This is a genomic window from Pseudotabrizicola alkalilacus (assembly GCF_003443995.1).
Lineage (GTDB): Bacteria > Pseudomonadota > Alphaproteobacteria > Rhodobacterales > Rhodobacteraceae > Pseudotabrizicola > Pseudotabrizicola alkalilacus.
Genome location: NZ_QWEY01000011.1, coordinates 113,327 through 170,997, shown reverse-complemented (window position 1 = coordinate 170,997; position 57,671 = coordinate 113,327). Strand labels below are relative to the sequence as shown.

The following is a 57,671-nucleotide window of genomic DNA, read 5'->3' as shown; positions in this document are numbered from 1 at the left end:
ATTGGTGGAACCAGATCAAAGCCGTGGCGCGACCGTGACGAAAGCATCGGAAGCAGTCGCCCGGGCGGCCCCGGACGCAACAGCGCTCAGGGCCAGAAGATCACCGGTTCTTTTCGGTTGATTGCAGAAACGACAGCAGCCGTTGTTCATCTGCGCGCAATCCCCGTAACCCGGTCGGCAGCACTGTGGCAAGCGTCCGTTGACGCTCTGCCGGCTCCAGCGCCGCAAGCTCCAGCACCGCCGGATGAACATAGGAACTGCGGCAGATCGCCGGGGTATTGTGCAGAACGTCCGAGGCCGCCTGTGCCATGGCCTTTACCGTCAGGCGGGTCTCTGGTGGCAGGGTTTCGGCATAGGTATAGGCGGCCAGCGTGCCGCCCCATGTCCGAAAGGCCTTGGCTGTGACTCCCTCGCCCATCACTGTGGCAAGCCAGTCATTCACTTCGCCCGAGGTGACCGGGCGCGGCGCACCATCGGCATCGACATAGGTGAAAAGCTGGCGTCCCGGCAGATCCCCCACCGTCTGCAAGACCCTGTGCAACTTTTGGTCGCGCAACACCTGCCGCAGTCTTTTGCCGCCCTTCGCCGTAAAGTCCAGATGCACCCTGTCTTTGCCGATCCGCACATGCCGCCGCAACAGCGTGGTTGCGCCGAACGACGCGTTCTGCACTGCATACTCAGGATTGCCGATCCGCAGAAAGCTGCGATCCAGCAGCAGAACCAGCGCCGCCACCGTGAAATCACGCCCGCCGGGGGCGTGGCGCAGGTCGCGGGTCAGACGCGCACGCAAGGCTGGCAAAGCCATGGCAAAGGTGATCAGTCCGGCATATTTGGTGCTTGCCTGCGCCGACTGCCAGTCCGGGTGATAGCGGTACTGCTTGCGCCCCCGTGCGTCGCGCCCCGTCGCCTGCAGATGGCCATCTTCAGTCAGGCAGATCCAGACATCGCTATAGGCTGGCGGCACCCCCAGCTTTTCAACCCGCCGCCGCGCGGCTCCGGTCAGGCAGCGACCATCGGGGCCGACATAGCTGAAACCCCGGCCTGCCCTTTTGCGGCGAATGCCGGGATCCTGGTCCGAGACGTAGACAAGGCTGTTTGCCATGATGGCTCCAAGACGATGCGGTGCGCCGGAGAGAACACACAGGCAAGCCGACAGGTTCCGGCCAGAGTGCTGCCGATGCTCCCTTGCTGTGCAAAACACCCAAGCCAAGTGCTGCGATGCAGCCAATCGGCTGCCCGGCACTCAAATTGCACTTGCACAACCCACGGTTTCATTGGCATCTTTTCAGCTGAAATTTGGTTCTTTTGCCTCATCAGGCGTCGGAAAGGTCAAGCCAGAGACATGGATACGGAACATGACTGGTCAATGGCTGATCAAGTCCGGACCTTTGACTGGAGCCGGACACCGCTTGGCGCGCAGGACCAATGGCCCGTTGCGCTGAAAATCACGGTCGATCTGATTCTCCGGTCCAGGTTTCCCAAGTGCCTGTGCTGGGGGCCTGAGATGATCACCATTTACAATGATGCCTTTATCCCGATCCTTGGACAAAAAGCGTTCTGTCTGGGTCAGCCGTTCAGTCGTATCTGGGCCGAAGCCTGGGACGAGATTGGCCCCTTTGCTCAAAGCGCGCTGGAGGGGCAATCGATCTTTATCAAGAACTTTGCGCTGATGGTTGACCGGGGTGACGGCCTGCGCGAAGGCTGGTTCACGTTCTGCTACAGCCCGGTCGCGGATGAGACGGGCCGGATCTGTGGTTTCATGGATACCGTGATTGAAACCACCGGCGAGATGCTGGCCGAACGTCGCATTCACCTGCTGAACGGAGAATTGCGGCACCGTATCAAGAATGCCTATGCCAAGGCCATTGCCATCGTGCGGCTGACATTCCGACGCGCGGCTTCGCCAAAAGAGGCGCTGGATGCTGCAATCAACCGTTTGCAACAGCTGGATCAGGCCCAACGCGCGCTGCTGGAAGACACTGGCGGCACGTTGGAGATCCGCACTCTGATTGCCGATGCTCTGGCCGGGAACCTGCAGGACGAGCGGCTTGTCATGCAGGGCCCGACCGTAACACTGGAGGCAGAGCAGGTCTTTGCGCTGAGCCTGGCTTTGGGGGAACTCGCCACCAACGCACAGAAATACGGGGCATGGTCGAATGCCACGGGACGGGTCTGGATTGAGTGGCGCCAGTCCAAAGGCCAGTTTCAACTGGTCTGGAGCGAGGAAGGCGGTCCGCCCGTCACCCCGCCCGAAACCAGCGGCTTCGGGCGTGAGCTGATCGAGACATCCCTGAGCCATGAATTCCGCGGCGAGGCCAAACTGGACTTCGCGCCGGAGGGGGTACAGTTCACCCTGCAGGCGCGACTGGATTGATCAGAGAGCTGCGGCGACAGGCACACAAAGTCATCCTTCCCAAGGCGCCCTTGAAAAGCCTCAAGCCGCTTGCTGGACCCATCGCGGTCAGCGCCTGCAAACGCCGCGCTGATCAGGTCTGGTTGCGCCCCACAGGATTACCGCGTTGGCCAGACCGGCAGATGCGTCTGGAACAAATGGCCCGCTTTGGGGTTTGTGGCAGCATACCAGAGGATGAGACATGGCCAGACCTCCAAAATCCGATGATCGCAATCATGCGCTCCGGATCATCACGCACACCAGTTGGTGAGGCGCAGATGGCCCCCCGCCCATTCTGGAAAGGCTACCTGAAGCTGTCGCTGGTCAATTGCCCTGTCACCATGACCCCTGCCACAAGCGAGGCCGAAAAGGTCCGCTTCCACACCATGAACGCCCACACCGGCAACCGGGTCATCAGCCGCTATATCGACAGTGTTACCGGCAAACCCGTGTCCGACGAGGACGAGGTAAAGGGCTACGCGCGCGGCGAGGATGATTATGTCCTGCTGGAAGACGATGAAATCGATGCGGTTGCGCTGGAAAGCACCCGGACCATTGATATTGACATGTTTGTCCCCGCCGACAGCATCGGCTGGATCTGGTACGACACTCCTCATTATCTCAACCCCGCCGACCGCGTGGGTGAAGAGGCTTTTGCCGTAATCCGTGCCGCCATGGCCGAAACCGGAACCGTCGGCATTGCCCGGCTGGTGCTCTACCGCCGCGAGCGCGCGGTCATGTTGGAACCGCGGGGCAATGGCATCGTGCTATGGACCCTGCGCTATGGCGATGAGGTGCGCGATGAGGCGGAGTATTTTGACAAAGCCGGAACGGAAAAGCCCAACGCACAGTTGATGAAGCTGGTCAAAGCGCTGATTGACGAGCGTAAAAAACCGTGGTCACCCGACATGGCCACAGACCCGGTGCAGGATCGGTTGCTGGATCTGATTGCCGCAAAGAAAAAGGGCCGCAAGCGCGCACCAAAAGCAAAGGCAAGTGCCGATGCCGCCCCCAAGGACAATGTTGTCAGTATCATGGATGCGCTGAAACGCAGTCTCGCTGCCGAGAAAAAGGGCAAATAGATCAGCGCTACTTCAGCTTCAAGGGGACTGCGGCAGCGCGGAAATCCTCCCATGGATCGGCTGCAAGTCCATCCAGCCGGGCAGGCAAATTGGAAACGGTGAAATGCGCCGGCCCAATTTCTGGTCCCAGTTCATCCCACGACAGCGGCGTCGATACCGCCGCCCCGGCGCGCGCCCGTGAGGAATATGCCGCTACCGCCGTCGCCCCGCGCTGATTGCGCAGATAGTCGATCAGGATCTTTCCCTTGCGCTTTGCTTTGGCCATCGTCGCAACATACTTGGCAGGCGTATCAGAGGCCATCGCCGCAGCCATGCCTTTGGTGAAAGCCTTCACCTCGGGCCATGTTGCATGCGGTTTCAGCGGGGCCACGACATGCAACCCCTTTCCCCCCGATGTCTTGACGAAAGCGGCCAGCCCTGCATCCGTCAGGCGCTGGCGCACCTCTTTGGCCGCCTCGATAATCCGGGGCCAATCCACGCCCACGCCGGGGTCAAGGTCGATGGTGATCATGTCCGGACGCTCCCAATCTTCCAGCGAACTCCCCCAAGGGTGAATTTCCAGCGCCGCCGACTGCACCAGCCCGATCAGACCATCCAGGCTGTCGATACTGATCAGAGGATCACCCGGTTCCTTCGGGTCGTCCACCAGCCGGATATTGTTATTCAGCCCCTTCCACGCATGTTTCTGAAAGAACGTCTGCCCGGTGATCCCCGTAGGGCAGCGCAACAAGGCCAGCGGGCGATTGACCACAAAAGGGGCGATCCGCCGCCAGACCTGTGTGTAGTAATCCGCAAGCCCCTCTTTGGTGACCCCTGCATCGGGCCAATAGATCCGGTCCGGATGGGTCAGCTTCACCTTGGAGCGCGGCACCGCCTTTGCAGGCTTCACCGTTTCAGGCGCAGACTCGCGGCGGATTTCGGTTGCCGGTTTGTCTTCACGCAAGCCGCGAAAGGCGGCATGGCGCAGGTGGCCATCCGCCGTCCAGGCGCGAAACTCGACCTCGGCCACCAGCTCCGGCCTCACATAGCACACCTCCCGCGCCTGTTCGGCTGTCAGCGGTTTGACAAAGGGGCTGTGTGTGCTGTCAATCCGGTCCAGCCGCCGGAGCAAATCCTGCGCCACGCGCGCCGAAAATCCGGTGCCGACCCGCCCGACATGGATCAGTGTATCACCCTCATAGACCCCCAGCACCAATGAGCCGATGGCATTGCGTGCGGCGGTAGAGGGCATATAGCCGCCGATCACAAATTCCTGCCGGGCCGAGCATTTGGACTTGATCCACGCCTTGCCACGGCCTTCGCGATAGGGACTGTTCCGCGTTTTCGAGATGATTCCCTCAAGGCTCAGCCGACAGGCATGGCGCAAAACGGTGGCCCCGGTTTCCTCGAAATGCGCGCTGTAGCGCAAGGGACCGGCAGCATCGGTCAGAATATGTTCCAGCATCACTTTGCGTTCGATCAGCGGCAGCGGCCGCAGGTCATAGCCATCCAGATGCAGAAGATCGAAGCCGTAAAACACAAACCGGTCGGCGCGGTCCTCGCTCAGATCAGCCTGCAAAGCTGAAAAATCCGATGCGCCGTTGCCGCTTTCCACCACCACTTCACCGTCGATCAGCGCCGTCCTGACCGGCAAATCCCGCAGGGCAGCAGGCACATCCTTGCCAAAGCGGTCGGTCCAGTCCAATCCGCTGCGGGTCAGCAGTTTGACCCGCCCCGACTCGATCCGCGCCTGAAGCCGGTAGCCATCAAACTTGATCTCATGCAGCCAGCGGTCGCCGGTTGGCGCGGCCTTCGCAAGGGTCGCCAACATCGGCGGGATGAAATCCGGCAGGCTTTCCCGCTTTGTGCCTTTGACCTTTGCCGGGTCAGGCGGGGACATTTCGGTTTCTTCCGCCGCCACGGATTTCGCGCGTTTTTTCGGTGCCGATGCCGATGGCGAACCCTGTGCCTCGCCTGCGATTTCGGGAATGTCCCGCCCGGTTTTCACCGACAGAGGCAGTTCCTTCAGAATGTCCGGCGCATCGTCGGGCCGGGCGGCATCATCAGATGCCTTGATCAACAGCCAGTTCTCACGCTTGTCACGCGGCTTTCCCTGCATGCGGATCAGGTGCCAGCGCCCATGCAGTTTCTCGCCCGCCAGCTCGAATTCCAGATGGCCCTTGGCATACCCCTTTTCGGCGTCCCCGATCGGCGACCATGTGCCCCGATCCCACAGCAGCACTGTGCCCCCGCCATATTCGCCTTTTGGAATGGTTCCTTCAAAGTCGCCATAGTCCAGAGGATGATCCTCGACATGCACCGCCAGCCGCTTGTTACCCGCTACAAGACTGGGACCGCGCGTCACCGCCCAGCTGCGCAGCGCACCGTCCATCTCCAGCCGCAGATCGTAATGCAGACGGCGGGCATCATGTTTCTGGATGACAAATCTGTGGCCACGTTTGCCTTTCTTGCGACCCTTTGGCTCGGATGTCGCGGCAAAGTTGCGCTTCTGCCGATACTGCTCCAACGCCATGTCTTAACCCGCCTTGCGCTTTGGCGCAGGCTTCGCGCGGGATTTGCGGGCAGGTTTGTCTTGCGCATTCAGCTTCGCGCTCGCGCGCAGCGCCTCCATCAGATCGACAACCTTTTCGCGCTTTTCAGCAGCGCGTGGCCTGATCTTGCCCCCTTCGATTTTGACCCGGACCAGTTCTTCGAGTGCTGTCTCATAGCGGTCATCGAACGCGGCGGGATCGAATTTGCCCATCTTGGTTTCAATGATGTGCCGGGCCAGATCCAGCATCTCGGTCGCGATTTTCGGCGTGGGAATGTCCTTGAACGCCGCCTCGGCAGACCGGACCTCATAGTCGAAATTCAGCGTGGTCGCGACCAACCCCGGCCCATGCGCGCGGATCAGCACCGTCCGCATGCGCCGGAACAGCACGGTGCGCGCAATGGCAGCCACATTCTTTGCAGACATACCATCCCGGATCAGGCCAAAGGCCTCTTGCCCGGACCGATCTGTGGGGGCCAGATAATAGGGCTTGTCAAAATAGACACTGTCGATCTCGCCGCAGGGGAGAAAGGCCTCAATGGCCAGCACCTTGTCGCTCTCCGGCACGGTCGCGGCGATATCTTCGGGATCAAGCAGAATATGTCCGCCATCCGAAACCTCGTAACCCTTGACCTGATCTTCGCGCGCGACCGGCTTACCCGTTTCCGCATCCACAAACTCACGCCGCACCCGGTTGCCGGTGGCGCGGTTGATGGTGTGAAAGGCAAGCCGGTCCGAGGTAGAGGCCGCCGTATAAAGCGCGACCGGGCAAGAGACCTCGGCAACTTTCAATATGCCCTTCCAGTTTGCGCGCGGTGCCATGGTTTTCGTGCCTCTCCGCTTCCGGTGACACAACACGGAATGCGGTAGTTTGTTCCGGTCCCGTCGGTGCGCCGACCGCCACAATGATTCCCGATAAAAACACTCTTGATATCCGCTTGCCTCCGGTCTAGGGCGTTCAAACTGTTTTTGTCAGAATTGGAATGATCCCATGCGGACCAAAAGCCTTGCGGCGCTCAGTGGCCTCGCCGCCGCCCTTCTTTCCTTTGCCGCAGTGGCAGAGCCGACGACCTATCCCCTGACCCTCGAGAATTGCGGGCAGCAGGTCACCTTTGACAAAGCCCCCGAGCGTACCGTCGCCCTTGGCCATAACAGCGCCGAGATCATGTTCCTGCTGGGGCTGGAAGACCGGATGGCAGGCACCGCCTTCTGGCCGAACCGGGTGCTGCCAGAGCTGGAGGCCGCCTATGACAAGGTCGATGTTCTGACGGTAGAGTTTCCGACGCTGGAAGCGGTTCTGTCCAAGCAACCCGATTTCGTCGCGGCGATGATCGTGACGCTGATGGGGCCCGACAGCAAAGTGGCCAAACGCGAGGATTTTGCAAATCTTGGCATTCCGACCTATCTGTCGCCCAGTGCATGCTCCACGGTCGCAGACACCAAGAATGCGTCCGGCAGCAAGGCAACCAGTGTCTATGGCACCCGGGAAAATCTCTGGACCATGGACCTTATGTATCAGGAAATCGACGATCTTGCCCGCATCTTTGACGTGCAGGATCGCGGGCAGGCTCTGATTGCAGACTTCAAGCAGCGCGAGGCCAAATTGCGGGCGGAATTTGCCAAGCGTGAGGATCTGACTTTTCTGTTCTGGTTCTCTTCCCCGTCGCCCGCAGATGACGCCTATCTGACCGGCGGCAACGGTCCGTCGGCTTATATCGCCGATCTTCTTGGCGGCTCGAACGCCCTGAAGACCGAGGCAGAGTGGCCGGCCCTTGGGTGGGAAGGCATCATGGCCACCAACCCGACAGTCATCGTCGCGGCTCAGGTTGACCGTAAACGTTGGGGTCTGGACGAGGCGCAGAACAAGATCGACTTTCTCACCAATGACCCGGCAGTCAGCCAGATGGAGGCGGTGAAAGCAGGCAGGATCGCGGTGATCAGCGGGGCATCCATGAACCCCTCGATCAACACGATCTATGGTGCCGAGAAACTGGCCGAACAGCTCAAGACCTTTGATCTGAAGTGAGCATCGCGGACGACAAAGAAGCCGGGGCAGGATGGCTTGCCATCTTCCTTGGGCTTGCCCTGATCGTTCTTGCCGTCGCGGTCGCTCTGGCGGCCGCGATTGGCGATTACAGCATCGGGGTTGGCACGGTGTTTCTGGCCGTGACCAACGGGCTTGGCCTGACAGCCGCTGACATCCCGCCGATCGAGCAAAGCGTGGTCTGGGATCTGCGGCTGAGCCGTGCGTTGGTTGCTGCCCTGGCCGGAGCCGGGCTGGCAATCTGCGGTGCGATTTTGCAGGCGCTCTTGCGCAATGCACTGGCCGAGCCCTTTGTGCTGGGGGTATCGGCCGGGGCCTCGACCGGGGCGGTGGCGGTGATCGTGCTGGGCATCGGGGCGGGCAGCGTTTCCCTGTCCATGGGTGCATTTGCCGGGGCTTTTGCCGCCTTTGCGATGGTCGCGCTGCTGTCAAACGGCGCGACAAGCGGGCCGAACCACACCATCCTTGCGGGCGTCGCGGCGTCGCAGCTGTTCAACGCGCTGACCTCATACATCGTGACCACCTCGGGCAACGCCCAACAGGCGCGTGACGTGATGTTCTGGCTTTTGGGTAGTTTCGGCGGTGTGCGCTGGCCTGATTTTCAGTTGCTGGTCGTGGTTGTGTTTGTTGGCCTTGCGATCTGTCTTCTGATGTCGCGGTCGCTGGATGCGTTTACCTTTGGCGATGAGGACGCGGCGGCCCTTGGTGTGCCGGTGGCCCGCATCCGGTTGATCCTGTTCGGCGTGACCGCAATGATAACCGCCACCATCGTCAGCATGGTGGGCACGATCGGCTTTGTCGGGCTGGTGGTCCCCCATGCCGCGCGCTACGTTGTGGGGCCCATGCACTTGCGCCTTTTGCCCGCCTGCGCGGCGGTGGGGGCCATATTTCTGGTGTTGGCCGACATCGCCTCACGCGTGGTAGCAGAACAGCAGACCATTCCGATCGGGGTCGTCACGGCAATGGTTGGCGTGCCCTTCTTTGCCATCATTCTTTACCGCGCAAGGCCGCAACAATGAGCATATCTGCACATAATCTGGTCTGGGGTGTGCGCCACAAGACCATCGTTGCCGACGTGTCGCTATCGGTTGCACCGGGCGAGACGCTGGGACTGATCGGACCCAACGGGTCGGGCAAGTCATCGCTGCTGCGGCTACTTGCCGGGCTGAAACAACCGCTGTCCGGGCGGGTCGAAATCCTTGGACAAGACATTGCCCGCGTCCCGCGCCGCACGCTGGCGCGCCAGGTGGCCTTTGTCCAGCAGAACGCCGCGACCGACACCAACGTGTCTGTGCGCGATGTTGTCCGGCTGGGCCGCACCCCGCATCGCTCGGCGCTGTCCGGCTGGTCGGCAGCGGATGAAGCTGTCGTTTCCGCCGCGCTGGAACGGGTGGACATGACCGGTCACCGCGCGCAGGCATGGCAGACCCTGTCAGGCGGCGAGCGGCAGCGTGTTCACATCGCCCGCGCATTGGCACAATCGCCGCAAGTGATGTTTCTGGATGAACCGACAAACCATCTGGACATTCACCACCAGATCGAAATCCTGCGCATGGTGCGTGACCTTGACCTGACGAGCATCGTCGCACTGCATGACTTAAACCTTGCCGCGATGTTTTGCGACCGGATCGTGGTGCTGAAAGCCGGGGCCGTGGTGGACTGCGGCACACCCGATGCTGTGCTGACCGAAACCCTGTTGCGCGATGTGTTCCGGGTCAATGCAGAGGTCTGCGCAGGCCCCATCCCGTGCCAAACGCATATCCGCTTCAAAGCGGCCTGACCTGTCAGACAGGATCCGCCGGATCACCCTGACACGGTTCCGCAATAAAGGCAGACAGGTCAAGCTCCTGCGGATCGTTGCATCAGTTCGGCAGAAGATTTGGAGAAACAGCAGGCGTGCGGTGAATCCTGCTGGCAATACAGCGCAATACTATGACAAAAGGGGCTGGTGCCAAGCCATCCGTCACCGAAAGCGAGCGTTGGCGATCAGATCGCTGGTGAGGGGGTTCTGATGGGAAAATCTGTTCGGGTGAAATCATTTGAACTGGTCACGCGAGACATTTCAGACGTTGATCTTAACCTCTTGCACGGGCTTTCCACAGCCGTCGGTTGGCCGCATCGGCTGGCAGACTGGGATTTCTTGCGAAACATCGGACATGGTATCGTTGCGGTCGACGGCATCGGCCGCGTCTTTGGCAGTGCCATGTGGTTTCCCCAAGGCGAAGACTTTGCCACCATCGGGCTTGTGATCACCAGTCCCCGGACACAGGCGCAAGGTGCGGGCAGATGGCTGATGGATCAGGTGATAGAGCGTTGCGCCTGCCGCAACCTCAGCCTGAATTCGACAAAAGCTGCGTTTCAGCTTTACCTGTCTCTGGGCTTCACACATGAAGCGACGACTTTCCTGCACCGTGGTATCGTCTCTGGGCTTCCGTTCCCACCATCCCCTGACGCGGCCCTGTGCGAATTGCCCGCAGACCAGCTTGCAGAGGTTATGGCGTGCGATATGCGTGCCTTTGGCTACGACCGATCACGAGTACTGGCGCTGCTTTCAGAAATCGCCGTGACCTGTGTTCTGCGCCGCAACGACAAGGTGGTTGGCTATGCAATGCGCCGCCCGTTCGGGGGGCTTCATGTCATCGGGCCGATTGTCGCCGACAGCGATGAGGATGCGATCCAGCTTGCCTCATGGCATTTTCAGGCACTGCAGGGCCAGGCTGCGCGGATAGACACCCGCGAGGCAACCGGCCCCTTTACAGAGTTTCTGGCACAATGCGGCTTGAGCGTCGAGCAAACTGCTCTGACCATGTCCAAGGGGCGCAGATTTCTGAACCGGATTGCAGCAGAGCCTTGGGTGTATGGGCTTGCCGGGCACGCTCTGAGCTGACGCATTTTCAGGTGCTTGCTTAGAATCATGCGCATCAAATTTCTGCATTCCACACAATGACCTTGGCCTCGGCGGCTCGGCGCAGGCACTGACCTGATGTCATGCCTGATGGCCACCTGAGCTGCATCCCATATGCAGGGTTTCCCTGCCGTTTCTCGCAGATGTTCAGAAGAAGATGTCGCGGTCTGGTGCCGATGCGGATGATCCTGCTGCATGCAAAGCGTCATTCTATGGCCTAGATGGGGCCGGCACCACAATGGCCGCCACGAGCCCCCCGAAAACCCGAACGAGAAGCCGCGCAAGTGCCAGAAACCAAGGTCGCAGACAAGAACACTCCGTACTGGTGGGAAGCAGCTCCCGTCAAACCGCTGCCCGAGCAGCCGCTTGTCAGAACACTTGACGTTGCGATTGTCGGTGCTGGCTATGCCGGGCTTGCGGCGGGATTGACACTGGCGCGTGCAGGACGCTCGGTCGCTGCCTTTGATGCGATGTCTCCGGGCGAAGGCGCATCATCGCGCAACGGCGGCATCACCAGTGGCACGATCCGGCACGACCAGGCCACCCTGACCCGCCGCTTTGGCGAGGACAAGGCGCTGGCGATCGAGGCCGAGGGCAAGGTCGCGCGCGAATTCCTGTATGACTTCCTCGCGACCGAAGGTATCGCCTGCGATTTCAGACCTGTCGGCATTTTCAAGGGCGCGATCGGTTTCAGGCAGTACGACGCCATGGCGCGCGGAGCCGAGACTTTGGCACGAAAACTGAAGATCGAAAGCTACGCTGTGCCACATCGTGAACAGCGCGGTTTTATCGGGACGGATTTTTATCGGGGCGGCGCAGTCCGCATGGATATTGGCGGGCTGCATCCCGGCAAGTTCCATGCCGAGTTGTTGCGGGTTGCACTGGCCTCGGATCTGACGGTCCACGCGCACACGCCCGTCACCGCTATCGAACGGAATGTCGGCGGCTTCCGGGTGACCACTGCGGCGGGGACGGTTCAGGCCCGGCAGGTTCTGGTTTGCACCAACGGATACACCGATGGCGCTGCCCCCTATCTGCGGCGGCGCATGGTTCCGGTGCGGTCCAGAATCATTGCAACCGAGGAACTGTCGGCTGACACCATGTCGCGACTGATGCCACGCCAGATGATGATGAGCGAAGGGCGTCAGCTTGGGTTCTATTATCGACCCTCGCCCGATGGTCGTCGTATCCTGTTTGGCGGGCGTGACAGTTCGCGTGTCGGTGATCCGGTCGCCCCGACGCTGCGTCTGCGCAATGGTCTGGTCGAGCTTTTCCCGGAATTGGAGAAAACACGCCTGACGCACAGCTGGTTCGGCAATGTTGCAATGAACCGCGACATGCTACCCCGTATCTTTGAAAAGGATGGTGTCGTCTATGCAACCGGTTTCTGCGGCTCCGGTGTGGTCTGGGCACCATGGATCGGCACACGGGCAGCCCACAAGCTGATGGGGCATACAGAGCAGGCCGACACAGCTTTCGATTTTCGCCCCCCTGCCGCCGTGCCGCTTTACCGTGGCAATCCCTGGTTCATGCCAGCGGTTATCAAAGGTTACGGCCTGCAGGATCGTATCGCCTGGTGGCGCGCCAAACGCTGACGCGCGTACCTGTCGGTTCGTTTGAGCCCGACACACTTCACTTGCAGAAACGGACATGCCCATGAACTCCACCCTGAGCCCCAAAGCCCGGCTTCCGGTGACTCTGCGCCAGATGACGGACTCCCTGCATGATCTTGAGAGTGCGCTCCAGTTGTCACGCGGGGCGGGCTGGACATATCGACTGGAGGACTGGCGCATTGCGCTATTGCTGGGCGAAGGGGTCCTGGCCGAGGAGAGCGGTCAGGTTATCGGGTCGGCGCTCTGCTGGCCCTATGGCGATGCTCTTGCCACTTGCGGTAGTATCATCGTGGCTCCCGCCATGCAGGGCCGGGGGCTGGGCCGGGCGCTGTTGGCGCAGCTGCTTCAGTTGACCGGTGAGCGTGCCATTCTGCTGAACTCTACAGCAGAGGGGATGCGGCTTTATCAGGCCTTCGGCTTCAAACCCGTTGGCACTGTCCATCAGCATATGGGTCGGGGGCGCGTGGCTGCGGGCCAGCATGAGACCGATCATCAAGTCCGCAGGGCCGGACCCGAGGATCTGCAGGTCGTGACAGCAATGGATCAGCGCGCCGTTGGGGCCACGCGGCACAGGATGATCGCAGCGCTTTTCAAATCCGGCAGTCTTGCCGTGATCGAGCGGAATGGGAATGTGCAGGGCTATGCCATCTGCCGCCCCTTTGGATCAGGTCAGGTGATCGGGCCGGTGGTCGCGACCGGGGCAGAGGACGCCAAGACCCTGATCACGCATTTCCTGACCGCCAATGAAGGTCAGAACCTGCGCATCGACATTGACGGCGACAGTGGACTCGGCTCCTGGCTGATAGCGCAGGACTTGCCCGAGGTCGGCCAGGTTACCACCATGATCCGCGGGGAACGCCCCCCGGTTTCCGGACCAGAGCGGATTTTCGCTCTGGCCAGTCAATCCTTCGGCTGAGGCAGATCCGATGAAACTCATCCCCTATTGGCACGACACCGCCCCCGAATTTCTTGGCACGGAAAAGGGACTGGTAGAGGGCGACTATGATGTGGCGGTGGTCGGCGGTGGCTTTACCGGCCTGTCCGCCGCCATCGCCCTCGCACGCAAGGGGGCCAGTGTGATCCTGCTCGAAGCAGGCCGGCTTGGCGGTTGTGCGTCGGGCCGCAACGGCGGCATGTGCAACAATGGTTTCGCGCAGGACTATGCCGGCATGGTGGGCAGGCTGGGGGCAGAAACAAGCCTGCGGTTGTATCAAAGCTTTAACGCTGCGGTTGATACGGTCGAACGGCTGATCCAAGAGGAAAACATTGACTGCAATTTCCAGCGCGTCGGAAAGCTGAAAATGGCGGCAAAGCCCGCTCATTACGACAAACTGGCCCGCTCACATGCGCTGATGGTGCAAGGGGCCGATCCAGATGCGCGGTTGGTCTCCCGCGCCAATATGCCGTCGGAAGTCGGAACCGACCGCTATTTCGGCGGTCTGATCTTTCCGCGTTCGGCCCAGATGCATATGGGAAAATACGTTCATGGGCTTGCCACTGCCGCAACCCGGCATGGTGCACGCCTGTATGACAACAGCCCCGTGATTAACATCAGGCGGCTGAGCGGTCACGCCCATCAGCTGACCACACCGCGCGGTTCGGTTGCCGCCAGACAGGTGCTTCTGGCGACCGGCACCTCGGCCGTGGGTCCGTTGTCCTGGTTCCGCCGGCGCATCATCCCGGTGGGGGCTTTCCTGATCGCCACCGAGCCATTGTCAAAGGAACAGCTCGACAGCCTGACACCCGGCCGCCGCAACGCCACCGACACCCGCAACTTTGTCAGCTATTTCAGAGTGACACCGGACAACCGCCTGCTATTCGGCGGGCGTGCCCGTTTTGCTGGCTCCAGTGCCAGCTCTGATGTCAAGAGTGGGACCATTCTGCGACGGTCGATGATAGGGATATTCCCCAGCCTGACCAACACCCGGATAGATTATTGCTGGGGCGGTATGGTCGACATGACCGCCGACCGCCTGCCGCGTGCGGGGGAACGCGAGGGGCTGTTCTACTCCATGGGCTACTCTGGCCACGGTACGCAGATGGCCACCCACATGGGACAGATCATGTCTGACGTCATGGATGGCAACACGCGCGCAAATCCCTGGGGCGATTTTGATTGGCCGGCAATTCCGGGGCATTTCGGCCCGACATGGTTTCTGCCCTTTGTCGGGGCCTACTACAAGCTTCAGGATTATTTGCACTGATGACAGCCACAGCCCTGCATAAAAGGAGGTCCGGCGTGGATATGACCAGAATCCGGCAGTTCTATATCGACGGCGCCTGGGTTTCGCCGATGACGGCGGGCCAGACCGGCTTTACCGATCCTGCGACAGAAACGCAGATCGGCATGCTCGCGGTGGGAACTGCCGCTGACGTTGACCGCGCCGCTGTGGCCGCGCGACGCGCTTTTGCAGCATTCTCTGCCAGCACGACAGACGAACGGAAGGCCTTGCTCGGGCGGATCCTGACGCTGATGGAAGCGCGGGCCGAAGATCTGGCACAAGCGATAACACTGGAAATGGGCGCGGCCATTACGTTTTCCCGCACCACACAGGTACCCTTTGGGATCGCCCATGTCCGGGCTGCAATGGATGTGCTTGCCGATTACAAATTCCGTGTTCAAAAGGGCACGACCGCGATCCTTCGTGAGCCGATTGGTGTCTGTGGTCTGATCACGCCCTGGAACTGGCCGCTTTACCAGATCACCGCCAAGGTCGCCCCTGCTATCGCTGCCGGTTGTACCGTGGTTCTGAAGCCCAGCGAAATGGCTCCGCTCAGCGCGCTGCTATTTGCCCAGATCATGCATGATGCCGGGACTCCGCCCGGCGTGTTCAATCTGGTCAACGGCACCGGCGCAGAGGTCGGCTCAGCCATCGCCTCACATCCTGACATTGACATGGTCTCGATCACCGGATCGGTACGCGCCGGGGTGCTGGTCGCGCAGGCCGCTGCCGTGACCGTCAAGCGCGTGGTGCAGGAGCTGGGGGGCAAATCGCCCAACATCCTGCTGCCCGACGCCGACTTTGACCGGGTGGTGCCGCTTGGGGTGGCTTCGGCCTTTCGCAATGTCGGCCAGTCCTGCAGCGCACCTACCCGCATGATCGTGCCCGCCGAGCGCCTGACCGAAGTCGAGGCGCTCGCCCGCGCTCATGCCGAGACCATCATTGTCGGAGATCCGCAAGACCCCACGACAACGCTGGGGCCCATCGCCAACCGCGCCCAATTTGATCGTGTGCAAAAGATGATCCAAGTCGGCATCGAAGATGGGGCAAGGCTGATCTGCGGCGGACCGGGGCTGCCCGAAGGGATCATCCACGGTCTTTACGCACGACCGACGATCTTTTCTGACGTCACAACAGGCATGCGCATTGCCCAGGAAGAGATCTTTGGTCCGGTGCTCTGCATCCTGCCCTATGCGACCGAGGCAGAGGCAATCGCTATCGCCAATGACACGGTTTTCGGACTGGGCGGCCATGTGCAATCCGCCGATCTGGATCGGGCACGTCGCGTTGCGCGCCAGATCCGGGCCGGGCAGGTCCATATCAACCATCCCGCATGGGACGCCTACGCAGCTTTTGGCGGTTACAAGCAATCGGGCAATGGCCGCGAATACGGCGTCTTTGGCATGGAGGAATGCCTCGAAACCAAGTCCATCCTGGGATATGATCCGACCTGAACGGTCGGGCATCCGCACCCTTCGCCCTACTGATGGTCAGTATCCACGCATCCGGTCGACCAGCCCCGGTATCGGTTGCCCCGCCAGATCGGCGCTGATCGCGCTGATCACATGGCGGGCGCCATCGCCAGGGCGGGTCTGACAGGCGATATGCGGCGTCAGGATCACCTGTGGATGCGACCAGAGCGGATGCTCTTGCGGCAAAGGTTCGGGCGCGGTCACATCCAGCACCGCCGCCGACAGCTGCCCCTCGTTCAGCGCAGCGATCAAGGCGGCATGGTCCAAGTGCCGCCCACGCCCTGCATGCACCAGCCGTGCCCCACGGGGCAGCCGCGCGAACAGCCCTGCGTCAAGGATATTCCCGGTTTCGGTGGTCAGGGGCAGCAGGCAGATCAGCAGATCGGTCCGCGCCAGAAAGGCATCCAGATCGGTAAAGCATTCCACCCCTTCGATCTGCCGCGGGCTGCGCGCCCAACCGGCAAGCGGAAAGCCAAAGGCCCGCAGCGCCGTCAGCGCCGCCTGACCCAGCTGGCCAAGTCCCATCACCCCGACACGCCGCTCTTCTGCGGGCAGGTTGCGCCCCGCCTTCCACAGTCCGGTGCGCTGCTGGCCCAGATAGGCGGGCAGATCGCGGTGCAGGGCCAGCGTGGCGAGCGTGATATACTCCTGCATTTGCTGCGGAATACCCGGCTCCAGCATCCGCACCACACCAACACCGGGCGGCAGCGCAGTCAGATCAAACTGATCAACGCCAGCCCCGACTGAAATGATCAGCCGCAGATTCTGGTAACGTGCCAGATCGGCCGGCACCGTCCAGGTAATCAACCAACGTACCGCCAGCGGATCAGGGGCTTGCCCGATGTGAAAGGCGACATCTGGCAGCGCTTTGGCAAAGGCGGCACGAAACACCGCCCCCCTCTCAGGATCAGACAGATAGAGCACCGTCATCCGCGTAACTCCGCCCGCACGTCGGCGTCTTCCAGAGTCTGATCCAGTGTCAGGCGCGTGCGCTCCACAATCGCGTCGATCTCGTCTGCGGTGCAGCACAGCGGCGGGGCATATCCCAGGGTGCCGCTGGCAAAGGCGCGGATCACAAGCCCGTTCTGCCAGGCCCGGTCAAAAATGCGCGTCGCGGGCAAAGCCGCTGCCGGAAGCGGGGTCTTTTTCGCTTTGTCGATGACCAGTTCCACCGCCGCCAGCATCCCACGCCCCCGCACATCGCCCACCAGCGGATGATCGGCCAGCGCTGCAAGCCCAGCCTGCAAACGCGCGCCCATGATGCGGCCATTGTCCAGAAGGCCACCTTCGTACAGATCCAGCACCGCCAGACCCACCGCCGCGCTGACAGGATGCGCCGAATAGGTGAAGCCATGCCCCACTGCGGCCGCTCCGGCATGATCGGCGATGGTCTGATAAATCCGGTCTGACAGGAACACCGCACCCATCGGTACATAACCCGAGGTCAGGCCCTTGGCGGTGGTCAGCATGTCCGGAACGATGCCCTCGTCGCTGCAGGCAAACAACGGCCCGGTGCGGCCAAAGCCTGTAATCACCTCGTCCGCGACAAACAGGATGTCCAGTTCGGTACAGACCGCCCGCATTGCGGCCATCCAGCCGGCGGGTGGCACCAGCACCCCACCCGAGCCCTGAATCGGCTCCGCGTAAAAGGCAGCGACCCGCTCTGCCCCACCGATCTGAACCACCTTTGCCCGCAATTGTGCGACAGAGGCTGCAATGATCGCCGACGGATCAGTGCCAACCGGGTTGCGATAGGCATAATGCGAAGGAATCTTGTGCTGCCAATCCATCGGCAGCCCAAAGCCCGCGTGAAACAGCGGCAGCGCCGTCAGCCCGGCGCCAACCGTGGTAGACCCATGATACCCCTGCTCAAGCGAAATGAACTGATCTTTCTGCGGCAGACCCCGTGCCTGCCAGTAGTAGCGGGCAAAGCGTACGGTCGTGTCTACCGCATCCGATCCGCCCAGCGTGAAATACACATGATCCAGATCCCCCGGCGCATGCTCTGCCAGCCGCGACGCCAGCCGGATCGGCGGCTCTGAGGCCAGACCGAAATAGCCGGTGGCATAGGGCAGATCGCGCAACTGTCGCGTGGCAGCCTCGACCACCGATTCATGGCCATAGCCGGCATTTACACACCAAAGACCGGCAAAGCCGTCGATCAGGGTCTGGCCACTGGCATCGGTCACTGTGGCACCCTTGGCCGAGGTCAGGATCCGGACCCCGGACTTTTCATGCCCGCGCCACGACGCGACGGGATGGATCAGATGCGCGCGGTCGAGTTCAACCAGAGAATTGCTGGACATGTTTTTCTCCTACGAAAATTGTCAACCAAGCGCCTGCGCCGCAAGGGCGAAGCACTGGACAGAGGTGGCGGGCACCGTCGCTGCGCCGCGTCGCATGGATACCCCGCCGCCCGCCGCGGCCAGACCCTGCCCCATCAGCCACGGCGCCAACCCTGCTTCCTCCGTAGTGTCGACACGCAGGAAACCGGCGGTAGACCTGGCCATGAGAAAGCTGATCAACCGCTGAGCCATAGCACTGTCTTCGGCCACCACCGGCCCCACCAGATCGCCGCGACCAAAGCGACGCAGGCAGGCATAGCCCGCAAGATCGGGGCCCTTGCGGATCACCACCAGACGCGCCTCGTGCATAAGGCGTGCGATCAGCGACGATCTGTCTGCCCCGGTGGCCTGCTGGTCCAGAACCTGAATGGCAGCCAGATCTGTGTCGCCGGCCCAATCTACGCCGTCCGGCACCGCTTGCCGCACGGGAACGCCCTGATGCTGCAAAACAGAGCCCGTGGCGACAAACCCCAGCTTTTCGTAAAGAGGCAAGCCCTCGACCGTTGCGGTCAAACGCCATTCCGGCACATCGACCCCGGCCATCGCACGGGTCATCAGCTGTCGGCCCAGCCCACGGCTGCGCATTTGCGCATCGACGATGATCATGTTCACCATGGCGACATCGCCAAACGGTGTGGCCTGTGCCGTGCCAACCACTTTGCCGCCTGCCAGTGCCACCACGCCACGGCTAAGACGCAGGAAAAGATGCCAATCCTCACGACGATGCGGCCAGCTCACCGCTTGAGACAAACGCAATGCGCCGTCTAGGTGCGCATCCGTCAAGGTATCGAAGGTGATCGTGGCGGGCATCAGAAACCTGTTGGCTGAAGGAGTTGCCTGGAAATTATGCGATAGCGAAACGCATGTCCCGGCCTGCGGCAGGAAGTGCCAAGGGGGGCAAAACGCCCCTGCCCGTCTTCCGGGCAGGGGTGTGCATCGAAAGATCAGAGCCCGGCCATATGCAAGGCCTTGGTTTCAAGGTATTCCTCAATCCCGGCCCGCGCGCCTTCGCGGCCCAGACCGGATTGTTTGACCCCGCCGAAAGGCGAGACCGCCATCGAAATCATGCCGGTGTTCAGCCCGACCATGCCAAATTCCAGCGCCTTGCCAACCCGCCAGGCGCGGGCGTGGTTTTCAGTGTAGAAATACGCGGCAAGACCAAACGGCGTACCATTGGCGATGCGTATGGCCTCTTCCTCGGTCTCAAAGCGGAACAGAGGCGCCACTGGACCAAAGGTCTCTTCCTGCGCCAGTTCCATTGCCTCAGTTGCTCCGGTCAGCACCATCGGTGCCGCATAACGTCCGCCCGCCGGTACAGTAGCCTGTGCCAGTATCACGGCACCTTTTGCGGTTGCATCGGCGACATGGCGGGCGATCTTGTCCAGCGCCGGAGTGTTGATCATCGGCCCGATATCGACACCTGCTTCCAGCCCCGGACCAACCTTCATTGCACGGACCCGCGCCGCAAGCTTTTCAGCAAAGGCGTCATAGACCCCGGATTGCACCAGAATCCGGTTGGAGCAAACGCAGGTCTGCCCCCCGTTGCGGAACTTCGAGGCAATCGCCCCCTCTACCGCTGCGTCAAGGTCTGCATCCTCAAAGACCAGAAACGGCGCATTGCCGCCCAGCTCCAGACTCAGCCGCTTTACCGTAGGCGCGCATTGTGCCATCAGAAGTGAACCGATGCGGGTCGATCCGGTGAACGAAAGCTTGCGCACCAGCGGATTGGCGGTCAGTTCCGCGCCGATGGCGGTTGGCATGCCAGTGACGATATTAATCACCCCGGCCGGGATGCCTGCACGCTCAGCCAGAACGCCAAGGGCCAGTGCAGAAAACGGCGTGAACTCCGAAGGTTTGATCACAACAGTACAGCCCGCCGCCAGCGCCGGTGCCACCTTGCGGGTGATCATAGCATTGGGAAAGTTCCAGGGCGTCACGATGGCCGAAACGCCGACCGCCTCTTTCAGAACCACGATCTGCCGGTCACCGGCGGGTGAAGGAATCACCGAGCCTTCGATGCGCCGCGCCTCTTCGGCGAACCATTTGACGAAGCTTGCGCCATAAGCGATCTCGCCACGCGCCTCGGCCAATGGCTTGCCCTGTTCCTGTGTCAGAATCAGTGCCAGATCTTCGGCATTTGCTTCCATTAGGGCAAACCAGCGCTCCAATGCAGCGGCGCGGGCAGCATGGGGCACTTTGCGCCAGCTCTGGAATGCCACTTCGGCGGCGGCAATGGCGTCAGCGGTTTCTGACCCTGAAAGATCCGGAACCGTGCCCAGACCCTGACCGGTCGCCGGATCGCTGACCTCGATCACGCGACCGCTGGCGGCAGGCATCCAATGGCCGCCAATCAGCGACTCCTGCCGGAACAGACCCGTATCCTTCAGCCCGGTCGGACCGGCATACACTTTGGCATCCATCATGATTTCCTTATTCCAGCGCGGCCAGCACGGCCTTGGTTATGGTTTCTGTGCGGTCCTGGCCCGGCACAGTGCCGATGCCCTGCGCCGTTGTGGCCTCGACCGCCGCCATGATCCGGGCGGCGGCATCGCGCTCGCCCAGATGGTCCAGCATCATCGACGCCGACCAGATTGCGGCAATCGGATTGGCGATACCCAAATGGGCGATGTCAGGGGCAGACCCATGCACAGGTTCAAACATCGACGGTGCATTCCGATCCGGGGTGATATTGGCGGATGCGGCAAAGCCCAGCCCGCCCTGAATGGCCGCGCCCAGATCGGTGAGGATATCGCCGAACAGGTTCGAGGCCACGATCACATCGAGGCTTTCCGGTGCCATCACCATCCGCGCACAGATCGCATCCACGTGGTAATGGCTGACCTCGACATCAGGATAATCGGCCGCGACCAGATCGGTGATTTCGTCCCAGAACACCATCGAATGCTTCTGCGCATTGGATTTGGTGACCGAGGCCAGCTTGCGGCGCCGCTGCCGCGCCTGTTCGAAGCCAAAACGCAAAATGCGCTCCACCCCGACGCGGGTAAAGATCGCTGTCTCGACCGCGACCTCGTCAGGCGTGCCGACATGTACCCGTCCTCCGGCCCCGGAATACTCACCTTCGGTGTTTTCCCGGATGCAGAGGATGTCGAAACCTTCACGACGCAACGGCCCCTGCACGCCCGGCAACAACCGATGCGGGCGGATGTTGGCATATTGCACGAACGCCTTGCGGATCGGCAGCAGCAGCCCATGCAGCGACACCGAATCCGGCACCTGGGCTGGCCAGCCAACTGCGCCAAGAAAGATGGCGTCATAACCCCTCAACGTCTCGATGCCATCGTCGGGCATCATTTGGCCGGCCTGCAAATAGTAGTCGCAAGACCAGGGGAAGCTGGTAAAGGCAAGCGCCGGCAGAGCCTGCCGGCTGACTTCCACGGCGGCTTGGGTCACCGAAGTGCCGATGCCGTCGCCGGGGATCAGGGCAATGCGATGAGTCATTTCATTCTCCGGTATTGCGTGCTGAGCAAAAGTCTAACCGCGATCCATCCGCAGATTGCACCGGGGCGCAGGGCAGTGCAGACGATTGTTCCAATTGTTCGCTCCGACTCGGAATTCTCTGTGGTGGCCCTGATTTCGGAAGACCCCGCAACCTCGGTGCGGTGCCATGACTCGCCATGCTTTCCGCAAGGAATTTTGCCACTGTAGCCCCCTTCGGCAGCATCTGCGCCAAGGGGTGCGCGACACTGAGACAAATTACAGGAGCACAAGATGACCCCCCAAGCCGTACTTGCCGATCTCGTCGCCATTGGTGATCTGCCCGGCGCCTCCAATGCCCGTATGGCTGGCTATGTGCAGGCGTATCTGGCCCGGCTGGGCGTCGATTGTGCCGTCTTGCCGGGGCCGGAAGGCGACCGGGTCAATCTATTTGCCACCATCGGCCCGCGCGACGTGCCGGGGTATATTCTGTCCGGTCATATGGATGTGGTGCCTGTCGAAGGGCAGAACTGGGCCTCGGACCCGTTCCGCCTGCGTGCCGAGGGCGGGCGGCTTTACGGGCGTGGTGCCAGCGACATGAAGGGATATCTGGCCTGCATGTTGGCTATGGTGCCTGCGTTTCAGGCCGCAGCGCTGCGCCGGCCGATCCATCTGGCGTTTTCTTATGACGAAGAAATCGGGTGTCGTGGGGTTGGTCACATGATTGCCCGCCTGCGCGATCTTTGTGCCCCGCCGCTTGGGTGTATTGTTGGCGAGCCGAGCGATCTGCAACCCGTGCTGTCGCACAAGGGCAAGCAGGCGGTGGAGTTGCGGATCAAGGGCCGCGCAGCACACAGCTCTCAGCCGGATCTGGGGGTCAATGCCATCTATCCAGCAGCGGAAATCCTGCTGTTCATCCGTAATCTCGCGGCAAAGCTGGCCGTGGACGGCCCCTTTGACCCACGTTTCCAACCCGCCTGTTCAACGCTTGTAGCCGGGGTGGTGCAGGGCGGGGCGGCGGTCAACATCATACCGGACCAATGCACGATCCGGATGGAGGTGCGCAGTGTGCCGGGGCAATCGCCGCAGACCATCACAGCGCAGGTGATTGCCCGGCTGGCGGCCCTGCCCGATGTGGAGGTTTCACATCGGGAGCTAAGCTCCTATCCGGCGCTGCCGCCGCCCGAGACCCGCGATCTGGTCGATCTGCTGGAGCGCCTGACCGGCCATCGGGCACTTCAATCGGTCAGCTATGGTACCGAAGCCGGGCTGTTTCATGCCGCCGGAATTCCGTCGATCATCTGCGGCCCCGGCTCGATACTCCGGGCGCATCGACCCGATGAATTCATCACCGAGGCCGAACTGGAAAGCTGCTGCGCCATGCTGCACGGTCTTGCGCGCGAGGCTGCCAGCTGATCCCCTGCGTTCAGGAAACCGTGACATAGATCTTGCGCACCGTCTCGATGGTGCGCCATGTTCCGACATATCCCGGCTTCATGACAAAGCTGTCGCCAGCGCGGTAGATCACGGGGGGTTTGCCGTTTTCGGTCAACTCGATCACGCCTTCGAGAATATGGCAGAACTCGAAAGTCTCGCCCTTGATCGAGTGCGTCAGGCCCGGTGTTGCCCGCCAGACGCCGGACTTGACCGTGCCGTCCTTTGCCTCATCCATGGCCCAGGTGCTGAATTCGGGCGCGCCTTCGATCAGCTTCTCGGGCGTGGGCTGGGCGTGGGTGGGGGCAAAGGTCGGGTTATGGTCGATGGTTTTGAGTAGGGTCATGCTGGTCTCCATTGCTGGCACCAGAATAGCGTCCGCAGACAAGACACGCGCACCGATGTCAGGCGCGCGAAAGCAGATCCTGCCGAAGACGGGCTGACACAAAGCTGAAAGTTCTTGGGCCCTCGCCTTTTGCTCAGTCGCCCTTGGCAAAGGACTCCAGCGGCAGATGGGATTTCACGATCGGCGATTTCAAAATGACAAAGCTGAAGTACTTGTCGATACCGATTTCCATTTCGATCAGCCGTTCCATGATCGCCTGATATTCGGCGATACCGGCCGTCATGAATTTCATCAGGTAGTCGTACCCCCCTGAGACCAGATGACATTCGATCACTTCGTCAAACTTTTCGACCGCGGTGATAAAGCGGGCAAAGTCGATTTGTTTGTGGTTTCGCAGGGTGACTTCTGTAAAGACGGTCAGGCTCTGCCCCAGTTTGGCAATGTTGATCTGTGCGGAATAGCCCGTAATATAACCTTCGGTCTGCAATTTCTTGACCCGCATCAGGCAAGGGCTGGGCGACAGGTGCACCAGATCGGCCAGCTCTACATTGGTGATGCGTCCGTTCTTCTGCAATTCAGACAGTATTCTGACGTCGATCTTGTCCAGCTTCATATTGGCCGTCCTTTTGACCTCGCCACAGCATAGCGCGGGCCATGCGCCCTATCCTCCGTCATTCTAGCAACCGGGCGCACGTACAGTCGACAAAATTCGCCGTGTCGCAGAACTTTATGCGGTTTATGTGCTGAAATTTATGCGGATATGCGGGCAAGCTGTGAAACGCCCAGAACAAGCCTTCGAAATCGCAGCCGTGCTCTCGCAGGTACAGGCAAGCAGGCAACCCACAGCTGGCAGGCAGCCATAGAATAAACTGCCTGACCAGCGCGTGATATCAGTTGATCCTGCCGCCGGGGAGGCAGGTTTTGACGACTCTGCGCCGCCAGATACGTCACACTTGTAACAACCACGATAACGAGGGCCTGAGAGCCACCGGCAGGGGAGAAAGTCCATGAATGCAGGAAGCCACGCCGTTACGGATGGAATGGTCGCGCTTTCGGTGCGTGGGCTGACCGTCAGCCTGCCAACCGGAATGGAACGCACACACGCGGTCAAAGATATCTCTTTTGAGCTGCAGCGCGGTCAGATCCTGTGTGTGATCGGCGAGTCCGGCTCTGGCAAATCGGTCACCGCCAACACCGTGATGGGACTTTTGCCCGATATGATCACGGTCACTGGCGGCTCGATCACCCTCGATGGCCGCGAGATCGTCGGCATGGGCCCCGAGGCGCTGCGCAGCCTGCGTGGGCGGGTGGTGTCGATGATTTTTCAGGATCCGCTTTCCGCCCTTAACCCGCTGATGACCGTCGGTGCCCAGATTGACGAAACCATGCAGGCGCATGGCATCGGCACGGCCACGTCGCGCCGCGAACGCGCCATTGAACTGCTTACCGAAGTCGGACTGCCCGAGCCCGAACTGATGTATCTTCAGTATCCGTTCCGACTTTCGGGCGGGCAACGGCAGCGGGTGATGATCGCCATGGCGCTGGCGATGGAACCCTCGATCCTGATCGCGGACGAGCCGACAACCGCCCTTGATGTGACCACACAGGCACAGATCCTGAAGCTGATCCGTGACATCCAACGCCGCAAGAACATGAGCGTGATGTTCATCACCCATGACTTCGGCGTGGTGGCCGAGGTCGCCGACAGCGTGGTTGTGATGGAAAAGGGCCATGTCGTTGAACATGGCACTGCGCACGAGGTGCTGAAGACTCCAAAGCATCCGTACACGAAACGGCTGATTGCGGCGGTACCGCATCTGACCGGTACAAACCGAGTACCGCTTCAGACAGAGGCGAACGGCCCGGTGCTCAAGGTCGAAAATCTTGTCAAGACTTACCGCAGCGGCAGCAAGATGTTTGGCACGCTGCGGGTTGTGCCTGCGGTGCGCGAAGTATCTTTCGAGCTGGCCTCAGGCCGGACTCTGGGTGTGGTCGGCGAAAGTGGTTCGGGCAAATCTTCGCTCGGGCGGCTGCTCACAAAGCTGATGGTCAGCGATAGCGGTCGCATCCTGTTCGAGGACCGTGACATTGCAACCTTGAGCGAGGCCGAGTTCCGCCCGATGCGCCAACGCATCCAGATGATCTTTCAAGATCCCTTTGCCTCGCTCAATCCGCGCGCGACCATTGGCCGGATTCTGACCGTCGGGCCGGTCGCACATGGCATGGACCCGGCACGGGCGCGTGATGAAGCACGGGCGATGCTTGATCTGGTCGGCCTTGATGCCGGGGCAATTGGTCGCTTTCCGCATGAATTCTCAGGTGGCCAGCGTCAGCGCATCGGTATCGCCCGCGCCCTGATGTTCAAGCCACGTCTGCTTGTCGCAGACGAAGCCGTTTCGGCGCTGGATGTGTCGATCCAAGCGCAGATTCTGCAACTTCTGGACCGCATTCAACGTGAAACAGGGGTGTCGATGGTCTTCATCACCCACGATCTGCGGGTTGCCAGCCAGATCTGCGACGACATTGCAGTGATGCAATACGGCCGGATCGTCGAACTCGGGCCGCCTTCGCAGATATTTCTTGACCCGCAATCAGCCTACACCCGCGAGCTGGTCGCGGCCATTCCGGGCGAGCGTCCGAGGGACATGACACCCGAGATCATGACCGCGGAACTTTGACGGGACACGAATGCCCCAACAAACGACCAATCCAAGAAACGATCACCAACGGAAGGATATCAGATGACCAAAAGTTTCGGAACCCGCGCGGGATATTCGCGTCGCCACGCCCTGCAGTTGATGGCTGCAGGCGGAACGGTGGGCCTGCTTGGCCCGCAACTGCTCGGCAAACCGGCCTTTGCCCAGACGCCACCACCTGCACCGACCGGGCGCGTTGTTGTTGGTCTGTCGCAGGAACCAACCGTATTCAACCCGCTGATGCCGCATCTCGAAGTCGATGATGGCGTTGATTTCTCGATCTTCGACGCGCTGTTCCGCATCAACCCGGAAGGCGTCATCATCCCCAATCTGGCAGTTGAGGTGCCTTCACAGGACAATGGCGGAATTTCCGAGGACGGGCTGCAATGGCGCATCAAGGTGCGTGATGACGTGCGTTGGCACGATGGAACGCCATTTACTGCCGAAGATGTCAAATACACCCTCGAACTGATCGTAAACCCGGATTTCCGCGCGTGGCGCACCACCGGACATGCGTTGGTTCATGATATCACCGTGGTTTCACCGACCGAAATTACCTGGCGGATGGAAGTGGCCTTTGCGCCCTATCTGTCTTTCCTCACCGAGACCTTTATCGTGCCAAAGCATGTGCTGGAGACGATGGCCGATCTGAACGAGAACGCGTTCAACCAGGCGCCGATCGGAACCGGCGCGTTCAAATGGGGTAAACGGGTTGCAGGCGATCATGTCGAACTGGTGGCCAACCTCGATTATTTTGGCGAAGGCCCTTATATCGAGCAGCTGATTTTCAAATACATACCTGACAATACGGTCCTGTATACCCAGTTCAGAAGCGGCGACATTGATCTGGTCGGCCAAGCCTATATCACCCCCGACAACTATGCCGAGGCCGCCACGCTGGCCGACAGGGTGGTGACGCTGGTGCCAAAGGCATCGGTGGAAACCATCTACCTGAATATGGAGCGCCCACAGTTCAAGGAACTGGCTGTGCGCGAAGCGATCTATCTCGCGATAGACCGCGAAGCGATCATCGACGCGCTTAACTACGGCGTGCCGACCGTGACCGAGACCTTCATGCCCAAGCAATCCTTCTACTTCAACCCCGAGCTGCCAAAGCATGAATTCAACCTGCAACGCGCCGCCCAGGTCCTGGACGAGGCGGGCTGGTTGCCGGGCGCAGACGGAATCCGGGCCAAGGATGGCGTGCGGCTGGCCTTTGCCAATTCGACGACTGCGGGTGCCCATCTGCGTGAACAGGCGCAGCAGTTCATCCAGCAGACTCTGGCGGAAATCGGCATCGAAATGACCATCGCAAACCTGCCATCGGCCGTGATGTTCGGCGATTTCTGGGCGCTGTCGCAGTTCGACACCGCCATGTCAGGGATCACCTACCTGATCGGCGCGGACCCGGACGTGACCAACCGCTTCCATACCAAGGCAATCGCTGCCCAAGGTGGCCGGGGCTCGAACAACGCGCAATATTCCAACCCCGAGGTGGACGCACTGCTCGAAGAAGGCAGCCGCACCTTTGATCCGGAAACCCGCCGCGCGATCTATTTCAAGGTGCAGGAGATCGTTCGCCGCGATCTGCCGTTCCTTCCCTTGTTCGCAAACACCTCGGTTTTTGGCCACAAAGCAGGTCTTCAGGGCTTTGTGTCGAACTCCAACACGCGCACTGAGTCCTGGCATGCAGCCGGCTGGTATTGGGCCTGATCTGAACTGTCGCGGTCCTGGCGTGATAGTTCGGGCCGCGACACCCAACTGATGCCGTCCCATACGGAAAGGGAAGACGATGCCTGCATTTCTGCTCAGTCGTTTCTTGCAGAGTGCCGTTCTGCTGGTGATCGTGTCGATCATCGGCTTCACGGTGCTGAACCTCATGCCTGGCGGGCCCTTGGCACAATACGGGCTTGATCCGGGAATGACCATGGATGACATGGAGCGGCTCAAGGATCAACTTGGACTGAACCGCCCGATCTGGGTGCAGTATTTTGACTGGGCATGGCGGCTGGTACAGGGTGACTGGGGCACTTCGTTCCGCGATGGTACACCGGTGTTGTCGGTGATCGGCCGACACCTTTTTGCGACCTTGCTGCTGATGGGGTCATCTACGGTGATCGCCATTGCGGTCGGCACCTGGATCGGCATCCGTGGTGCGACGCATCGCTATTCGTTGTTCGACTATGTGGCGACAATTGGTGCCATGGTTGCGCTTTCGATCCCGACTTTCTGGTTCGGCCTGGTCGGCATCTATGTCTTTTCCTTGAAGCTCGGATGGCTGCCCGCGGGCAACATGTACACGATCGGCGACGGTTCGGTTTTGAACTACCTGCATCATCTGATCATGCCATCGGTGGTGCTGGCACTTGTCCACATTGCCATCTGGAGCCGCTATATGCGCACGGCGACACTGGATGTGATCAGCCAGGAATTCGTCAAGACGGCCCGCGCCAAGGGGGTTACCGAACGACGGGTGCTGATGAAGCATGTGGTTGGCAATGCGCTGCTGCCGATGATCACGCTTGCCGGGGTGCAGCTGCCCTCGATCCTGACCGGAGCGCTGGTGACGGAAACCGTTTTCACCTGGCCGGGCATGGGGCGACTGTTTCTCGACAGCCTCGGTTACAGTGATTACCCGGTCGTGATGGGGCTTTTGATGTTCTCGGCCATTCTGACCATCGCTGGCAATCTGATCGCTGATATCGTTGTCGCGCTGGTCGATCCGCGCATCCGTCTGGCCTGACCGCCAAAGCCGCAACAGGAGAAACCCGCCATGACCACACTTACTGCAACTCAGGCGCCAGTCCGTTGGTGGCAAAGCCGCGTGATGCGGCGCTTTGTCGGCCACAGGCTGGCGCTGCTGGGGCTGGTGATGATCAGTGCATTGGCACTGATCTGCATCATCGGCCCCTATCTGCTGCCGTATGACTCACTCTACATAGACCTTCGCGCCCGGTTTGCACCACCGATGACCGGCCAGCATTATCTTGGCACTGACCCGCTGGGTCGTGACATCGCGGCCCGGTTGTTCATGGCCGGTCGGATCTCGCTGCTGGTCGGCTTCACTGCCATGGTGCTGGCAACGCTGGTCGGTACGCTGGTCGGCGTGATCGCGGGCTATCGTGGCGGCTGGATCAGCGCTGTCCTGATGCGCACCGTCGATGGCTTTCTGTCCTACCCGTCAATCTTTCTGCTTCTGGCCTTGTCGGCAGCGTTGAAGCCCAGCCCGATGATGATCACCGTGATCATCGCCATCACCGGCTGGATGGAAGTGGCGCGGATCGTCGAGGCAGAGGTGCGATCTTTGAAAGAGCGCGAGTTCGTTCTTGCCGGGCGCATGCTGGGGCTAAGCCGGATGCACATCATGTTCCGTGAAATCCTGCCCAATGTGACCGGCCCGATCATCGTGGCTGCGACCCTGACTGTGGCCCGTGCGATCCTGCTGGAGGCTTATGTCAGCTTCCTGGGCTTTGGCATCCAACCGCCGCTGCCAAGCTGGGGCAACATGTTGAACGGCGCCCAGCAATACCTTGCGACCGCCCCATGGCTTGCCATCATTCCGGGGATCGCCATTACCATTGCTGTGTCCAGCTTCAACTTCATCGGTGACGGTCTGCGTGACGCGCTGGATGTGCGCAACGATACCCTCTGAAACGGGGGGGGTCACGCAGCACCACCCACATCCGGGACCGGGGGTTGATAACCGTACCCCCTGCTTCGGTCTGAAGGTTTCTATCAAATCCGGCCGATACTTTCACAAGACTGCGCCGCGCCTCCCATTGGGAAAAGCGCGGCGCAATTCGGTAAAGCTGGGCGGGGTTGTCAGCCAGGATCAGGCGGCGACCGTCTGCCAGATCGAACGCCACAGCGCGTTCAACTCCGAAGACACAATCGCCAATGATCCCGTCAGACTACCCCTCATACCTCTGAAAGGGAGGCTTCCCTCACAAAAGCATGCGGCGCTCCGGTGAGGGAGCGCCACAGTCCTGTTCAGAGCGGTGCCGGATCAGATTCCAAAAACGCCGGGCAGGTACGATATATCGCGGATTTCCGTGTATTCGTAAAAGGGGTTGGCAGGCTCATGGCCACGGTTGACCCAGACCTTGCTTTTGATCCCCAGATCATAAGCCGAAATCAGATCGTGGCGGAAGGATGACGAGACGTGGGTAATATCCTCGGGCCCGCATCCCAGAGTGTCGAACATGTATTCGAACGCCTTGAAATGCGGTTTGTATGCGCCCGCCTCTTCTGCGGTCAAAACAGCATGGAACGGCGCGCCGAGTTTGGCGATGTTCGACGGAATCTGCACCTTCATCGAATTGGTGATGGTGACCAGCGGAATCTCTTTGGCCAGTTTAGCCAGCCCTGCCGGCACGTCAGGATGCGGACCCCAGGTTGGAATGCGGTTGTAGATCATTTCCGCATCTTCGGCCCGGAAGGCAATGCCATTGCGGCGACAGGCGCGTTCCAATGCATTGTGAACCACATCGGCGTATGGCTTCCAGTCCTGCATCACCTCGTCAAAGCGATAACCCTGAAAGTTTCGGATGAATTCCTCCATGCGCGGCTCATCCAGAAGATGGCCGTACAGATCGCGGGCAGCGTCCGCCATCTGAAAGTTGATCAGCGTGCCGTGGGTATCAAACGTCACATATTTCGGGCGGAAGCGATCCATGTCTGTGTTTCCTGTCAGATTGACCTGTCTGCCAAACATAGCGCCAGACATCTGGCAGAATGTGCCGCAATGCCGGAACTTGCAGCACAAGCCCCTCCAGTCAGGCAGCAAACCGGCAGGGGCTTTTGCGTTTTGTCCGTGCTTGCAGCGCGGCAGGTCACTCTGCACTCTCACGTACCGTCGAGTCGCCGCATAAAGCGTTGCGAGCACACGTCAGGCACATCCGGCCTGTAGGCCACACATGAAACCAATGGCAGGTGCCGTGATGTCTCTGGACAACCGATCACGACCCACCGGGACCGAATGGCTGTCGAGGGGAGTCCATCTGTGCAGGCCGCCAGCTTTTTTTTGGGTCACAGGCTGACCTCGATGCCGTGAAACGCGACATCAGATCATCGCTCAGGCAAGGTTTCCCCCAAGGTGCTGGAGACTGAATTGTTCAGAAATCGCCAACCTCGATCTTGGAGCGATCCGCAAAGCGCGACAGGCGGAAGGGTGTCGGATCAACGCAGGTCGCACCACCGGCGGCCAGATCAGCCGCCAGATGACCAAAGCCGGGGCCCGCGCCAAAGCCGTGCCCGGAGCAACCCGCAGCAATGACTACACCTCCGACACGGTTCACGTGAGAGATCACGGGCACCGCGTCAGGCGTTGAATCGATATAGCTGCCCCACGTCGATACGACGCCGACATCGGCAACGCCGGGGAACATCGTAGCTACCCGCGTTTTGATCTTTGTCAGCATCCGCTGGTCCGGCGCCGGGTCCAGAACACGGATACGCTCGAACGGGGTGGGCTGATCAAGCCGCCAGCCGCGCATTGACTCCGGGCCGTCAAAGAACGACCGGCCGATGCCAATCTCCACCGCCTTCAGACGTTTCAAGAACATCGGCAGGAACGGGCGCAGATAGCGGAGACCTTGTGGCGTGATTTCCAGCGTCGCCCGGCCACTTACGGCGATGGTGTAGCTGCCATCAAGCCGGCGCGTCATGGCAAAATCCGGGGTGTAGACCGCTTCGCCGAAATCGGGCGCCGGGCCGGTCCGAAGTGAGGTTTGGCGCGCACTCGCCTGCGGCATGGACACCGAATGCATGCGCAGAAATGCCGAAGCCCAAGCCCCGGCGGCACAGATCACAGCGCTGGTGCGGATCAGGCCCTTTTCCGTGACAACCCCGCTAACCTGACCATTCGTGATGTCCAGACCGCGTGCTGCACAATTCTGGTGAATGGTCGCGCCATGTTTGCGCGCACCCTCGGCAATCCGCGGTGCGGCAAGCGCAGGCTCGGCCTTGCCGTCTTCGGCGGCATGAACACCCCCCAGCCATGTGCGCCCATCGGCGGCGGGTACGGCCCCGGCAGCCTCGGTCGCGGTGAGGATTCGCGTTCTGACATCAAACTGCCGGGCAACATCGCGCCATTTATCCCAGTCTGCAAGCTGCTGGGGATCATTGGTGGCATAGGTCAGCCCACAGCGGCGGAACCCAAGATCCTGTCCGATCTCTGCCGTCATCTCTTCCCACAGCCGCATTGCCAGATTGGCAATCGGCATCTCGCGGGCATCGCGGTTTTGCCGCCGGCACCATCCCCAGTTCCGGCTTGACTGTTCGCAGCCGACATATCCCTTTTCAAGCAGCGCGACCGACAGGCCGCGCCGCGCCAGGAAATAGGCGGCGCTTGTGCCCACGATCCCGCCGCCGATTACCACAACATCGGCCGAAGCCGGGAGCGTTTCGTCACTGCTGATGTGGTGGATAAGAGGGGACATAGGGGCCTCGGAAATCACTGAGAGGTTTCAGTATCAGCGACTTGTCCCGCAGTATCCACTGACTATGCCGCCATTTCAGCATCTTGCACCGAGTATCGACCGTATTTGGCCAAACCTACTGCCTTCGTGGCAATCGTCAGCGGTGCCCCATCTGTCCTGGTGGCGTGACCAACCGGAAAAGAGGCAGATGCCCACACACTCAACACACGCTGCTATCGTCTCGGCTCCCGCAGCAGAACCGCCGCAAGGCGGCGAACCGGGCCGATTGGCAAATTCCGATGCGGCCTGACCACGGTCAGGATATTCTGGACGGCCTGACCCGCAAGGCACAGCCGGGGTATCCGGCCATTGGTCGGCTCAAGGGATTGGCGGAGCTGCGCGGCATCATGACCGCGCTGGCCCATCAGGGTTGACCAAAATTCTGATATTAGATCTTCGGACCTGTCCACGCTGACCCCGTGCGCACAGAAGCCTGCCTTGCAGCAAAGCTGCCTGTCCCCATCATTGTCGGAAAACACAAGGAACCCCGTATCAGATTTGGGACTGGTCCGCCCAGCTTGGCCGCTGAAGCTGGAACGTATCCCGGCTGCGCACATAATCAGACCCATAAGACCGCGCGACAAGATCAAGCGCGGGGGTATCAATATGCGCCTTGTCGGGATCCAGAATGTAGCGGTCGTCGATATGCACCGCGATAACCTGTCCGATCACCACCAGCTGTCCGGGCCCGGTTTCAACCGTTGTATGAGTACGGCATTCAAAGGCCACAGGGCTGTCGGCGATCCGGGGCGGTTTTATATGTGCCGAAGGCAGGGTGGCAAGTTTGGCAAGGTCCAGTTCATTCATCCCGCGCGGCGCGTCGATCGAAGTCAGGTTCGCCGCGGCTGCCAGCCGCTCCGGCACAAGGCAGACGGTGAACTCGCCAGTATCGAGGATATTGCGCGCACTGTCCTTGAGCCCGCGCGCGGGGTCGGCGAGCATGCCCAGCGCAATGGTCGGCGGAGCGGAGCCCATGACGTTGAAAAACGAATAGGGGGCTGCGTTAACCTGATTCAGCGCGTCCTGCGTCACGACCCAGGCAATCGGGCGCGGCATGACGGTTGCCGCCAGCAGCTTATATGCAATCGACGTTGCAACCTTGTCCAGATCCCAGCGCATCAGATTTCCCGCACGGCTTTCTTGGCGCCGGTATCCACCGCCAGCTGAAACACATCGGGGCGGGCATAATGGCCGGTCACGTCGAAATCATACTTCGCGCGCATAACTTCGGACGGGTCGATCTTGGCGTAGAGGATGGTTTCACCACTGAAATCCGGCCCGGCCATCACCTTGCCCAAGGGGCCGATGATCGCCGATCCGCCGCGCATCATCACCGTCTGCGGTTCATCGCCAAGCGCGCTTTCGTGATCCGGGCCGTAAGCGGCGCGGGTGATATACTGACAGGCCGTCAACACGAATGTCCGCCCTTCCATCGCGATGTGCTGCATCGTCGGCAACCAGGTGTCGCGGTCATCTGCGGTCGGGGCGCAGTACAGGCTGACGCCCTGATGATACATGTGCATCCTGAGCGCGGGCATGTAGTTTTCCCAGCAGATCACTGCGCCGATGGTGCCCATATCGGTCTTGAACACCGGCAGGGTAGACCCGTCGCCAAACCCCCAGATCAACCGCTCTGCCGCCGTGGGCATCAGCTTGCGGTGCTTGCCGACCAGCCCCTTGTCGCCGTCGAAATAGAGCGCGGTGCAATAGACCGTCGCCCCGTCACGTTCGATCACGCCGACCACGGCAAAGACCCCGGTTTCGGCGCAGGCTTCGGCCAGCACTGCCACCTCGGGTCCGTCCAGATCTATCGCCGCCGCATGATAGCGGGCAAATGCCGCGCGGCCTTCGGGTTTGCGCATCCCGATCGGCGCACCAAAGCTGGCCCCCTTGGGATAACCACCGATCAGCGCCTCGGGAAAGACCACCAATCGCGCGCCGTTTGCCGCCGCCTCGCGCAATCTGTCGGCCGCGGTTCTGGCGGTTGCCAGCGGATCGCCGGGATCAGAGGCCATCTGAACGACAGCAGCGGTAAAGACGACGGCAGGACTGATCATCGGCTTACTCCGGTGTGGCATCAACGATGGAATGGCGCAGTGTACCGATGCCATCGACCGTCGCCACCACGACATCGCCCGGCCACATCCATTCCTGCGGGGTGCGACCCGCCCCCACACCGGCGGGGGTGCCGCTGGCGATGATATCGCCCGGTTCCAGCGTGATACCCTGACTCAGATCGGCAATCAGCTCATCGACCTTGAACAGCATATGCGAGGTGTTCGACCGCTGCTTTTCCACCCCGTTGAGCGTCAGCCAAAGGTCAAGCACCTGCGGATCGGGAATATCATCCGCGGTGACGATGCACGGGCCCATCGGACAGAACGTATCCTGCCCTTTGGAGTAGATCCACTGCCCGGCCCTGCGGCAATCGCGCGCCGACACGTCGATCAGCACGGTGTAGCCAAAGACATGGTTCAGCGCGTTAGACCGCGTGACCCGCCGGGCGGTGGTGCCGATCACCACGCCCAACTCCACCTCCCAGTCAAGCTGACGGGTGATGCTTTTGTTATGCGCAATCGGCTCGTTTGGACCGATGACCGAGGTGGGCGGTTTGGAGAAAATCACCGGCTGTTTGGGCAGGGCGGCATCGGTATCCAGCGCCGCCGCACTTTCGGCGACATGGTCCAGATAGTTCAGACCGATGCCAAAGACGTTCTTGCGCGGGCGCGGGATCGGGGCGAGCAAGGTCACATTGACCAGTGCCGTCGCGGTGCCGATGGGCGGCATCGCGCCCGCTTTTGCCACCAGCGCGGACAGGGCGGCAAGGCCCGGCCGCCCGCTGTCGATCAGGCCAAGCATGCTGTCAGGGATCGCCTCGTCGTAAGCCTCGCCCAGCAGGGCTGCATCAACCACCAGATCGCCGGCGATCACCCCAAGACGGGCCTCCGCCTCGACCGTGGCGCGATAAGTCACAAGTTTCATGTTGTTATCCTTAAACCAGCGGCTGATAGCCGTCATTTTCCGCGTAGGCTTGTTCGCGGTACAGACCCAGCGCACGCATCACCGGCAGATCCGACAGGCAGAACAACACCGCATCTTCAGAGTCCGAACCGTTGACATGCTCATGCCAGGCCCAGGACGGCACGCAGAAGATATCCCGCTCGGACCAGTCAAAGCGCTTGCCGTCAATGATCGAATGCCCCGAGCCTTTGGCGCAATGATACAGATAGCTGCCGGTGTGGCGGTGCGCCCGTGTGTGCAGGCCGGGCGCAAGCCGCTGCATCGAGGCCCCCATCGTCGGCATGACCGGGCCATTGGTTGCCGGGTTCACATATTCCAGCAAATGGCCGTCAAACACCGACCCTTCGCTGCTTTCGGCATATTTCAGCAAAGCCGCATAGGTCGGCCCCCATTCATATTTGAACATCGGGCTATAGGGTTTTGACCAGTCAGCCGATGGCCGCAGACCGGGGTTGCCCCACGTCTTGGTCATGTCATCGACAGGAAAGGCAACCGGCTCGGTTCCGTTCGGATGAACCTCGTAAAAGTTCGCCTCCATCGCGTTGACAAAGGGGATGTCCAGCCCGTCCTGCCAGATGCAGGGTGTACCATCGGGGTCGACCGCATGTTCATGCCAGGTGCCGTTCGGCGTCAGCACGAAGTCGTTGCGCCCCAGCGTCATCTTGTGCCCATCGACCACGGTATAGGCGCCGCTGCCCTCCATGATGAACCGCACGGCGCTGGCGGAATGCCGGTGTGCGCCAGCCTTTTCACCGGGATTCATCACCTGCAGCCCGGCATAAAGCCAGCCGACCGCCGCCGACACATCCTGCCGACCCGGATTGTTCAGATAGATCACCCGCCGCCCCGCCTTTTCAGGCGTCACCAGCTCAACCGACCGCAACACATGCGCGCGCAGATCGTCGTAGCGCCAGACGACCGGCACCGATTGCGACTTGGGCTGCCATGGTTCGATCTTGTTGGCGACGGTCCACAGCGCACCAGCCTGAAGCTTGGCAAGATCATCGTAATACGCCAGCAATTCCGGCGTGTCTTCGACATTGGCCCGACCCGCGACATCTTCGCGGTGGTTTTCATGGATCTTGGACATGGGAAAACTCCTCTGATGCTTACCCGACTATGTCCCTCGCCATAATCGAAAGCAATATATATTTTCGAAAATTATGAAATTGCCACACTAAATGCCATGGGCCATAATAAGGTCAGGAGGATTCCATGACACTGTCCGAGAAAGCCTATCTTGCCATCCGTCGCGACATCATCCAGGGCAAGCTTGCCGCAGGCCAACCCCTGCGCATGGCCGATCTGAGTGAGCGTTACGCCATGGGGTTCTCGCCGCTGCGCGAGGCCCTGAGCAGGCTTCAGGTCGAGCGTCTTGTCGTGGCCGAGGCGCTGCGCGGGTTCAAAGTGGCCCCCCTGTCGGTGCAAGAAATGCAAGATGCGATCGACACCCGCATTCTGGTAGAAAGCGATGCCTTGCGCCTGTCCATTCAGCATGGCGATGATGACTGGTCAGCAGCAATTGTTGCAGCACTGTATGCCCTCAACCTGCAAGTCGAACGCAGTATCGTGAACGTGTGGGACATCGAGGCCCGGCACTATGCCTTTCACCGCGCGTTGCTGGCCGCCTGTCAGTCGCCATGGCGGCTGGAGTTTTTTGAACGGCTTTATGCGACAACGGAACGCTACCGCATTCCGATCCTGATCGCCGCCGGAACGCCCAGCCCATCCCGGCGGGATATTCAGGCCGAACACAGCGCAATTGCCGACGCTGTTTTGGCGCACGACGCAGAAACAGCGGTACGACTGCTTGCCGAGCACTATACCAGAACCGCGATGACAATCAGCGCCCGCATGGCCACCGTGGCTGCGTAAAAGATCCTTTCGACGGGATCGGCAACCGGTCCCGTTACTCTGCGTCAAAAAAGGCGAAAACCCGCAGCGGACTGCCAGAGCCGCCTTTGATCTTCAGCGGCGCCGCGACGATCATCGCACCAAAGACCGGCAATTTATCAAGGTTGGTGAGGCATTGCAGCCCATAGCGACCATTCCCATGCAGGATCGAGTGGGCGGGCAGCGGCGGATTGAAATGCGAGGCCTGCCCAGCATCCGTGCCCACTGTCTCTACCGCCAGCCCGATGCAATCGCGCTCATGCACCAGAAACTCCATGGCAGCTGCATCCGGTCCGGGGGAATGCGCACCGTCTTCTTTCAGATTCAGATATTCAGGTGTACCGACACGCTTGTACCAGTCACTGCGCAAAGCCACCCAGTGGCGCGGCGGGATTTTTCCGTGTCTGACTTCCCATGCCTCAAGAAAGCTGCGTGTCACGATGAAATCTGCATCAGCCGCAGCTTCAGCAGAGATGTCGACAACTACGGCTGGAGCCACAAAATCGCTGACCGGAACCGCATCGACCGTATTGTGCGGCAGATCCCGCCCCGTCACCCAATGCGCAGGAGCATCAAAATGGGTGCCAGTGTGCTCATTCATAGTAATGTTGTTCCAGTACCAGGCCGGACCATTTTCGTCATATCGCGACAGGGTTTCGATGCGGAAGGGCGCACACTGGCCAAATTCGGCCGGCAAAACGATGACCGGAAAATCGGCAGACAGTGTATTGGTCAGATCGACAGTTTTCAGCTTGCCACTGATCAGCGCCGCCGCGACTTGTCCGCAAAGCGAAGAGTTGGTGCTCACTGGTTTTCCTCTCTTGTGGCCAATAGCGGATCTTTCAGCCAGCGCTGCGCCACATCTTCCGCGACATCGCCGACATAGATTTCTTCGAGGCCCTGCTCCAGAACCTGCACCACGGCTTTGGCAATGCGCGCTGGAGCCACTTTCGGGGAAGGCACGGTCTGGTGCCATTCATCATCGACAGGGCCACAAAGCACAGATGTCACGCGGATGCCTGCCGCCGCCATCTCGCCCCGCAGACCTGCAACGAGCGCCAGCCGCGCGGCCGCGCTGGCGGCAAACCCGACAAAGCCCTGCTTTCCTGTCATCCCGTAGACAGAGTTGACATCGACAAAGGCGGCAGCAGAGTTCACCCCGTCATCCGACCTGCCCGCCATCGCCGGGCCAAAACTCTGCGCCAGACGCATCAACCCTGCAACATTGACCTCCATTGCGGTCTGCAAGGTAGAAAGCCTGCTGCCTTGTGATACCCCACCGGGGCGCACATGGCTCGCGGTATTGACGATAACATCGACGCGCCCGCCAATCAGCCCTGCCAGCTCCTGACAGCTGCGGCTGTCTGTCATATCAAGCGGCACCATGTCGATGCGGGGCGTTGCGAGCATGCGGTCCATGCCGTCGAACCGCATGAGCCGGTCCGCATTGCCCAGAAAAACCGTACCTGCCCCGGCATTCAGCAAGGCCAGTGCCACCTCTTGCCCTAACCGGCTGCGCCCGTCGGTGACAAGAATGCGGCGATGCTTTGGGGCTGCCGTAAAGACACGCAGCTGTGGGTCATCCTGCATATTCGGGGTCTCCTTTGCAGGCAGGGCAAAGAACGCGGGGTTGCCGCCGCGATCCAGAACCAGACGCATTTTCACCGCATCGCCCGTGGCAACATCGCCGTGAAGATGGGCAATCGCAGTAAGACCAGAGCAAAACTGCACTGTCCCGATCCGCCACGGCAGATGGCCGCGAAAGAAGCTGTCCGTGGTTGCCCGAACCACGGTTTCGGCCAGCAAAACAGCGTCTTGCGGCTGATCGGTCCACCGCAACTCTCCCCAGCACTGCGGGCAGCGGTCGCGCGGTGGATAGGTTGCTGTCTGACAATCCGCGCAAACCTGCAACACAAAGCGCCCCTGACCCGCGCGCACGGCCATAGCCTTGGCCGCACGGCTGCGAAGGCGGGGCGGCGTGTGCCCGAGGTGCAGCATTTTCAGCGGATCTTTGCGCTGCGGCGGGAGAAGTGGATCACTCATGCGACACGGGCCCTTCCAGAACCACGGCTCCGGTGCAAACGCCGCGGTCGTAATTTACCAGACCAAAGCCGGAAACCAGCGCCCGTCTGGCTTGCGGAATCTGCGCACCCAGCGGGCAATGCAGCAGCTGGCGAAGCGCTTCGGTAATGTTCTGAAACCCGCCCGCAGCCCCCGCCTGCCCTGCCGAAAGCTGGCCGCCGTTCGTGTTCAGTGGCAATGTTCCGGCAATGGTGAAATCGTGCCGCTCGATAAAAGCGGCAACCTCTCCCTTGCGGCAGAATCCCAGATCTTCCATCTGCATTGCCACGATCACCGGATAATCGTCATAAAACTGGATCATATCCATATCCTCGGGCTCGCATCTGGCCGCAGCCCAAAGCCTGTCAACATCCTGAGCCCAGCCACCGCGGGTCTGGATCGGATCTGACGCAAAGGCATTGTGGCGTTCAATCGTCGCCTTGATCGAAACGGCTTTTAACCCCATGGCCTCTGCCTTTTCCGGGGTGGTCACGATAAAGGCCTCGGCCCCGGCACAGGGCATGACGCAATCCAGAAGGTGAACCGGATCGCAGATCGCCCGCGACGACATGTACTCGTCAAAGCTCAGGGGCCGCTTCATCAAGGCGTGTGGGTTGGACAGGGCATTTGCCCGCTGCGCCATGCAAATCTTGGCAAAGCTCTCGCGTCCCACGCCATAGGCACGCATGAAATGATCCGTCATCAACGCAAAGGTCGCATTCGGCCCGCCGAACCCATACGGATACATCGCATCCTGGGAAAAGCGTGAAAAGCCGGCGAGAGTCTGGCGAAAACTGTCAACGTGATTGGTATCCGCCGCCAGACAGACCACGAGTTCTGCATCGCCCGCCTGAACCGCCCGCGCGGCGCGGCGCAGCGCCATCACCCCGCTGGCCCCGCCGGTCGGAATGTGATCCATCCAACGCGGGCACAGGCCCAGATGCTGAACCATCCCCACCACTGTATCGGGGACCGCCGAAAAGCTGGCAAAGCAAAACCCGTCAATGCCGGCTGGTCTCAGTCCGGTGTGCGCTGCCAACGCCTGCAGCGCCGCCCCAGCCCACCAATGGGCAGATTCTGGCGAGAAACGCACATAGGGCACGGTGACCGGGCAACAGACCGCAACGCCCTCATAAGACTGTGGCAGACGGCTCAAGCCCTTCTCCTCTTGAGGGCGCGCGTGTCGTGAAAGCGGCCTTGCTGCATCAGCGTTTCGACCAGATCCTTGACTTTGCCGCGCAGAATTTTCTGGGTTGCAGTCAGGGGTAAGTCTTCGACAAAGCTTATCCACCCCGGCACTTTGTAATAGGCCATCTGCTCCAGCCCCCATCGCACGATCTCTGCAGCCGTTTCCGCCGTACCTGTACCCGCCTTCAGAACGATCACAGCCGCGACCTCGTCACCCCGCATCTCGTCCGGTGTTGCCGCTGCCGCAACCATGCGGATATCAGGATGCCGGTTCAGGATCGTTTCGACCTCGACTGCGGCTATATTTTCGCCTGAACGGCGGATGACGTTCTTTTTGCGGTCAACGAAATGGAAAGACCCATCTGCATCGCGCTGGACGATATCGCCGGTGTGAAACCAACCGCCCGCCCAGACCTCATCTGTGGCCTGCTGGTTTTTCAGATACCCGGAAAAGAAACCGTACCTTGGGTTCTGCCCTGCGTGGCGCACCAGAAGCTCTCCCGGCAGTCCTGCGGAAACATCGCGCCCCGCATCATCCACGACCCGCGCCTCGACCTCGGGCGCAGCACGTCCAAAGCAAGAGGTGCCGATTTTACGTGGTTCATCATAGGCGCAAATCACACCGCCGCTGCCGGTCTCGGTCATCGCCCATGCCTCAATCAGCGGGAAGCCAAAGCGCTGTTCAAAAGAGGCATGCAGCTTTTTGTCGACGCCCGCGCCAAAGCCAAAGCGCACCGAATGTCTGCGGTCATCGTCAGACGGCACGGCGCCGCTGAGCATGGTCGGCATCACGCCCAGATAGTGCACAACCGTAGCACCACTTTCGCGCACAGATTGCCACCAGCTGCTGGGGTGAAACCGGTCAAGCAAGATCAGACATCCGCCAACCGAGATCATCGCCATGACCGAAACCGCCATGGCATTCATATGAAAAACAGGCAGCGGCGTCAGCATCCGCTCACAATCCTGGCGCAGGCCGATGTGTCCACCGGTGCGGGCATACCAATCGCCGCAATGCAGAAAGTATTCATTGCTCAAGATGCACCCCTTGGGCTGTCCCGTTGTGCCAGAGGTGTATAGCAAGGCACATTCATGGGCGCGGTCGATCGTTAACCCGGCGCTGGCGGGGCAGCGCGCCACTGGCAGTGCATCGGTGGCACAGATGACAGGCAGCGACAGTCCTGCATTTGCGGCCGCCTGCTGCATCTCTTCCAGCCGCTCGGGCAGAACGATCGCCAGCACCATTTCCGAATGTTGGGCAAGATATTCCAGTTCGGCCAACCGCAGATCGGGATTGATCGGGACGACCGAAACCCCCAGAGAATTCAGCGCCAGCCAGATCTCCAGAAAGACGGGCCGGTTTTGAAGCAGCAAACCAACCCTGTGGCCCGCACCATAGCCCGCGCGAGCAAACCCTTGGGCCCGGAGACCGACACGCGCCGCCATCTCGGTATACGAAATCTCTTCGGCCGGAATGCCATATATCTGTGCGGTTTCCTGCATCACCTGTAGGAACGGCGCCTTGCCCCGACGCTGCGCTGTTTCAGAGAATCTTTGAAAAACCGTATTTTGAGACATGTTTTGTCCTAGGTAGAACGTTGTGTATTGCCGAGACCCACATCAGAATCGAACGGATCCATCCGCTTGATCCCGATACCTTCATAGCCAGATGTCAGGGGCAGGGTATTGTGTCTCCGCACGCTGGTCACTTTATGATTTTGCATAGGTTTATATGTAAAACGTATGAAGTCAAGGCGCTTGTCCCCCGGCGGCATGAGGCCGAGCCGAACACAACTCCACAGCACATCTGCCCCACCAACCCGCCATTTACCTGAGCCTATCCTCTGGTGGGCCGGGTTGCAGCGCAAGACACGCGGCGATGCAACGGGTGCCGGATACCGCCGAGGCGGCTTGACATATTTTATATGTAAATATATTCATTGTCATACATTTCAGAGAGGTAGTCATGGCCGAGCGATCATTTGCGAAAGAAGTGGAAGATCTGCGTCTTGGCGAGGGCGAGATCTTTCGCGGCGAAGGAATTCTGGCCATCACCAAGGCGCTCCTTCAGGCCGGTGTATCATATGTCGGCGGGTACCAAGGTTCTCCCATCTCGCATCTGATGGATGTTCTCGCCGATGCGAATGACATTCTTGACGAGCTGGGCGTGAACTTTCAAAGTTCGGCCAGTGAGGCAACTGCGGCAGCCATGCTTTCGGCTTCGGTCATGTACCCCCTGCGGGGAGCGGTAGCCTGGAAGTCAACGGTCGGCACCAATGTTGCATCGGACGCACTGGCCAACCTTGCGTCTGGCGGGGTTACCGGCGGGGCCATGGTCATCATCGGTGAAGATTACGGCGAAGGCTCCTCGATCATGCAGGAACGCACCCATGCCTTTGCGATGAAGTCGCAGATGTGGCTGCTGGACCCCAGACCGGAGCATGAATGCATCGTCAATCTGATCGAAAAAGGTTACGAGCTTTCCGAGGCGTCGAACACGCCCGTCATGCTGGCCGTGCGCGTGCGCAGCTGTCATATGACCGGCAGTTTTGTCTGCAAGGACAACAAGCGCGCCGAATTCACCCTGAAGGATGCGCTGAACAATCCGAAACGCGACCTTGACCGCATCGTGCTGCCCCCCGCCGCCTATGAACACGAGCAGGAAAAGATCCGCCTTCGGATGCCGGCGGCAATAGATTTCATCCGCAAGAATAAACTCAACGAGTTTTTCGGGGAAAAGACGGGCAAGACCGGCATCATCACCCAGGGCGGCATGTACAACAGCCTGATCCGGGCGTTGCAATTTCTTGGCCTGAGTGATGCCTACGGCAATACCAGAATTCCGATCTATGTGATGAATGTGGGCTATCCCACGATCAACGCCGAGGTGGAAGAATTCGCGGCTGGTCTTGATGCTGTCCTTGTCGTTGAGGAAGGTCAGCCCGAATACATTGAACAGTCGATCTCTACCGTGCTCTCGCGCCTCTCTGCCCCGACCAAGGTGCGCGGCAAGGCTTATCTGCCGATGGGCGGTGATTACACGGCTGCGGTTCTGAGCAAAGGCATCGCGCACTTTCTCGAAGATTTCGACCCCTTGCAATTGGGCAACCGCGCGCCGATCCCGGATTCACCACCGATCCTGACCGCGCCCGAAATCTTGACGCTGAAAGGTGTCGTGCCCTCGCGGCCACCTGGTCTTTGCACCGGCTGCCCCGAGCGGCCAATCTTTGCGGCATTGAAGCTGGTCGAAGAAGAGCTTGGCCGCCATCACGTTTCGGCTGATATCGGCTGCCACCTGTTTTCCATTTTGCCGCCGTTCAACATCGGTGCAACGACCATGGGATATGGCCTTGGGGCAGCCTCTGCCTCGGCTTTCAATGTCAAGGCGGACAAACGTTCGATCGCCATCATGGGGGATGGCGGCTTCTGGCACAACGGGCTGACCAGCGGCATTGGCAACGCGGTGTTCAACAAACATGATGGCGTATTTCTGATCGTCGACAATTTCTATTCTTCGGCAACAGGTGGACAGGATGTGCTGTCGTCGCGCGCCTTCAACAAACGGCGCAAGACGAACAACTCGATCGTTGATGCTGTCAAAGGCATCGGCGCAAAATGGGTGCGCCAGATTGACCACACCTACGATGTCACCCAGATGCGCGCGGTCCTGAAAGAGGCCCTGACGACCGAAGCAGAAGGGCCAAAGATTATCGTCGCCTCCTCGGAGTGCATGCTGAACAAGCAGCGCCGCGAGAAACCGCGGGTCAGCAAGGCGCTCAAGGGCGGCAAGCGCACCGTCATCGCCCGCTTTGGTGTTGATGAAGATGTCTGCACCGGAGATCACGCCTGCATACGCCTGTCGGGGTGCCCTTCGCTTTCGATAAAAACGCTGGATGACCCCCTGCGGGACGATCCCGTTGCGAGCATCGACAATACCTGTGTCGCCTGCGGGAATTGCGGCGAAGTTGCGGACGCGGCTGTGCTCTGTCCCTCGTTTTACCAAGCCGACGTTGTGCACAATCCCGGCGGCTGGGACAGATTCAAAAGCAGGCTCACCTTGCCGGTGATCCAGTTCCTGCAAAACCGCCAGGATCGTCTTGCGGTTAACTTCGATGCTTGAGGCGACCATGAAGGACGATACCGTCAAACTCGATCTGGCTGCCGTCGGCCCTGCCACCGAGCGGCCGATTTCCATCGCAATCGTCGCCATGGGCGGTCAGGGTGGCGGAGTCCTGACAGGATGGATTGTCAGCCTTGCCGAAAGACAAGGCTGGGTCGCGCAATCAACCTCTGTTCCCGGCGTGGCGCAGCGGACCGGTGCCACGATCTATTACGTCGAGATGATGCCGCCCGATCCTGCAGGAAGGCTGCCCATTCTGGCACAGATGCCCACTCCGGGCGATGTCGATGTCGTGATCGCCTCGGAATATATGGAAGCGGGTCGCTCGATCCTGCGTGGCATCGTGACCCCGGATCGTACCACGCTGATCGCATCGAACCACCGCTCTCTTGCCATTTCGGAAAAAATGGCGCCGGGGGAGAGCATCGCAGACAGCGGGGCTGTCACCAGCGCCATCGGCATCGCGGCAAAGCGTGAGGTCATCTTTGACATGAACGCCGTGGCCGTTGCACAGGGAAGTGTGATCTCTGCTGCCCTTTTTGGCAGTCTGGCGGCATCAGGTGCACTGCCCTTTGCGCGGGAGGCGTATTGCGAGGTGATCCGCAATGGTGGCAAGGGGGTCGAGGCCAGTCTGCGCACCTTTGCCGCCGCCTATGATCGCACCGTGGCGGGCGATGACCCGCCAAACCTGACCACCGTGCCCGGTTCCGCCGTCCAGATTCCCACGCGCCTGACTGACCCCAAAGCCGACCGTCTGCTGCAACGCCTGCGCAACGAACTGCCGCCCGAAGCGCAAGAGATGGCCTATCTCGGCTTGCGCAAAGTGGTGGATTTTCAGGATGTTGCTTACGGCGACGAATACCTGACGCTTCTTGGGCAGCTCCATCTTTGCGACAGTGCTGCCGGCGGCGCAGAAAGGGGCTGGCTCTTTACCGGACAGGCCGCCAAGTATCTTGCCAATGCAATGACCTATGACGACATCATGCGGGTCGCCGGCCTGAAAACACGGTTGCAGCGCCGCACACGTATCGAAACCGAGCTTGGGGTGTCAGACAAGTCCATCCTGCAAACCATCGAATTCATGCACCCGCGGATGGAAGAGCTGGTTTCAGTCCTGCCCGTCCGCCTAGCAGGATGGGTCATCGCCCGCAAAAGCCTGTACGCTTGGCTCGACCGCCGGACAGACAAGGGGCGACGGGTGAAGACCTATACGCTGCACTGGTTTCTCGCCCTTTCCTTTATTGCCTCACTCAAGCGCATCCGCCGCATCTCACTGCGCCACCAGCAAGAGGTTGCCCATCGCAACGCTTGGCTGGAAAATACAAAGACTCTGTTGGCAATCAACTACGAGCTTGGGGTCGAGGTCTTGCGCTTCCGCCGTCTGATCAAGGGCTATTCCGATACCCATGTGCGCGGACTTTCCAAGTTTGACAAAGTGATGGGCACGACCCTGAGGATCGCCGGGCGCGAGGATGCTGCCTATTGGGCGCGTCTATTGCTCGCCTCTGCCGTCAAGGATCCCTCGCAAGATGGCCTCGACGGAACAATCCGAACCATCGGGACAATCCTATGACATCCGACGCCTCTGACTCACCGCTACGCAAAGCCAACCTGACCCGTCGGCCGACAAACCTGTGGTCGGCTTTCACCGTGTTCCGCCATGGCCAATGCGACCCGGCTGGCATTGTTTACACGCCCAAGTTCTTTGACGTCTTCAACCAGATCATCGAAAAATGGTTCTGTGAGTGCCTTAACATCGACTACTATACTGTGCTGGGACCACGCGGTATTGGTTTGGGATATGCCACCGCCTCGGCCGACTTTTTCATCCCCTGCATGATGGGCGAAAAGATTGAGGTCTTTCTGCGCGTCGCCAAGGTTGGCAACAAATCCTATGCTTTGACCCTGCATGCCATGAAGGGCGAGGACGAGGCGCTGCGTGGTCATTTCGTGACCGTGACCACCAGTCTTGAAACCCGGCAGTCGATCCAGATACCGGATGACATCCGGCAGGCGCTTGTTGCATACGGGGAAAGAACCAATATAGCAAAAGACTGAGGAACGAACACGGAGTAGCCAGTGCTGAACCCAGACATTCAGGATGCAAAGCCAGTAACCAGCGACAATGCGGCGCTGACCGAACGTCAGATGGCTGAGACCCGGTTCTGGCTTCAGGTTCTGAATATCAACAAACTGATCTACGGCGATCTGAATGCGGCGCTCAGCGAAAAGCTCGGGCTGTCTGTGGCCAAGTTCGATGTGCTGGCCCAGCTGTACCGCCGCCCCGAAGGGGTTTCGATGGGTGAGTTGTCGAGGGATCTGCGAGTCAGCAATGGCAATGTCTCGGGTCTGGTCACGCGGCTGCGCAAGGATGGTCTGGTGAATCGCCAGGTGACCAAAACCGACCGCCGCTCCTTTCTCGCCTCGCTGACCGACAAGGGGCGCAAGGTGTTTGAAGATGCCAATGCGCTGCACCGTGAAGTGGTTTCGCAAAAGCTGCAGAATGTCTCTCTGACCGATATTCATGCTGTTACGGCGGGTTTAAAAGCGATGGCGTCGAAGACCAGACGACCCGTTGAAGAAGAACCCGCATGATAAAGTCCGACACACCAAAGCCCCGGCGGCACAGCAAGTTTCCCTTCAGGACACGTGAAAGCCTGCGCCGCTATGTGCCGCATCTGATCACGCGACTGGCACATCGCTGGGCCGCCGATCAGAATGTGGCCTTGGCTGAACTGGGCTGGAACAGCACCATGATGCGGATTCTGGCCTCGTTATCGGCGCATAAAGAACTGACCATCAACGAACTTGCCGTCCTGTCGGTCACGGAGCAGTCGACCACCAGCCGGACAACAGAGAGCCTTGTCACCACTGGTCTGGTCAGCCGCGAAATCAGCGACAGTGATCAGCGCGTCCGTACCGTTGGTCTGACCGAGCTGGGCACTGCCAAGCTCAACGAGATCGGGCCGGTTGTGAACGACCTTTACGAAAAGCTGATCAAAGATATTGATGAAGAAGAGCTGGAAACCTGCATTCGGGTTCTGCAAAAGATGACCGCAAACATCTGCGTCAACAAGATATAGCACCTGCTGCGGGCCACCCGACGGCCCATGCGAAAGGTGCCTCAGCCCCCCCACCGCCAAGGGCGGCGGGGGATGTTTGTGCCGGACACGGCGTGCCCGGCGTTGCCATCATTGCAACAAACCTGGCAGCCAAGTGGCCAGTCCGGGTATCAGGATCAGCAGCACCAGCACCAGCACCTCGATCAGAATGAACGGCATCGCAGAACCGATGATCTGACCAATGCTGATCCCTTCGGGAGCAACGCCCTTCATGACATAGAGCAGCAGGCCAAAGGGCGGCGTCAGCAACCCGATCTCCATCGCAATCAGGATCAGGACCATCAGCCAGATCGCATCGATGTCATAAATTGCCTGCAAGGAATGTGACCCAAGCAGAAAGAACGGCAGAGTTAAAAGCAACATGCTGACCTGATCCATAAAGGCACCCAGAAAAAGCAGGATGCCCATCATCATGAGGACCACAACCAGTTTGCTCATCTGCATCGAGACCATGGCCTCCAGCAAACCCGTGGTTGCCCCCGACACTGCAAGAGCCTGAGTAAAAACCAGCGATCCCGCGATGATGAAGATGATCATTGTGTTGATCTTGACTGTTCCCATCAACGCTTCTGCAATCGCATGCCAAGTAAAATCGACCCCCTCAATCCCAGAGATTGTGATCCGCTTGTTGAAAAGCCGGAAGAAATAGCACGATCCAAGTGCTGCAAGACACCCCATCGCAGCAGCCTCGGTAGGCGAAGCAAACTTGAAGAAAATGCTGCCGACAACAACCACGAAAATCGACATCAAAGGGGTGACATAAACAAAGAATGGGAGCACCCTGTTCAGGACTGACTTGTATGGCCCGTCATAGCTGCGCACCCAGGCCGCCCTGCCGTTGCGATGCCAGGCAAGCGTTATCGGCTTGTCCAGTTGCGCTGTATCCGGATCATAGGCCGGCGCCAGATCCGGGTTGATGATGCAGCGTATAACCACATACGCAAAGAACAGCAGTGCCATCAGCAGCCCTGGCACAATCCCCGCGACCAGCAGCTTTGCCACGGATTGCTGCGCCAGACTGGCCAACAGCACCGCCAAAGAGGAGGGCGGGATCAGCATCGCAATGCCACCAACCGCCATGATCGGCCCCATGGCAATGGCGGGTTTGTAGCCCCGGTTGATCATGTCAGGCAGCAGCACTTTTCCCAGGATCGCTGTATTGGCGACGGTCGAGCCTGACAGCGAAGAAAATACCGTGCCCCCCACAATCGCCACGACCGAAAGGCGCCCCGGCACCCGCAAGATCATCTGTTCGATGGCGCCAATGGCCTTGAAGGCAACCCCCGTCTGCAAGAGAATTTCCCCCATCAGCAAAAAGAGTGCGATGGTCGTCAGCTGATATCCCACAGCTTCGTGGAACTCCATCGGCATGCTTTCCAGTGACAGACGCATGATCGTCCAGTCCCCGACCGAATACCAGGCCCCGATGAACATTGCGGTTCCAAAGAGGTTGGCTGCCATAAAGGCAAAGGCGACAGGCAGTCCCAGAAACAGGAAAAAACAGACCGTTCCCAGCATCAGTGTCAGCGCGAAATACCATTCCATTGATCAGAACCCCGCACTGGCTTCGGCGACATACCCATGCCGGCCGGCACGGAAATATCGCAGAAGAAACTCAATGGTCAGCAGGACGAAAGAAACCGCGAAAACCGTCAGCACGACCCAGTTCGGCAAGCGCAGATCCTTGTCCGGCAAAGTGCCCAGGATATAGGCAGAAACCGTGCTTCTGGTGCCAAGGTAGGCCATGATCCCGCAAAGAGCAGCGCCCATCAGATCCATGACTCTTTCCAGCCAGGCCGCCGCCCGCGCGGGAAGATTAGATATGATGATATCGACCCGCACATGCGCGCCCTGTTGCAGCACCCATGTCGCAGAAAGGAAAACACCAAAGAACAGGAAATATTCCGCCCCCTCATTCAGCCATTCCAGACCGCCCATCCGCAATTTGCGCAGAACGAAATCGAGGGGCACAAGCAGGGTAAACATACCAATCGAAAGCGCGACACAGGCCGCAATGGCTGTGTTTAGTTTTACAAAGAATACTTCAAAGGTCTTGAGCAGATCGGCCATGGCTCCCCCGGAATTCAGCTCGGCACACCGACGACCGGCCACAAGCGGCCAATCGCCTTTGATCAAGTTGCAATGCGATCAGTTGCTCTTGGTAAAAAGGTCTTTGAGCTTTGGCCCGGTTACCGGGTTTTCGGCAAGGAATTCCGACCATGCCGCGTCCTTCGCCATGCTCAGCCATTTTTCGGCATCCGCACCTTCAAAAGTTATGGTCTGGATGCCGTTCTCGGCCTGAGTGGCGCGCATTTTTGCATCCAGATCTTTCGCATAGTCGCTGCTTGGCTCGATACGCACCTCGAACTCAAGGATCACCGAGCTGACGATCTCTTGCGCCTCGGGGCTCAGCGTTTCCCAGCGGGCCAGGTTGGCGATGGTATGAATGGCACCATGGTAAAAGCCCGGATCTACACGGTACTTGGTCACCTTGTACCAGTCTGGTGAAATCCCGCGCAGCGAAAAGCCATAGCCGTCCACCGTCTTGTTCTCCATAAGGGTGTAGACCTCGGGCATGCTTGCCCGTTGCACAGTGGCCCCCATTGCCTTGAAAAACGCGGTATAGACCGGCGAAATCCGTAGGTTCAGTCCGCTCAGATCCGGTTTGTCAATCGGATCGGCCAGATAGACATGAAAGGCACCATCGTCCTGGTGGCGGCCCAGAAACAGCGCCCCCTTGGCTTTCATCAGTTCTTGAAAGTAATCAAGTGCACCGTTTTCCCTCAACTCTGCAAAGGTGTATTCGTTCAACCGCAAGGCCGGAGCCTCGGGGATCAGGTTGCCGAAAAAGGCTTCGGGGCAACCGGCGATGTCGTAGGCCCCCAGCGCAAGCCGCTCGGCGACCTGGAACGGGCTGCCAATGGCAGGCGCGCCACCCAGCAAATCAAGGCGCACAACCCCTTCGCCTCGTTTGTTGATTTCCGCCACCATTTCCTCAAAGGGAACACTGGGCGGACTGCCGATCGGAAAGCAGCTCACGCTGCGCAGCACGGCCACGTCCGCATAGGCAGCGGTGACCGTCAGTATCGGCGCGGCAAGCGTGGCGGCACCAATCAGAATAGATCTCATAAAGTTCATGTTAGCTCCCCTGTGTTGGAAGTTCGCAAGGCACTTCATGGGGCTTACGCGCCCCATTTCTGGCCTGGTATGATTGAAAGTGTCGTCCTGATTGCCCCAATTGCGCTTGGGATCATTTTGGACCGGGTACGCGGTCTGGTATCAATTCAGACCGAAGGCATTGCCGCCCTACCGTGCGACTGGACGCAGATCAATCATGTTTCTCATTGCATCTGGCCAACCTCACGACATTGACGTGCGAAAAGAAGTTTAAGCTCAAAGCAATTTATTTTATATGTAAGATAATGTCAACGCATATAAGTGACGACAGCTCCGCACTCGGAAGTCATGATTTTATCTTTTCTATCAGATGCTAAAGACTATCCCCACGGAAGGAAGCAGGTCAGCGCCCTACAACGACCGGGCCAAGCGCCGCAGCGACAAGCTGCCGGGTGTAGGGATGCTGTGGATTGGCAAAGACCTCTTCGACAGGCCCCTGTTCAACAATCTCGCCTTTGCACATAACCAGTGTCCGGTCACAGACATGGCGCACCACCGCCAGATCGTGCGAGATCAGCAGCAGCGAAAACCCGACCTCATTGCGGAGTTCGCGCAGCAGTTCGAGGATCTGCGCCTGCACCGAAACATCAAGCCCCGAGACGATCTCATCCGCGATCAGCAGGCGCGGGTTTGAACACAAGGCCCGCGCAATGTTTACCCGCTGTTTCTGGCCGCCCGACAACTGGTCGGAAAAACGCCCGGCGACATCCGGCGGCAGCATAACCTTGGCCAGCAACGCAGCAACCATATCCTTGCGTTCCGCAGCCGAAGGCTGGCTGTCCCGCGCTTCCAGAGCCTGAGTGACAAGACTTCCAATTGTCCGGCGCGGGTTCAGTGCCGATTGCGGGTCTTGAAAGACCAACTGCACCTTGTCAAAAAACCTCTCCCGCGGCGTGGTAGCCCGGTCCATCCCCACCACCTCAAGCGTGCCCGAGGTCACATCCTCCAGACCGACGATCATCTTGGTCAGGCTGCTCTTGCCTGAGCCGCTCTCGCCGACAATGCCGACAAATTCGCCCTCCCGAACCTCGAAATTGAGCTCGCGCAGCGCCTCGACCCGCCGCACCCGGCCAAGCCAGTCGTGCTGGCGATAGGCCTTGCCCAACCCCTTTGCCTGGAGGATCATAGCGCTGCCCAAAGTCGGCACCACCTGCTCTGCCGAGGTTGCGGGGGGTGCGATCATCCCGCTGCGTTCGGGCCAGTGACAGGCACTGTGATGCCCGGCCACGATTTCCTCCAGCGCAGGACGCGAGCTGTGGCACCGGGTTTCTGCCAACGGACAACGTGGCGCAAATTCGCACCCCGTCATCACCGTGCGCTCCAAAGGACTTGGCATCGTGCCGGGGAGGATCATCAACCGAGCCTTTGGCCCCGAAAGATTTGGCGTCGCCAGATTAAGGCATCTGGAATAGGGATGCATTGGCGCTTCGATAATGCGTCGCGCAGCACCCGTCTCAACAATCCGCCCTGCGTAAAGAACCGCAACATCGTCGCAGACTTCGGCGGCAAGTTGCAGATCATGAGTGATGAACAGCACCGAAGTATTATGCGTCTCGCGCATGCGGGCAATCAGTTCGACTACCTTTTGCTGGATCGTGACATCCAATGCCGTGGTCGGCTCATCGGCAATCACAAGCCGCGGATGAGAGGCAAAGGCCATCGCAATCAGTACCCGCTGCAACATTCCGCCAGAGAGCTGGTGCGGATAGCTTTTCAACAAATCGCGCGGCCGATCCAACCCGACCTCGCTGAAAAGCTCCACCGCGCGATCTTCGCGTGATTGCGCGGTCCGAAGACCAATTCTGGCCAGGTGATGACAGATCTGATGACCGATGGTGAGGCTGGGATTCAGCGCGCTCATCGGTTCTTGCGGGATAAAGCCGATATCGCGACCCAACAGATCACGGCGCGTTTTGGCGTTCATATCGGTCAGAGTCAGTCCATCAAAGTCGATCGAGCCGCGCGAAATGGCCAGCCCGCGTGGCAGCGTGGCAGCGATGGCGCTGCCAAGCATGGACTTGCCAGCCCCGGATTCGCCAATCACTCCAAGAACCCGACCGGGCCGGATCGCCAGATCGACGCCGTTCAGAATCTTATGTCCGGTCTTCAGCGAAATTTCGAGGTTCTTAATGTGAAGTATGGTCTGATCGTTCATCACTCAGGTGCCCCTGTTCGCGGCGTGGCGTGGGTCCAATGTGCGCCGCAAGCCATCCCCGAAAAGATTGAAGCTCAGAACGGTGACAAAGATCGCCGCAATCGGCAGGGCAAGCCCCCAGGGTGCCCCATACATGTCAATCCGCGCATCTGCGATCATCTGCCCCCAGGCCGGCACATCCGATGGCACACCCATCGCGACAAAAGACAGGATCGCCTCCACCACGACCGAGATTCCCATCTGCAGGCTCAACAGGGTGATCAGCATCGGCAGCGTTGCCGGAAGGATTTCTTTCATGATGACGCGCAGATGCGAAAACCCGATCAGTCGCGCAAAGGCGACATAATCCTGCCCCCGCGCCACCTGCACTTCGCTGCGCAAAACGCGGCAAAATCGCGTCCAGTCCACCAGCACGATGGCCAGAATGACCTTGTCGATGCCAATGCCAAGCCCGGTAATCAACAACATTGACAGCACCACCGGCGGGAAAGACAGCCAGACCTCCACGGTGCGGCTGATGATCCAGTCAACCCAACCACCGAAATACCCCGCGAGGTGGGCAAAAAACGCCCCCAGCAACATTGCCCCCAGCGAAGCCACTGCTGCTACAGTCATTGCTGTGCGCGCGCCGTAAATCATCCGCGAAAGCGTGTCGCGACCCAGACTGTCTGTCCCAAAAAGATGAGCCGCCGATCCCCCATCTGCCCAGACAGGCGGCGCAAGGATATAGAGCAGTTCCTGATCATTCGGGTGATACGGCGCGATCCAGGGCGCAAAAACTCCACAGATCAGCACCAGCCCCACGAGGCTGCCGCCAATAACAAGCCCCAGATCAGGCAGGCGAAACTTTTTCCGCATCATCCGTTCCTCAGCCTTGGGTTCAGCAAATAGGCCAAGGCATCAGCCAAGGAATTAAAAAGCAGCGTTGTGGCGCAATAAATCAACGAGATTGCCATGATCACCGACAGATCCGACGTCTGCATCGCCTTGACCATCAGATTGCCCAGCCCCGGAAAGGAAAAGATCATCTCGACCAGCAGCGTCCCGCCGAACAGGCCACCGAACTGGGTTCCGACCAGAATGACCACGGGCAGCATCGCGTTCTTCAGGGCCTGACCAAACAGGATTTCACGCCCGCTCAGCCCGCGTAACCGTGCCTGCAGGATATAGCTTTGCTGATACGTGTTGACGAGACTGGCATGCAGCACACGCATGATTGTCGGAGAAAACGCCAGTCCCAGCGCCATGACCGGAAGAGCAATGTAATGCAGCGCACTGAAGAAAGCTCTGAAATCCCCGGTCAAGAGGGCATCAATCAGCAGGAACCCGGTTTGCGTGGGAACCTGCATGCCCGGTTCCAACCGGCCATTGACCGGAAAAATCGGCATCAACACCCCGAGCACAAGAATGAACAGCAGCGCCAGCAGGAAATCCGGCAAAGCCATCACCGCAGAGATCACAACCAGCCCAACCGTCTCAAGGACTGTGTCGCGCGCAGAGAAGACCAACAAACCGCCACCAACCCCGACGCCAACGGCAAAGACCAGCGCGCAGATCACCAGCTCTATCGTCGCAGGCAGACGATCCAAGACAACGGCTGCGGTTGACATGCGGTATTGCGATGACTCGCCCAGATCACCCGCAACGGCCCCCTTGGCCCAAATCGTGTATTGCTCCCAAATCGGCCGGTTCAGCCCCATTGCCTCGCGCTTGGCTTCTACCTGCTCGATGGTGGCTGACGGTGGCAGCGACATCTGGGCCGGATCAACGGGCAGAATCCTCAACGCGCCAAAGACCAGAATCGTCACCACCACAAAGACCGGAATGATCGCCAGAAGCCTTCGGGCCAGGATGCGAAGAATAGCAATGATCAAAACCGCGCCTCCTTGGCACCGAAAGGGGCGTGCCAATGCCGGATCTGGCAATGGCGCGCGATTGTTGTGACCCAGCTTGTTACGACGTAATGGCGTGAGGCCGGATCAGACCATTGGCCCAGGGCTTCAGCTCGATGCCCTTGCGATAGCCAATCGTCTGAATTGCCTGCAACAGCGGGATCATTGCCCCTTCTTCGATGAGGAACTTGTTGAACGCCTCATACCCCTTGATGCGCTTGTCGTTGTCCGGCTCGCTCAGCAGCGGTTTGATCATCGCCGTCACCTCGGGTGTGCGGTAGGTTGCAAACGGCAGATCGGCGTCAAACATATTGCCGGCAAAAAGCTCGGGATCGCCGGTGCCGTTTTCCCAGACAAACAACGAGGCCGGGGGCAACTTGGCCGAGGCGTTCAGCTCATACCATTGCGACTCGGTGATCACTTTCAGATTGGCCTTGATGCCAACCTTTTCCCACATGGTCACAATCGCGCGGGCAATATCATAGTCACCGGGGAACTGACCGTTGGTGGTGGCGAAATCAAGGCTGACAGGATTATCCGGGCCAAAGCCCGAAGCCGCCAGTAGTTCCTTGGCTTTTGCGTCGTCAAAGTCAAAATGGAAGTCAGGAAGAAAGCCTGGCATGCCGGGGATGGTGGGTTGATCAATCGTGACAGCATCACCGCCAAAAAATGCTTTTGACAGCAGAGACTTGTCAATCGCGTGATGCGCAGCAAGGCGAATGTTGCGGTCGGCAAAAACACCATCGGCGCGGATCGTGACATAGATGATGCGCGCAATCGGGTTGGTGACAGCGTTAAAGGCATCACCCTGCTGCAGGCGTTTTATGTCGCGGATCGACAGTTCGGTTGCAAGATCAACCGTGCCGGATTCAAGCGCGGCCAACCGCGCCGTCGGATCTGGGATGATCTCTATGGTGATCCGCTTGATCAAGGGAAGCTCGCCCCAGTAATCATCGCGCCGTACCAGCACGATGCGGCTGTCGCGCTTGTACTCCTTCAGCACATAGGGACCAGAGCCCATGGGGCTGGTTTTCATCCCCTCGGGACCGACTTTTTCCGCATAGGCTTTCGATACGATATAGCTTGCGCTGAAGCTCAACCACTGCGCCACAATCGGGAAAGGCTTGGCGAAATGCATCACGGCTTCGGTGGGCGACAGAATCTCGATGTCAGACACCGTGCCGAAGCCTACGGCAAGATCCAGTTCCTCACCTTTGTTCAGCCGCTCAAAGAAGGTATAGCGAAAGTCTTCCGTTGTCAGTTTTGTGCCGTCGGAAAAGGTCACGTCATCGCGCAGCGTGACTCGCATGCTCATCGCGTCTTCCGCCAAAGCCCAGTCGGACAACACGCCTGACGTAAGCTTCAGATCGCTCGTCTGGTCAATCGGCTGATCGAAGACCATCTTGAGAATTGTCTGCGGATCAGGTGACAGACGCTGATTGGGGTCCCAGGTGGCGGTATCCGTGGTCCAGGCAATGGCGAGATTGTCGATTTCTCCTGCAAAGGCAAAATCTGGCCGCACGAGCAAGGCACCGCCCGTCATCGCCGCGAGCTTCATGAAAAGACGCCTATCGACTGTATTCATCTGAGAACCCCTGTTGCTTCATGCGTTTTTCTATTTTTCTGCTTTCGGCAGTCCGTTCCGGCATTCGCCCTGCCCTTGAAAGACCAAGGCAAAGAGTGCGGCTGCAAGCCGGCCCGGCCCGGTTGCTCAGCACATGGCGACCACCAGAATTTCGGGAAACCCCAATGACCCGTCTTTTGCAGTCGCCGGGCCAAATCCGGCAAAGCCAACAGACCGGACATAGGCACCCTGCCGTTTGCATCTTGTCTCAAGATTACGTTGCACCTAATGTCGCGTCCATATCAACCAAGGCCGATATTTTTGCATAATAGGCCATTTTCCACAAAATTTCCGGCTCCATCCATGACCAAATACCATGTCAATGCATTGTTTTATATATGAAGCAATAGCTGTAGCAGGAGGCCTATGATGCGTGACATCGACACAGACCGCAAAGCACCCGGCCCAAAGCGGCGTGAGCAT

General features: G+C 59.8%; 50 protein-coding genes and 1 pseudogene (2 of these 51 running past the window's edge). 24 read left to right on the top strand and 27 right to left on the bottom strand.

The window, feature by feature from the left end:
• Nucleotides 1–38 carry the end of a hypothetical protein gene (locus tag D1012_RS17965; RefSeq protein WP_147335737.1) on the top strand. The gene continues 820 nt to the left of window position 1, outside the view, so the window shows 38 of its 858 coding nt (coding positions 821–858); its start codon lies off the left edge, out of view; the stop codon is at nt 36–38.
• A gap of 62 nt (nt 39–100) precedes the next feature.
• On the opposite strand, the gene D1012_RS17960 is transcribed toward D1012_RS17965, so the two are convergent.
• Nucleotides 101–1,102, bottom strand: a complete 1,002-nt coding sequence (locus tag D1012_RS17960) for a DNA topoisomerase IB (protein WP_118155505.1) — start codon at nt 1,100–1,102, stop codon at nt 101–103.
• Between the two features lie 264 nt (nt 1,103–1,366).
• On the opposite strand from D1012_RS17960, the gene D1012_RS17955 reads away from it, so the two are divergent.
• Nucleotides 1,367–2,374, top strand: coding sequence for a sensor histidine kinase (locus D1012_RS17955; RefSeq protein WP_158569389.1), 1,008 nt, complete (start codon nt 1,367–1,369; stop codon nt 2,372–2,374).
• A 296-nt stretch (nt 2,375–2,670) separates the two neighbouring features.
• Nucleotides 2,671–3,474 (top strand): non-homologous end joining protein Ku, encoded by an 804-nt coding sequence (gene ku / locus D1012_RS17950; RefSeq protein WP_118155532.1) that lies wholly within the window; start codon nt 2,671–2,673, stop codon nt 3,472–3,474.
• Between the two features lie 7 nt (nt 3,475–3,481).
• Here the strand turns inward: ku (D1012_RS17950) and ligD are convergent, their stop codons facing one another.
• A complete protein-coding gene (gene ligD, locus D1012_RS17945) occupies nt 3,482–5,986 on the bottom strand; it encodes a DNA ligase D (RefSeq protein ID WP_118155503.1) in 2,505 nt (834 codons plus the stop codon).
• Between the two features lie 3 nt (nt 5,987–5,989).
• Complete coding sequence (gene ku / locus D1012_RS17940) at nt 5,990–6,826, bottom strand: non-homologous end joining protein Ku (RefSeq protein ID WP_118155502.1); 837 nt, start codon at nt 6,824–6,826, stop codon at nt 5,990–5,992.
• A gap of 169 nt (nt 6,827–6,995) precedes the next feature.
• On the opposite strand from ku (D1012_RS17940), the gene D1012_RS17935 reads away from it, so the two are divergent.
• The 8 genes from D1012_RS17935 to D1012_RS17900 all read left to right on the top strand — a co-directional run bounded on the left by D1012_RS17935 (nt 6,996) and on the right by D1012_RS17900 (nt 16,242).
• Nucleotides 6,996–8,030, top strand: coding sequence for an ABC transporter substrate-binding protein (locus tag D1012_RS17935; protein WP_118155501.1), 1,035 nt, complete (start codon nt 6,996–6,998; stop codon nt 8,028–8,030).
• On the top strand, nt 8,027–9,067 hold the full coding sequence (locus tag D1012_RS17930; protein ID WP_118155500.1) for a FecCD family ABC transporter permease: 1,041 nt from the start codon (nt 8,027–8,029) through the stop codon (nt 9,065–9,067). The genes D1012_RS17935 and D1012_RS17930 overlap by 4 nt, the downstream gene beginning before the upstream one ends.
• Entirely contained in the window at nt 9,064–9,828 is a 765-nt protein-coding gene (locus D1012_RS17925; RefSeq protein WP_118155499.1) for an ABC transporter ATP-binding protein, read from the top strand. Before D1012_RS17930 ends, D1012_RS17925 begins: the two co-directional genes overlap by 4 nt.
• Before the next feature lie 231 nt (nt 9,829–10,059).
• Nucleotides 10,060–10,935, top strand: coding sequence for a GNAT family N-acetyltransferase (locus D1012_RS17920; protein ID WP_118155498.1), 876 nt, complete (start codon nt 10,060–10,062; stop codon nt 10,933–10,935).
• A gap of 302 nt (nt 10,936–11,237) precedes the next feature.
• Nucleotides 11,238–12,548 (top strand): NAD(P)/FAD-dependent oxidoreductase, encoded by a 1,311-nt coding sequence (locus D1012_RS17915; RefSeq protein ID WP_118155497.1) that lies wholly within the window; start codon nt 11,238–11,240, stop codon nt 12,546–12,548.
• Nucleotides 12,549–12,609: 61 nt separating this feature from the next.
• Entirely contained in the window at nt 12,610–13,482 is an 873-nt protein-coding gene (locus tag D1012_RS17910; protein WP_118155496.1) for a GNAT family N-acetyltransferase, read from the top strand.
• Between the two features lie 10 nt (nt 13,483–13,492).
• A complete protein-coding gene (locus D1012_RS17905; RefSeq protein ID WP_118155494.1) occupies nt 13,493–14,770 on the top strand; it encodes an NAD(P)/FAD-dependent oxidoreductase in 1,278 nt (425 codons plus the stop codon).
• Nucleotides 14,771–14,811: 41 nt separating this feature from the next.
• Nucleotides 14,812–16,242 carry an aldehyde dehydrogenase family protein gene (locus D1012_RS17900; RefSeq protein ID WP_199489555.1) on the top strand — a complete coding sequence of 477 codons (1,431 nt, stop codon included), beginning with the start codon at nt 14,812–14,814 and terminating at the stop codon, nt 16,240–16,242.
• Nucleotides 16,243–16,278: 36 nt separating this feature from the next.
• On the opposite strand, the gene D1012_RS17895 is transcribed toward D1012_RS17900, so the two are convergent.
• From D1012_RS17895 to D1012_RS17875, 5 genes are all read right to left on the bottom strand, one after another.
• Nucleotides 16,279–17,190 (bottom strand): 2-hydroxyacid dehydrogenase, encoded by a 912-nt coding sequence (locus D1012_RS17895; protein WP_118155490.1) that lies wholly within the window; start codon nt 17,188–17,190, stop codon nt 16,279–16,281.
• Complete coding sequence (locus D1012_RS17890) at nt 17,187–18,566, bottom strand: aspartate aminotransferase family protein (protein ID WP_118155488.1); 1,380 nt, start codon at nt 18,564–18,566, stop codon at nt 17,187–17,189. The genes D1012_RS17895 and D1012_RS17890 overlap by 4 nt, the downstream gene beginning before the upstream one ends.
• 21 nt (nt 18,567–18,587) lie before the next feature.
• Nucleotides 18,588–19,415, bottom strand: a complete 828-nt coding sequence (locus tag D1012_RS17885; protein ID WP_118155486.1) for a GNAT family N-acetyltransferase — start codon at nt 19,413–19,415, stop codon at nt 18,588–18,590.
• A gap of 134 nt (nt 19,416–19,549) precedes the next feature.
• Nucleotides 19,550–21,025, bottom strand: a complete 1,476-nt coding sequence (locus D1012_RS17880) for an NAD-dependent succinate-semialdehyde dehydrogenase (RefSeq protein WP_118155531.1) — start codon at nt 21,023–21,025, stop codon at nt 19,550–19,552.
• Between the two features lie 10 nt (nt 21,026–21,035).
• Entirely contained in the window at nt 21,036–22,064 is a 1,029-nt protein-coding gene (locus D1012_RS17875; RefSeq protein WP_118155484.1) for a tartrate dehydrogenase, read from the bottom strand.
• Between the two features lie 270 nt (nt 22,065–22,334).
• Between D1012_RS17875 and argE the strand changes: the two genes are divergently transcribed.
• Entirely contained in the window at nt 22,335–23,456 is a 1,122-nt protein-coding gene (gene argE / locus D1012_RS17870; protein WP_118155482.1) for an acetylornithine deacetylase, read from the top strand.
• Nucleotides 23,457–23,466: 10 nt separating this feature from the next.
• Here argE and D1012_RS17865 read toward each other — a convergent pair whose 3' ends face one another.
• Nucleotides 23,467–23,820, bottom strand: coding sequence for a cupin domain-containing protein (locus D1012_RS17865; protein WP_118155530.1), 354 nt, complete (start codon nt 23,818–23,820; stop codon nt 23,467–23,469).
• Nucleotides 23,821–23,953: 133 nt separating this feature from the next.
• Nucleotides 23,954–24,433 carry an Lrp/AsnC family transcriptional regulator gene (locus D1012_RS17860; RefSeq protein WP_118155480.1) on the bottom strand — a complete coding sequence of 160 codons (480 nt, stop codon included), beginning with the start codon at nt 24,431–24,433 and terminating at the stop codon, nt 23,954–23,956.
• Between the two features lie 394 nt (nt 24,434–24,827).
• Here D1012_RS17860 and D1012_RS17855 point away from each other — a divergent pair, with 394 nt between their 5' ends.
• The 4 genes from D1012_RS17855 (at nt 24,828) to D1012_RS17840 (ending at nt 30,168) form a co-directional block, all read left to right on the top strand.
• Nucleotides 24,828–26,498: an ABC transporter ATP-binding protein gene (locus D1012_RS17855; protein ID WP_118155478.1), complete on the top strand. Its 1,671-nt coding sequence runs from the start codon at nt 24,828–24,830 to the stop codon at nt 26,496–26,498.
• Nucleotides 26,499–26,561: 63 nt separating this feature from the next.
• Nucleotides 26,562–28,229, top strand: a complete 1,668-nt coding sequence (locus D1012_RS17850; protein WP_118155476.1) for a peptide ABC transporter substrate-binding protein — start codon at nt 26,562–26,564, stop codon at nt 28,227–28,229.
• Nucleotides 28,230–28,308: 79 nt separating this feature from the next.
• Entirely contained in the window at nt 28,309–29,259 is a 951-nt protein-coding gene (locus D1012_RS17845; protein ID WP_118155474.1) for an ABC transporter permease, read from the top strand.
• Nucleotides 29,260–29,289: 30 nt separating this feature from the next.
• A complete protein-coding gene (locus D1012_RS17840; RefSeq protein WP_118155472.1) occupies nt 29,290–30,168 on the top strand; it encodes an ABC transporter permease in 879 nt (292 codons plus the stop codon).
• 354 nt (nt 30,169–30,522) lie between these two features.
• Here the strand turns inward: D1012_RS17840 and D1012_RS17835 are convergent, their stop codons facing one another.
• Nucleotides 30,523–31,191, bottom strand: coding sequence for a haloacid dehalogenase type II (locus tag D1012_RS17835; protein ID WP_118155529.1), 669 nt, complete (start codon nt 31,189–31,191; stop codon nt 30,523–30,525).
• Nucleotides 31,192–31,630: 439 nt separating this feature from the next.
• Nucleotides 31,631–32,956: an NAD(P)/FAD-dependent oxidoreductase gene (locus D1012_RS17830; RefSeq protein ID WP_118155470.1), complete on the bottom strand. Its 1,326-nt coding sequence runs from the start codon at nt 32,954–32,956 to the stop codon at nt 31,631–31,633.
• A 239-nt stretch (nt 32,957–33,195) separates the two neighbouring features.
• On the opposite strand from D1012_RS17830, the pseudogene D1012_RS23050 reads away from it, so the two are divergent.
• A pseudogene (locus tag D1012_RS23050) lies at nt 33,196–33,369 on the top strand (mannonate dehydratase); the annotation flags it as partial.
• Between the two features lie 118 nt (nt 33,370–33,487).
• On the opposite strand, the gene D1012_RS17820 reads toward D1012_RS23050, so the two are convergent.
• Genes D1012_RS17820 through D1012_RS17805 form a run of 4 tightly spaced genes read right to left on the bottom strand, consistent with a single transcriptional unit; the run spans nt 33,488 to nt 37,106 of the window.
• Complete coding sequence (locus D1012_RS17820; protein WP_118155466.1) at nt 33,488–34,114, bottom strand: flavin reductase family protein; 627 nt, start codon at nt 34,112–34,114, stop codon at nt 33,488–33,490.
• Nucleotides 34,114–35,052, bottom strand: coding sequence for a carbon-nitrogen hydrolase family protein (locus D1012_RS17815; protein ID WP_118155464.1), 939 nt, complete (start codon nt 35,050–35,052; stop codon nt 34,114–34,116). Before D1012_RS17815 ends, D1012_RS17820 begins: the two co-directional genes overlap by 1 nt.
• 4 nt (nt 35,053–35,056) lie before the next feature.
• Entirely contained in the window at nt 35,057–35,977 is a 921-nt protein-coding gene (locus D1012_RS17810) for a fumarylacetoacetate hydrolase family protein (protein ID WP_118155462.1), read from the bottom strand.
• Nucleotides 35,978–35,987: 10 nt separating this feature from the next.
• A complete protein-coding gene (locus tag D1012_RS17805) occupies nt 35,988–37,106 on the bottom strand; it encodes a cupin domain-containing protein (protein ID WP_118155460.1) in 1,119 nt (372 codons plus the stop codon).
• A 125-nt stretch (nt 37,107–37,231) separates the two neighbouring features.
• Here D1012_RS17805 and D1012_RS17800 point away from each other — a divergent pair, with 125 nt between their 5' ends.
• A complete protein-coding gene (locus D1012_RS17800) occupies nt 37,232–37,891 on the top strand; it encodes an FCD domain-containing protein (RefSeq protein WP_118155458.1) in 660 nt (219 codons plus the stop codon).
• 34 nt (nt 37,892–37,925) lie between these two features.
• Here the strand turns inward: D1012_RS17800 and D1012_RS17795 are convergent, their stop codons facing one another.
• Genes D1012_RS17795 through D1012_RS17780 form a run of 4 tightly spaced genes read right to left on the bottom strand, consistent with a single transcriptional unit; the run spans nt 37,926 to nt 42,661 of the window.
• The gene (locus D1012_RS17795; RefSeq protein ID WP_118155456.1) at nt 37,926–38,717 is read right to left on the bottom strand and encodes a cyclase family protein; all 792 of its coding nucleotides are present in this window, start codon (nt 38,715–38,717) and stop codon (nt 37,926–37,928) included.
• On the bottom strand, nt 38,714–39,952 hold the full coding sequence (locus D1012_RS17790) for an SDR family NAD(P)-dependent oxidoreductase (RefSeq protein WP_118155454.1): 1,239 nt from the start codon (nt 39,950–39,952) through the stop codon (nt 38,714–38,716). Before D1012_RS17790 ends, D1012_RS17795 begins: the two co-directional genes overlap by 4 nt.
• Nucleotides 39,945–41,126 carry a thiolase family protein gene (locus D1012_RS17785; RefSeq protein ID WP_118155452.1) on the bottom strand — a complete coding sequence of 394 codons (1,182 nt, stop codon included), beginning with the start codon at nt 41,124–41,126 and terminating at the stop codon, nt 39,945–39,947. The genes D1012_RS17790 and D1012_RS17785 overlap by 8 nt, the downstream gene beginning before the upstream one ends.
• Nucleotides 41,123–42,661: an AMP-binding protein gene (locus D1012_RS17780; protein WP_354002050.1), complete on the bottom strand. Its 1,539-nt coding sequence runs from the start codon at nt 42,659–42,661 to the stop codon at nt 41,123–41,125. The genes D1012_RS17785 and D1012_RS17780 overlap by 4 nt, the downstream gene beginning before the upstream one ends.
• A gap of 463 nt (nt 42,662–43,124) precedes the next feature.
• Between D1012_RS17780 and D1012_RS17775 the strand changes: the two genes are divergently transcribed.
• Genes D1012_RS17775 through D1012_RS17755 form a run of 5 tightly spaced genes read left to right on the top strand, consistent with a single transcriptional unit; the run spans nt 43,125 to nt 48,361 of the window.
• A complete protein-coding gene (locus D1012_RS17775; protein WP_118155448.1) occupies nt 43,125–45,278 on the top strand; it encodes a thiamine pyrophosphate-dependent enzyme in 2,154 nt (717 codons plus the stop codon).
• Between the two features lie 7 nt (nt 45,279–45,285).
• Entirely contained in the window at nt 45,286–46,851 is a 1,566-nt protein-coding gene (locus tag D1012_RS17770) for an indolepyruvate oxidoreductase subunit beta family protein (protein WP_118155528.1), read from the top strand.
• Nucleotides 46,848–47,336 (top strand): acyl-CoA thioesterase, encoded by a 489-nt coding sequence (locus D1012_RS17765; protein ID WP_118155446.1) that lies wholly within the window; start codon nt 46,848–46,850, stop codon nt 47,334–47,336. The genes D1012_RS17770 and D1012_RS17765 overlap by 4 nt, the downstream gene beginning before the upstream one ends.
• A 21-nt stretch (nt 47,337–47,357) precedes the next feature.
• Nucleotides 47,358–47,873, top strand: coding sequence for a MarR family winged helix-turn-helix transcriptional regulator (locus D1012_RS17760; protein WP_233517170.1), 516 nt, complete (start codon nt 47,358–47,360; stop codon nt 47,871–47,873).
• Entirely contained in the window at nt 47,870–48,361 is a 492-nt protein-coding gene (locus D1012_RS17755; protein ID WP_118155444.1) for a MarR family winged helix-turn-helix transcriptional regulator, read from the top strand. Before D1012_RS17760 ends, D1012_RS17755 begins: the two co-directional genes overlap by 4 nt.
• A 108-nt stretch (nt 48,362–48,469) precedes the next feature.
• On the opposite strand, the gene D1012_RS17750 is transcribed toward D1012_RS17755, so the two are convergent.
• The 7 genes from D1012_RS17750 to D1012_RS17720 form a co-directional block, all read right to left on the bottom strand.
• Nucleotides 48,470–49,945, bottom strand: a complete 1,476-nt coding sequence (locus D1012_RS17750; RefSeq protein ID WP_118155442.1) for a TRAP transporter large permease — start codon at nt 49,943–49,945, stop codon at nt 48,470–48,472.
• A gap of 3 nt (nt 49,946–49,948) precedes the next feature.
• Nucleotides 49,949–50,470, bottom strand: a complete 522-nt coding sequence (locus D1012_RS17745; protein WP_147335736.1) for a TRAP transporter small permease — start codon at nt 50,468–50,470, stop codon at nt 49,949–49,951.
• Between the two features lie 78 nt (nt 50,471–50,548).
• On the bottom strand, nt 50,549–51,538 hold the full coding sequence (gene dctP / locus D1012_RS17740) for a TRAP transporter substrate-binding protein DctP (protein WP_158569388.1): 990 nt from the start codon (nt 51,536–51,538) through the stop codon (nt 50,549–50,551).
• A gap of 382 nt (nt 51,539–51,920) precedes the next feature.
• Nucleotides 51,921–53,732, bottom strand: coding sequence for a dipeptide ABC transporter ATP-binding protein (locus D1012_RS17735; protein ID WP_118155526.1), 1,812 nt, complete (start codon nt 53,730–53,732; stop codon nt 51,921–51,923).
• A gap of 3 nt (nt 53,733–53,735) precedes the next feature.
• Nucleotides 53,736–54,590, bottom strand: coding sequence for an ABC transporter permease (locus D1012_RS17730; RefSeq protein WP_233517169.1), 855 nt, complete (start codon nt 54,588–54,590; stop codon nt 53,736–53,738).
• Nucleotides 54,590–55,606, bottom strand: coding sequence for an ABC transporter permease (locus D1012_RS17725; RefSeq protein ID WP_118155434.1), 1,017 nt, complete (start codon nt 55,604–55,606; stop codon nt 54,590–54,592). The genes D1012_RS17730 and D1012_RS17725 overlap by 1 nt, the downstream gene beginning before the upstream one ends.
• 79 nt (nt 55,607–55,685) lie before the next feature.
• Nucleotides 55,686–57,209, bottom strand: coding sequence for an ABC transporter substrate-binding protein (locus D1012_RS17720; RefSeq protein WP_118155432.1), 1,524 nt, complete (start codon nt 57,207–57,209; stop codon nt 55,686–55,688).
• A gap of 408 nt (nt 57,210–57,617) precedes the next feature.
• Here D1012_RS17720 and D1012_RS17715 point away from each other — a divergent pair, with 408 nt between their 5' ends.
• Nucleotides 57,618–57,671 carry the beginning of an AraC family transcriptional regulator gene (locus tag D1012_RS17715; protein ID WP_158569387.1) on the top strand. 1,065 nt of this gene lie beyond the right edge of the window, so 54 of the gene's 1,119 nt are visible here — the first part of the coding sequence; its start codon is at nt 57,618–57,620; its stop codon lies off the right edge, out of view.

Bases quoted from the DNA above. Each gene is read 5' to 3' on its own strand.
- D1012_RS17960 (WP_118155505.1), bottom strand. From the start codon at position 1,102: ATGGCAAACAGCCTTGTCTACGTCTCGGACCAGGATCCCGGCATTCGC.
- D1012_RS17955 (WP_158569389.1), top strand. From the start codon at position 1,367: ATGGCTGATCAAGTCCGGACCTTTGACTGGAGCCGGACACCGCTTGGC.
- ku (WP_118155532.1), top strand. From the start codon at position 2,671: ATGGCCCCCCGCCCATTCTGGAAAGGCTACCTGAAGCTGTCGCTGGTC.
- ligD (WP_118155503.1), bottom strand. From the start codon at position 5,986: ATGGCGTTGGAGCAGTATCGGCAGAAGCGCAACTTTGCCGCGACATCC.
- ku (WP_118155502.1), bottom strand. From the start codon at position 6,826: ATGGCACCGCGCGCAAACTGGAAGGGCATATTGAAAGTTGCCGAGGTC.
- D1012_RS17935 (WP_118155501.1), top strand. From the start codon at position 6,996: ATGCGGACCAAAAGCCTTGCGGCGCTCAGTGGCCTCGCCGCCGCCCTT.
- D1012_RS17925 (WP_118155499.1), top strand. From the start codon at position 9,064: ATGAGCATATCTGCACATAATCTGGTCTGGGGTGTGCGCCACAAGACC.
- D1012_RS17920 (WP_118155498.1), top strand. From the start codon at position 10,060: ATGGGAAAATCTGTTCGGGTGAAATCATTTGAACTGGTCACGCGAGAC.
- D1012_RS17910 (WP_118155496.1), top strand. From the start codon at position 12,610: ATGAACTCCACCCTGAGCCCCAAAGCCCGGCTTCCGGTGACTCTGCGC.
- D1012_RS17905 (WP_118155494.1), top strand. From the start codon at position 13,493: ATGAAACTCATCCCCTATTGGCACGACACCGCCCCCGAATTTCTTGGC.
- D1012_RS17900 (WP_199489555.1), top strand. From the start codon at position 14,812: ATGACCAGAATCCGGCAGTTCTATATCGACGGCGCCTGGGTTTCGCCG.
- D1012_RS17895 (WP_118155490.1), bottom strand. From the start codon at position 17,190: ATGACGGTGCTCTATCTGTCTGATCCTGAGAGGGGGGCGGTGTTTCGT.
- D1012_RS17890 (WP_118155488.1), bottom strand. From the start codon at position 18,566: ATGTCCAGCAATTCTCTGGTTGAACTCGACCGCGCGCATCTGATCCAT.
- D1012_RS17885 (WP_118155486.1), bottom strand. From the start codon at position 19,415: ATGCCCGCCACGATCACCTTCGATACCTTGACGGATGCGCACCTAGAC.
- D1012_RS17880 (WP_118155531.1), bottom strand. From the start codon at position 21,025: ATGGATGCCAAAGTGTATGCCGGTCCGACCGGGCTGAAGGATACGGGT.
- D1012_RS17875 (WP_118155484.1), bottom strand. From the start codon at position 22,064: ATGACTCATCGCATTGCCCTGATCCCCGGCGACGGCATCGGCACTTCG.
- argE (WP_118155482.1), top strand. From the start codon at position 22,335: ATGACCCCCCAAGCCGTACTTGCCGATCTCGTCGCCATTGGTGATCTG.
- D1012_RS17865 (WP_118155530.1), bottom strand. From the start codon at position 23,820: ATGACCCTACTCAAAACCATCGACCATAACCCGACCTTTGCCCCCACC.
- D1012_RS17860 (WP_118155480.1), bottom strand. From the start codon at position 24,433: ATGAAGCTGGACAAGATCGACGTCAGAATACTGTCTGAATTGCAGAAG.
- D1012_RS17855 (WP_118155478.1), top strand. From the start codon at position 24,828: ATGAATGCAGGAAGCCACGCCGTTACGGATGGAATGGTCGCGCTTTCG.
- D1012_RS17850 (WP_118155476.1), top strand. From the start codon at position 26,562: ATGACCAAAAGTTTCGGAACCCGCGCGGGATATTCGCGTCGCCACGCC.
- D1012_RS17845 (WP_118155474.1), top strand. From the start codon at position 28,309: ATGCCTGCATTTCTGCTCAGTCGTTTCTTGCAGAGTGCCGTTCTGCTG.
- D1012_RS17840 (WP_118155472.1), top strand. From the start codon at position 29,290: ATGACCACACTTACTGCAACTCAGGCGCCAGTCCGTTGGTGGCAAAGC.
- D1012_RS17835 (WP_118155529.1), bottom strand. From the start codon at position 31,191: ATGGATCGCTTCCGCCCGAAATATGTGACGTTTGATACCCACGGCACG.
- D1012_RS17830 (WP_118155470.1), bottom strand. From the start codon at position 32,956: ATGTCCCCTCTTATCCACCACATCAGCAGTGACGAAACGCTCCCGGCT.
- D1012_RS17820 (WP_118155466.1), bottom strand. From the start codon at position 34,114: ATGCGCTGGGATCTGGACAAGGTTGCAACGTCGATTGCATATAAGCTG.
- D1012_RS17815 (WP_118155464.1), bottom strand. From the start codon at position 35,052: ATGATCAGTCCTGCCGTCGTCTTTACCGCTGCTGTCGTTCAGATGGCC.
- D1012_RS17810 (WP_118155462.1), bottom strand. From the start codon at position 35,977: ATGAAACTTGTGACTTATCGCGCCACGGTCGAGGCGGAGGCCCGTCTT.
- D1012_RS17805 (WP_118155460.1), bottom strand. From the start codon at position 37,106: ATGTCCAAGATCCATGAAAACCACCGCGAAGATGTCGCGGGTCGGGCC.
- D1012_RS17800 (WP_118155458.1), top strand. From the start codon at position 37,232: ATGACACTGTCCGAGAAAGCCTATCTTGCCATCCGTCGCGACATCATC.
- D1012_RS17790 (WP_118155454.1), bottom strand. From the start codon at position 39,952: ATGAGTGATCCACTTCTCCCGCCGCAGCGCAAAGATCCGCTGAAAATG.
- D1012_RS17780 (WP_354002050.1), bottom strand. From the start codon at position 42,661: ATGCAGGAAACCGCACAGATATATGGCATTCCGGCCGAAGAGATTTCG.
- D1012_RS17775 (WP_118155448.1), top strand. From the start codon at position 43,125: ATGGCCGAGCGATCATTTGCGAAAGAAGTGGAAGATCTGCGTCTTGGC.
- D1012_RS17770 (WP_118155528.1), top strand. From the start codon at position 45,286: ATGAAGGACGATACCGTCAAACTCGATCTGGCTGCCGTCGGCCCTGCC.
- D1012_RS17765 (WP_118155446.1), top strand. From the start codon at position 46,848: ATGACATCCGACGCCTCTGACTCACCGCTACGCAAAGCCAACCTGACC.
- D1012_RS17755 (WP_118155444.1), top strand. From the start codon at position 47,870: ATGATAAAGTCCGACACACCAAAGCCCCGGCGGCACAGCAAGTTTCCC.
- D1012_RS17750 (WP_118155442.1), bottom strand. From the start codon at position 49,945: ATGGAATGGTATTTCGCGCTGACACTGATGCTGGGAACGGTCTGTTTT.
- D1012_RS17745 (WP_147335736.1), bottom strand. From the start codon at position 50,470: ATGGCCGATCTGCTCAAGACCTTTGAAGTATTCTTTGTAAAACTAAAC.
- dctP (WP_158569388.1), bottom strand. From the start codon at position 51,538: ATGAACTTTATGAGATCTATTCTGATTGGTGCCGCCACGCTTGCCGCG.
- D1012_RS17735 (WP_118155526.1), bottom strand. From the start codon at position 53,732: ATGAACGATCAGACCATACTTCACATTAAGAACCTCGAAATTTCGCTG.
- D1012_RS17730 (WP_233517169.1), bottom strand. From the start codon at position 54,590: ATGCGGAAAAAGTTTCGCCTGCCTGATCTGGGGCTTGTTATTGGCGGC.
- D1012_RS17720 (WP_118155432.1), bottom strand. From the start codon at position 57,209: ATGAATACAGTCGATAGGCGTCTTTTCATGAAGCTCGCGGCGATGACG.